The organism is Flavobacterium sp. LC2016-23 (genome assembly GCF_009674775.1).
Lineage (GTDB): Bacteria > Bacteroidota > Bacteroidia > Flavobacteriales > Flavobacteriaceae > Flavobacterium.
On the sequence record NZ_WKKE01000022.1, the window covers coordinates 57672 to 107470 of the forward strand.

Consider the following 49799-nt stretch of genomic DNA (forward strand, 5'->3'; position numbering starts at 1 on the left):
AGCGGCGGTGGAAAGCGGCTACAATGTTTGCATTATTTCCGGCGGGAGCAACGAAGGTGTTCGGGTTCGTCTGCATAATTTAGGAATTAAGGATATTCACTTAGGAACTCCGGACAAAGTTAAAACCTTTAAAGAGTACACTGATCTTTACAATATTAATCCGGAAAACGTGTTGTATATGGGTGATGATATTCCGGATTTTCATGTTATGAAATTAGTAGGCTTACCAACCTGTCCGCAAGATGCAAGCCCTGAAATCAAAAACATCTGCCGTTATATTTCACACGTTAAAGGAGGAAAAGGTGCTGCACGTGATGTTATCGAACAAGTGATGAAAGTACAAGGAAAATGGATGGAGCATTTTAGCGGAAAGCATGATTAAGTTTTTAGTCGCAGTCGCAGTTTTCAGACCAATAAAAAAACTTTGAACCTTTGCCTCTCTGCACCTTCATAAAAAAGCTCAGAACCTTAGCAACTTAGAACCTTAAAAAAAACCTTTGCCACTTTGAACCTCTGTCCCTTTGAACCTTAAAAAAACTCAGAACCTTAAAAAAAATGAAATTCCTCAAACTCATTCGATATCAAAACTTACTGATGCTTGCTTTTATGCAGCTCTTATTTCGTTATGCTTTTTTAAAACAGCAGGATATTCCGTTGGCTTTAGCGGACTGGCAATACGGTCTCTTAGTTCTGAGCACTGTTTTAATAGCGGCTGCGGGTTATGTAATTAATAATGTTATGGATGTTGCCACAGATACGATCAACAAACCCAATGATGTTGTGATCGGAAAAGGAATTTCCGAAACTGCAGCTTATAATATTTATATCGGGTTAAATATTACCGGTGTTGCTATTGGTTGCTATTTATCGAATGTGATAATGCGGCCAAATTTTGCTGTTATATTTATCCTGATTGCTTCTGTGCTTTATTTTTATTCAACATCACTAAAGCAAATCATGATTTTAGGGAATTTTGTAGTAGCGGCTGTGTTATCCTTTAGTGTCATTATTATTGGCGTTTTTGACCTTTTCCCGGCTACTAATGCCGAGAATCAGGCTCAAATGGCTAGTATGTTTTCCATTTTGATTGATTATGCCTTATTTGCTTTTATGATTAATTTCATTCGTGAAATTGTTAAAGATATTGAAGATGTAAATGGAGATTACAACCAGGGGATGAATACCCTGCCCATTGCAATCGGAATTAACAGAGCTGCAAAAATTGCGCTGGGATTTGCTGTAATTCCTTTTATTCTTTGCCTTTTTTATATCAACAAATACTTCGTAGAAAATAATCTTTTCATTGTTACTTTTTATGCTTTTTCTTTTGTTTTGGCACCGCTTTTATATTTCATCGTAAAAATATTCAGTGCGAAATCTCAAAAGGATTTTCATCATTTAAGTACTGTTTTAAAGTTAATACTGCTTTTCGGAATTCTTTCAATCCTGGTTATTGCCCTAAATATAAAATACAATGCTTAAAGAAAAACTAAAAAAATACACTTTGATCCTGGCTTCAGGCTCTCCCCGCAGACAACAGTTTTTTAAAGACCTTGATTTGGATTTTGAAATCAGGCTTAAAGAAATCGAAGAAATATATCCTCCGGAATTAAAAGCAGTTGAAATAACGGATTATTTAGCCCGCTTAAAAGCCAATGCCTTTGACGGGGAATTAAATCCGAATGAGATCCTGGTAACCAGTGATACAATTGTCTGGCATCAGAATCGCGCTTTGGGGAAACCAAAAGATGCAACAGAAGCTTTTGAAATGATAAAATCGATGTCCAATACTACACATGAGGTTTTTACATCGGTGTGCTTTAAAACCAACTCTGCTTCTACCCTTATAAATGATGTTACGAAAGTTACTTTTAAGGATTTGTCCGATGAAGCCATTTTATTTTACATAGAAAATTACAAACCTTACGATAAGGCAGGCGCTTATGGTATACAGGAATGGTTTGGTTTTATGGCTGTTACCAAAGTGGAAGGTTCTTACACGAATGTTATGGGACTTCCAACGGCTAAAGTTTATGAATATTTGAGTACTTTAGTTTAAAAAAATCACTTATGTTTTCTTTTAAAGAATATAGTCAGGAAATAGTAGCTACAGGAATTCTTATTATTGCATTAGTTGCTTTAAGGATGATTGTTGCCAAGTTAATTCGTCGTTATGCCAGTTCTAGTCAGTTGTTAGAGCACCGGACTAACTTAGTCATTAAATACATTCATCTGTTGATGAATATATTAGTTATTATCAGTCTGATTGTAATTTGGGGAGTTGACACCAAAGATATCTTTATCACTGTTTCTTCCATTGCAACCGTAATTGGTGTGGCGATGTTTGCACAATGGTCTATTCTGAGTAATATTACTTCGGGAATGATTCTGTTTTTTTCATTTCCCTTTAGAATCGGCGATACTATAAAGATTCATGATAAGGATTTTCCAATTGAGGCCGAGATTGAAGATATTAGTGCTTTTCATGTCAATTTAAGAACTAAAGAAGGCGAAAAAATTATTTTTCCCAATAATTTATTACTGCAGAAAGGAATCTCAATTATGCCGGTCCGCTACGAAGACAAAGAGTTTTTTGATTAACTTTTGAATGGGAATTTTATAAATTAAAGAAGAAAAGCTAAAACACTATTATTTAAATAAAATATAATATTTGTTTAACAAACTCTCTGATTTATATCTAAATTCCAAAAAATGAACCAACCACTACAATTGCCTTTTTATGCAAAACTTTGTTTAATATTAATTAGTTTAATCTCTTTTGCCTTTATTTTTTATATCGGGAAAGATATTATTACGCCTGTACTAATGGCATTTTTATTTGCTGTTTTATTGCTTCCGGTCTTTACGTTTTTAAACACAAAACTTAAGTTCCCCAGATATCTTGCATCCATACTTTGTGTTATTCTTTTTGCTTCCTTTATTATTGGTATTTTACTTTTTATTTCCTACGAAGTCACCGATATGGCCAATGATTTTGCAACCATTAAAAAGAACGCAAATGCTTTCATTGTTGATATTCATAAATTTATCAAAGACAATTTCAACGTTAGTACTGGTGAACAGAAAAAGTATATTGATAATGTAACCCGGGATTCTGTTAAAAATGGAAATGCAACACTGGGCTCTGCCATAATATCAATAAGCGATCTTCTTTTAGACTGCACGATTATACCAATATATACTTTTCTATTTTTATTGTATAAAGACCATTTTATTCTTTTCCTGGTGAAATTAATCAGTAAAGAAAATCATGCCGCACTAAAAAACATTTTGTCTCAGATAAAGCTTTCAATCAATAATTATATTATAAGTTTAATTTTAGAAATGATTATTGTATCGGTTTTAACAAGTTTAGGACTTTGGATAATTGGTGTGAAATATTTTATACTTCTTGGACTTATAACAGGAATATTAAATCTGATACCCTATATCGGTATTGCAGCCGCAGGAATCATTACCATTTTGGCTTCGCTGACCGGTTCCGCAGAAACCTCAATGATACTTGGAATTTTAATTGTAAACCTTATAGTCCAATTGATTGACAATAATGTACTTGTTCCCTTAATTATAAATTCTAAGGTAGAAATCAATGCCTTTGTATCTATCATTGGAATCATAATTGGCGGGGCGGCAGCCGGAATATCGGGCATGTTTCTGGCCATACCGCTTCTGGCCATCTTAAAAATTATTTTTGACAGAATTGAATCACTTGAACCCTGGGGCTATTTGATGGGAAATCATATGCCTAAAAGGTTTATCTGGAGAATTAGAAAAGTAAAATCTGAAAATTAAATACTAACAGAATGTAGATATCAGCAATATTTATCTTACATTCATATTAATCTTTTGTAAAAGTCAAAATACAGCTGAATGTATCGAAAACTAAAAATAGTAATTTCTGTTTTACTTTGCTTTTGTCTGCAAAGCATATGCGCACAAGTAGAAAAACCCAGGAAAGAAACCTCAAGAGACAGCGCAGCGGTTTATAAAAAAATTCAGAATTATTCTAAAAAACGCAAGTTCACCAAAACGTTACATAAATGGCTTTTCAGAACAGAGAAACCCCGCAAAAGAGAGGCTGAGATCATAGACAAAGACACTACCAATTACGACGGAAAAATTATCCGCAAAATAAATGTAATTACCTTAGACCCATTTGGACATTCAGTTGTAGATTCAACGGCTATGCCAAGAAACTGGGGAGAAAGAACGGGGAATAAACTGCATTTAAAAACAAAAAAAATAGCCATTTACAACTTATTGCTTATTAAAAGAAACACTCCTTATGACGCCTATAAAATACTTGAAAGTGAGCGTATTATCAGGTCTCAGAAATATGTAACAGCTGTAAAGATTTCAAGAAAGCTGGTGAGTAAAGAATCTGATTCAATTGATGTTACCATACGCGTTTTAGACTCGTGGAGCACCATTCCAAGATTGTCTTTTTCAAGCAATAAAATTTCGGTAGGGATGAAAGAAAAGGATTTTTTCGGGTCAGGCCAGCAATTAGATTATCGTTTTACCAATCGTTTTGAAGATGGTGCAAATGCCAATGATGTTACTTATACAGTTCCGAATATTGTCAATACTTTTATAAGCACGACATTAAAATACAATATGGATCTCGACAATAATTACAGTAAAAGTGTTGCTGTCGAAAGGGCATTTTATTCTCCTCTAACCAAATGGGCAGGTGGAATAATATTGGGGCAAAGCTTCAGAAGAGACAGCTTACAGGCTCCGGACTTACAATATTCTTTCCAGCCTTTCAAATATGATTTTCAGGATTTTTGGGCAGGAAAAGCAGCAAAAGTTTTTGAAGATGAGCCTAACGGAATTACAAACTTAATTGTATCCGGACGCTTTCTGAATATTGACTATAAAGAAAGCCCTTCCAGGTATTTTGACGCGACAGATTACTATTCGGATGAAAAACTAATTTTAAGCGGTGTGGGAATTAATACCCGAAAATTTATAAAGGATAATTATATTTTTAGAAATGGTCAGACCGAAGATGTGCCGATAGGAAGGATTTACGGAATAACATTGGGCTACCAGTATAAAAATACATTCTGGCGGCCTTACGTTGGCGCTCAGTTTTCTTTTGGTAATTATTACAGATTGGGATTTCTGAGTATGAATTTTGAAGCAGGGACATACTTCCGTCAATCTAAAACTTATCAGACCACTTTATTGTTTGAATCTAATTATTTTACAAAACTATATAGTATCGGAAACTGGAAATTAAGACAATTTATTAATCCCAAAGTTGTTCTGGGTATAAATCGCGTTGATATTATTGGCGATCAGCTGAATATTAATGATCGTGAAGGACTGGCTGGTTTTAACACTGCTTTGTACGGAACCAGCAAGGTCCTTTTGTCGCTACAGACACAAACCTATGCGCCTCATGCGCTGTGGGGATTTCGTATGAATCCGTTTTTTAATTATACCGCAGCACTGCTCGGAAGCAAAAATGATCCTATGTTTAGAAGTAAACCCTATCATAAAATCACCTTAGGTTTAGTGATCAGTAATGATTATCTTGTTTTTAGTTCTTTTCAATTGTCATTGTCTTACTATCCTACTATTCCGCTGCAAGGCGATAATATTACCAAAACCAATACTTTTGAAACTACAGATTATGGTTTACAAAATTTTGAACTGGCAAAACCAAGAGTTGTAGAGTATAAATAAGTTTCAGGTCATAATCCTCCTTTATATTTTGATTAAAAAGTGATTTTTCTAAAAAAAAATCAACTTTTTACAACCTGTTAATAATCAATTATTTTCCGTTTTTTTTCAGGATATTTAATCGATAAAGCACCTTATTAATCGGTTAAAATACATTTAGTTTTTATTTTTGGCACAGTATATGGATATCGGTAAATACGATTATAATTAACATAAAAACTAAAAAAATGAAAACAATTAAAATAGCAATTGCGGGACTATTTCTTTTGATTGCAAACGCCACAAATGCACAAGTATCTGTAAATGTAAACATTGGAACACCTCCCGCCTGGGGTCCGTCAGGTTATTCCGAAATGGAGTATTATTATTTACCCGACATTGAAGCGTATTATGATGTCAGAGCTTCGCAATTTATTTATTTTGGAGGAGGAAGATGGATCAGAACTGCGCGTTTACCAAGACAATATCGCAATTATGATCTATATGGCGGTTACAAAGTTGTTTTAACAGATTACCACGGCAGAACTCCTTACACCTATTTCGACAGACACAAAGTAAGATATTACAAAGGGTATCATGGTGCTCCTCAAAGGCCTTACCGACCAAGACCCGTTTATGTTTACAATGATCGTCATGAAGATCATAGAGATAACAGACATCATGATAGACATGATAGACACGAAAGACATGACAGACATGATGATCATCACAGGGATCATGACCATGACGGACCGGGAAGAAGATAATTATTTTCTAAATAAAAAAGAGAGTATCATTACAATGATACTCTCTTTTTTATTGTTTTAATACTATAAATTTTAAGCATTAACATTTCATTTACATAATCTTCAAAAATATAATTAGTATTTTTGAAGCTCTTTCAAAACACCTAATTACGCTATGCGAAAAATTCAGATACAGATACTTTTTATTTTTTTAGCTGGAACTTTCATTTCTTTTGCACAACAACCACAAAAACCTAATTCTGTAGAAATTTACAATCAGATCAAAAAACTGAACTTTTTGGGTTCGGTATTGTATCTTGCTGCACATCCCGATGATGAAAATACCCGTCTGATTTCGTATCTGGCAAATGAGGTAAACGCCAGAACAGGATATTTGTCCTTAACACGTGGCGATGGAGGTCAGAATTTGATTGGTCCGCAATTGCGTGAATTATTAGGTGTTATAAGAACCCAGGAATTAATTGAAGCCCGAAAAATAGATGGCGGAGAACAATTTTTCTCCAGAGCCAACGACTTTGGTTATTCTAAAAATCCGGATGAAACTTTAAAAATATGGGACAAAGACAAAGTACTGTCAGATGTGGTCTGGACCATACGAAAATTTCAGCCCGATGTCATTATCAACCGATTTGATCATAGGTCTCCGGGTACAACACATGGGCACCATACCTCCTCTGCCATGTTAAGTGTAGAAAGTTTTAATTTAACAAATGACCCGAAAGTATACCCGGAACAGTTAAAATATGTGAAGCCGTGGCAGGTAAAACGTCAGTTTTTCAATACTTCATGGTGGTTTTACGGAAGTCAGGAAATATTTGATGCCGCCAGTAAATCCAATTTCACCAAATTAGAAACAGGTGTCTATTATACCGGAATCGGAAAATCCAATCAGGAAATTGCAGCACTGAGCCGCAGCCGTCACCAATCTCAGGGATTTGGAAGTACCGGTGCCCGTGGAAATGAAACGGAATATCTGGAACTTATCAACGGGGATACCCCAAAAGACCGCAATCAGTTATTTGATGGAATTGATACCACCTGGAACCGTGTTAAAAACGGAAAACCAGTTGGAGAATTAATTTCCAGAATTATAACAAAATATGATTTCAATAATCCATCAGCAAGTATTCCCGAATTAGTAAAAGCCTATACCATGATCCAATCTCTGGAAGACGATCACTGGAAAAACCTGAAATCTGCCGCAATTAAAAATATTATAGCCTCCTGCTCCGGATTATATCTCGAAGCGGTTGCCAGCGAACAGGAAGCAACACCCGGAAGTACAGTTAAACTAAGCCTTGAAGCCATTAACAGATCTCCTGTTGAAATGGAATTAACAAGCGTGACTACACTTCCGGACCATAAAAATACAGTGCAAAACACTATTTTAAAAAATAATAATGACCTGAAAACCACTCTTCAGCTTGAGCTTCCCGCTACAATTGAATACACACAGCCGTATTGGCTAAAAGAAAAAGCCAGTGTTGGAATGTATACCGTATCGAATCAGGAGATTATTGGAACACCGGATATTATAAGAGAAGCAAAAGTTATTTTTAATGTAAAAATCAATGGTGTTGAAATTCCGTTTGAACGAATCGTCGCTTACAAATACAACGATGGCGTTAAAGGCGAAATGTATAATTTTCTTGATATTGTTCCCGAAGCTACCACTTCAATCTTAGAAAAAGTTTTGATATTTAAAGATACCAAAAGTAAAATGGTTCCTGTAAAAGTCCGCGCCGGAAAAGATGACATCAAAGGGAACCTACAATTAGAATTGCCGAATGACTGGCTGGTTTCTCCAAAACAAATTCCGTTTGCTTTGGAAAAAAAGGGAATGGAACAAACCTTTTATTTTGAGGTGACTGCACCTGTTCAACCGGAAGATGCCGTTGCAAAAAGCATTGTGACCATTGATAATAAACATTTTGACAAAGACGTAACAATTATAGATTACAGTCACATTACCAAGCAAATGGTCTTAAAATCTGCAGAATCGAAATGCCTCCGAATTGATCTGAAGACCTCAGGAAATACAATCGGATATATTATGGGTGCAGGTGATGAAGTTCCTGAAAGTCTTGCCCAGATGGGATATAAAGTAACTATTTTGAAACCGGAAGAAATCACACCTGAAAAACTGGATTCGTTTAATGCTGTCATTACAGGAGTTCGTGCTTACAACACAGTTAATGCTTTAGCCAACAAGCAAAAAATACTTTTTGATTTTGTAAAAAGCGGTAAAAATATGATTGTTCAGTACAATACTTACGGCAAAACCGTAACCGATCAGATTGCACCGTATCCCTTAAAAATATCAAATGATCGTGTAACGGAAGAAAATGCGAAAATTACGTTCCTGGCACCAAATCATCCTGTTTTAAATATTCCGAATAAGATCAGCACTAAAGATTTTGAGGGCTGGACACAGGAACAAGGCTTGTACTATCCTGACCAGTATGACGCCGCCTTCACTCCTATTCTATCCTCACATGACAAAGGGGAATCTCCAAAAAATGGTGCCCTCTTAGTAGCGCCTTATGGAAAAGGATATTACATTTACACCGGTCTTAGTTTTTTCAGGGAATTGCCTGAAGGGGTTGCCGGTGCTTACCGACTGCTTTCGAATATCATTTCACTAAAACAGCCTATAGAAGCTCCAAAACAGGAATTAAAGAAATAACTATTCAAAGATGGAAGATAAAAAAACAAAAAAATGGAAAAAAAGCTACACTTACGTTTTGGTAGCAAACGCTGTTTATATTCTGATTTTTTTCCTAATCATGCAATTATACTCATAACCTATGCAACTATTTGACTGGATCGTACTTATTGTTACACTTTTGTTTATTGTCGGGTACGGCTCCTGGAAAACCAAGGGAAGTAAAAATGTCGAGGATTTCATTTTAGGAAATAATGAAACCCCCTGGTATACTGTTGGGCTCTCGGTAATGGCTACTCAGGCAAGTGCCATTACGTTCCTGTCGACTCCGGGACAGGCCTATCATGACGGAATGGGTTTTGTGCAGTTTTACTTTGGATTGCCAATTGCCATGATAGTGATTTGTCTTACTTTTATTCCGCTGTATCATAAAAGCAAGGTTTTTACAGCCTATGAATTTTTAGAGAAACGTTTTGATATCAAAACCCGATCGTTAGCGGCAATACTCTTTTTAGTACAGCGAGGTCTGGGAACCGGGCTTACCATTTATGCTCCGGCGATTATCTTGTCGGCACTTCTAGGCTGGAATCTGACCTTTATGAACATCATAATTGGGTTACTGGTGATCATCTATACTTTTTCAGGTGGAACAAAAGCCGTAAACGTAACTCAAAAACAGCAGATGTTTGTGATTATGACCGGAATGTTTATCACCTTTTTCCTGATCCTTCATTACCTGCCAAACGATATGACTTTTACCAGTGCCCTGCATATTGCCGGAGCAAATGATAAAATGAATATCGTAGATTTTTCTTTTAATCCGGAAGAAAAGTATACCTTCTGGAGTGGAATTACCGGTGGTTTTTTCCTGGCACTTGCCTATTTTGGAACCGATCAGTCTCAGGTAGGACGCTATTTATCGGGAAAATCAGTTCGGGAAAGTCAGATGGGACTGATCATGAACGGCTTGCTAAAAGTACCCATGCAGTTTTTTATTCTGCTTACAGGAGTGATGGTTTTTGTTTTCTTTCAATTCAATCCGGTACCGTTAAACTTTAATCCAAACAATAAAATTGTTATTGAGAAATCTGCTTTTAAAGAAGAGTATCATGCTTTAGAAAAAAAACTGATTACGCTTTCTGAAGATAAAAAAGTAATCAATTTATTGTATATTGATCAGTTGAACCAGGATTATGACAATCCGATTTTGAGAAAAGAACTGGTGGCATTATCCAATAAAGAAAAAGACCTGCGGGACCGTGCTAAGGAAATTATCACCAAAGCCGACAGCAACAGTGAGACCAACGATAAAGATTATGTATTTTTTCACTTCATCTTACATTATTTACCAAAAGGACTCATCGGATTATTGCTGGCTGTGATTCTTTCTGCTGCCATGTCATCGACAGCATCAGGGTTGAATGCTTTGGCTTCTACCACAGCTATTGATATTTATAAACGGAATCTGAAAACCGAAAAATCGGAGAAGCATTACTTAAACGCTACCAAGTTTTTTACACTGTTCTGGGGAATTATTGCCATCCTTTTCGCCTGCGTAGGTACCTTGTTTGAAAACCTGATTCAGTTGGTCAATATAATTGGTTCTATCTTTTACGGAACCGTTTTGGGAATCTTCTTAGTTGGTTTTTACCTGCGTCGCGTTCAGGCAAAAGCAATGTTCTACAGTGCTATTATCAGTCAGATCACCATTTTTGTAATCTATTATTTCATGATTTACATCTATCCTAGCGGACAGGAAAAACTGGGTTACTTATGGCTTAATTTCATCGGTGCTATTTTGACTATTGTCTTGTCCTTACTAATGCAGCTTTTGGTCTTTAAGAGAAATGAACTTGAAATGAATGAATTGTAGTTTAGGGGGTTCTATATAAAGCACATATATTCTGCTGATTTAATTGATTTTTTTATATTCGAAAAATATAAATATTAATTCAGAATTATCCTTTCATGAAAATTATATCCCGAGAGTTAATCTTAATTGTTTTATTTACTTGTTGTCTTCATGTTAAGGGTCAAAGTTCTGCAGATACTATATATGAAGACAACTCAATTTCACAAAAACTATACACTAAATGTTTTGAAAATTTAAATCAGGGTTCAATTATCTTTGAGAAATATCCTCAATTTAAAAGAACAAATTTATGTTCTTTAATGTATTGTATGATGCTATTATCATTTCCTGAAAAAGATATACAATTAGCAGGAGAGGATTTATTAAGAGGAATTGCAATACAACTTTATCGTGAAGGAAATCCTGTTCGTATGATTAATGGAATGGAAAGTTATACAAAAGCGATGCGTGAAAATGAAAATATTGAAGATGACAATCATCTGGTTTATATCAGCTATGCTGATTGTTCAAGTCCTTATTTTCTCTCAAGGGCTGCTGATGTTATAAATAAAGAAACAAGCAGATTATTAAATCAAAATAAATGATTGAAATATTATTTGCTTCTGGCTGCTGTATTGTATTCTAAATTCTTATTTGTAGCTTTAATACTATTATGGCATTTCTAAAATCTAAAAAAAAAGAAGTGACTATTTGTACTTTAAATCCTGATGCTAAATTTATATATCTTTGAGAAATTAACCCTTGATAAAAGCATCATGATGAAAGATTTAAAAAAATACAGCAACAAAACCAAAGCTGCTTTCATTTTGCTTGTTGTGATGCTTATCATTATTCTTAGCAACTTCAATACGCTGCAGAACTCGAAAAATGTCAATGAAAATATCAATACCATTTACAACGATAGGCTGGTTGTGGCACATTATATTTTTCAGTATTCGAAAGAGCTTCATGCTATAAAAGCGAAAGCAGAACAGCCAGATCTGAATGATAGTATTAAAGAGAATGAAATTATCAATACCTTGAAGATTATTCATTCCATAGATCATTTATACGGTAAAACTGTTTTGACGCCAAAAGAGAAAACGTATTTTAAGGCTTTTTTAAATTCGTGTAAAACAATCGACTCACAATCTCAAAAAAATGACTGGAAGCAGGTTTCAAAATCAGGTGATGAAGCTTTAAATACTTTAGAATTGTTATCTGAGATTCAGATTACAGAAGGAAAAGCAAAATTAAAAGCCGCAAATGAAATGTACAACGGAAATAATAACCTCGGACAGCTTCAGATTGCTTTACTTATTATCCTGGGCGGTATTACATTCTACTTATTAATTATAAAAAAGAAAAAAACAATCCGGGTTCCGGAACCACCTAGTTTGAATTGAGTTATGAGTTATGAGTTATAAAAAAATCCAAATCCCAATAAATTGGAATTTGGATTTTTATATTTTGGAATTTAAGTATTTGGAATTTCAAAGATTCAAAGAATCTCTTATCTGCTCCACTCAGCAATGCTGTCTTTGTTCATTTTTACATAATCCTGATTATTAGCGGTTTCAGCAGCAGCTAAAGAAAGTTTTGCTGTTTCAACAGCTCCTTTTTTATCCCCTTGTTTTGCCTGGATTAATGATTTTAATCTTAAAATAAAGTAAGGTTTATCAGCACTCATATCCAAAGATTTATCGACATAAGTTCTGGCATCTGTAATGTTTCCGTTAGATTGGAATAAGTATTGTGATGCAGCAAAATAATCGTTTGCTGTTGGTCCTGCCAAAGTCTTTTCAATGCTTGTTACCGCTGTTTTTGCTGTCGGAACTTCAAATTTTAAAGCTACATGTGAGTTTTCCCATGCGATTTCAAGAAAAGCAAAATTGGGATCTAAACCATTAATTCCAATAGTAAAAGTTTCAACGGGAGTTGGTAAAGCATTTTCTTTAACGGTAGTTTTTAAAGCTACATTGGCATCATTCCAGTTTTCAGGCAATCCCCAATTGTCTGTCGTACTGTAAAAAATTACTTCCCAGCTTTCAATTTTAGGAATGGTATAAATTGCATATTTTCCTTTTTTTAATGTTTTACCATCAATCACTACATCATCACTAAAACTGATGATCGTGTTTTCGTTTGCACCGGTTCTCCACAATTTTCCAAAAGGAACTAAGTTTCCGAATACGGCTCTTCCGCGCGCACCCGGTCTTGAATACGTAACTTCAACATCCGTTAAGCCAACGGTTTGTTTGATATATGCTTTTGGACTCGCTTGTGGTGTTTTCACCTGTGCTTCCGAGACAAAAGGCGCCAGAATAATGGCTAAAGCAATAATTAGTTTTTTCATTTAGTCTTAAGTTTATTTGTTTTGTTCAAATTTACAAATTCAATTAGCGAACAAATGTTAAATTTTATATAATTCAGGAACCCAACTGTGATATTTTTTCAGCATTTAATTCCTTAAAATCATTGATAATTAAATCCGCAGTGGACAGATCCTGCAATTTAGAATGATGGCTGTTGTAACCAATGCACAAGAGGTTTGCGGCTTTGGCTGCTTTAACCCCATTCGTACTATCTTCAATTACGATACAATTTTCCTTTGGAGCGACTGATAACGAAGCAGCATGCAAAAAAATAGCCGGATTGGGTTTTGACTGCGGAAAATCTTCACCACTTACAATATCTGTAAAATAGGAATGCAGCTTAAATCGCGTAAAAACACGTTCGATTGTTACTTTTGATGCTGAAGAAGCCAGAATTAACTGAATTCCGCTCGCATACAAATCTTTAATCAGATCTTCTACACCTTCAAGAAGGTACAAATCCTCTTTCGTATCGAAAGCATCATTAAAAATATTTCTTTTTCTTTGAATCAGATCCTCTACTTCCTGCTCTATGGTTGGAAAAAATCCTTTTAGAGCCTGAAAGGTATTACGCGTGGAAAACCCCGTAAACGAAGTGTACATTTCTTCCGACACATCAATATCCAATTCAGCGAATTGTTTGTAATAGGAATAACGGTGAACGGGTTCTGTGTCTACAATAACACCATCCATATCAAAAATTACTGTTTTTATCATTCTTTTTTAAGGTGCAAAGGTTCTGAGGTTTATTTTTGTTTTTTTGTTTCAGGTTTTATGGCTTGCGGTAGCTTTTTCAACTTTTTAAACTTGAAAACTGAGACTGAGACTTACTCCTTCTTAAGCAAATGTCTAATTACCGTTTCGGCAGCATGAAGACCGAATAATCCGGGCATGTAACTGTTGGTTCCGTAGAATGATTTTTTGAAATTTTTACCATCTGTCAGTTTTAAGCTTTTGGTATCCTGGATTTCAGAAGAGAAAACTACTTTCAACTTGTTGATTTTAGCTTCTCTAAGACGCTTACGGATTGTTTTGGAAAAGTAGCAGTTTATCGTTTTCGAAATATCCGCCACTTTCACTTTAGACGCCAGCATCTTCCCGCCTGCACCCATACTGCTTATGATTTTTACCCTTTTGCGTTTTGCTGCAAAAATAAGATTCAGTTTAGGCGTAATACTGTCAATGCAGTCCAAAACATAATCAAACTCCGGCGAAACGATTTCAAAGGCCCGCTCCGGAGACAAAAATTCCTGAACACGCGTCAGTTTTAGTTCCGGATTTATATCCATTAAACGATCTCCCACAATCTTGATTTTGGCTTCCCCAACTGTAGAATGTAAAGCCGGTAACTGCCTGTTTATATTGGTAATGTCCACTACGTCACCGTCCACAATGGTCATACTTCCTACTCCGGCTCTGGCCAGAAACTCAGCTGCAAATGATCCGACACCACCTAAACCAACCACCAAAACATTGGAGTCTTGCAGGTTTTTTAATCCTTCTTTGGTAAATAAAAGCTCGGCTCTTTCTGTCCACTCTGCCATATCTCTCTATTTTTGTTTAATTTTTATGTTTTTATTTTTCAGGTTTCAGTTTTTTTTTAGCTGAATACCTTGTTTTATTTATGGAATGTTCTTTTATAATTACTTGAAATTATACCTTGTAATTCATTGTGATTTATAGATTTGTACTTTGATGCTAATTCATAAACCTCTTGTATTGTTTCTTCAACGGTATCTGTTTCGAGAAAAAAACGGTCATTCGGGATTTGCTGGAAAACAGTTTTTAATTCCGGGTTTCGCAGTAAATATTTTCCAAAAGAAAGGTAAAAGCCTTCTTTTATAAGCTGCTCTGCAAGCTGACTGTTTTTCGAAAATCCGTGTACAATCATCGGAACCGTTATTTTCATTCTTTTCTTAATTGCAATTAGTTCCTGAAAAGCTGCTACGCAATGAATCACAACCGGCTTCTTATATTTTTCGGCAAGAATCAATTGTTTTTCGAAAACTGAAGTTTGCAGCTCCAGTGGGATTTCAATTCGTTTATCTAACCCGCATTCACCTATCGCCAGGCAATTTTGAGTTTGTAATTTTTCTTCTGTAATTTTCAAATCGGCATCAATTCTGTCTTGTGAAATATACCAGGGATGAATTCCAATGGAGTAAAACGGAATTGAAGCATCAAATTCCCAGGGATATTGATTCACCAGTTCCAAAATATCAGATTGGTTCGTGAAATGATGGGTATGAAAATTAAAAAAATCCATTAATGAAAAGCTTTAACTCCCGCTTTGATTTCAATTTTTAAGTCATTTTCCAACGGAACCAACGGACAGGAATATTTATGATTATAAGCACAATACGGATTATACGCCTGATTAAAATCAACTGCGATGGTATCCCCTTTCGGAACTTTCAAATCAATATATCTTCCTCCAATGTAGCTTTCTTTACCGGAAGTCAAATCAGAAAAAGGTAAAAACAAATGATCTTTATATTCTTTTGTTTTAGAAAGATCAATACTTCTGTAGACATTCAGTTGCAATGCAACACCATCTATCTTAAAATATAAAGTTCCGTATTTAATGTATTTTGGTGTTCTTGTTCCCGTGGTTTTCATTTCAAAAACCTTTTCGTTTTTCGCTTTTACTAATTTTGCATTTGCGAAATATTTACTGTTAACCGGATAAAAATCTAAAGTTTTAAATGACTTCAAATCTTCTGCCATCAGCGGACTCGTCTTAGCGTCAGCATATTCGGCATTAATAGTCTTTTGAAATTTTTCGGCATCACTTTTATCAAATTTCTTTTGGCTAAAGCCTAAATTAAAAGCCAGCAGTAAAACAAATGCAATAATTTTTTTCATCTTGGAAATTTTATGCAAAAATAGTTTAAAAGTAACAAAGCAACAACCGATCTGCGTTACAAAGTTTTCTAACTTTGTTGCAAATAACCTTTTTATAATGCTCAAGACCGCTTTTACCCACTACATCAATAATTTCAAAGGCTTTTCAAGAGAAATCTGGATACTTACACTTGTCACTTTTATTAATCGTGCCGGTACTATGGTGCTTCCTTTTTTGTCCAAATACTTAAAAGAAGACCTTCATTTTACCTATAATCAGGTGGGGTGGATTATGGTTTCCTTTGGTTTAGGATCGATGCTGGGTTCCTGGCTGGGTGGAAAACTATCAGACAAAATCGGGTTTTATAAGATTATGATTTTTAGTTTATTTACCAGTGGGGTTTCACTTTTCTTTGTACAATACATCACTACTTTTTGGGCATTATGCGCCGCCATGTTTCTGTTAATGGTAATTGCCGATATGTTCAGACCGGCCATGTTTGTTTCTTTGGGAGCTTACGCCAAACCGGAAAACAGAACACGTGCTTTGACTTTAGTACGTTTGGCAGTAAATCTTGGCTTTGCTGCCGGACCTGCTTTAGGAGGTCTGATTATTATGGGAATTGGATATCAGGGATTATTTTGGGTAGATGGATCTTCCTGTATTATCTCCATTCTAATCTTTGCACTATTAGTAAAAGAAAAGAAAAAAGTAACCCATGAGGATAAAGTTGAAAGCGCTAAATCGGTAAAATCGGTTTTTCATGATACTATATTCTGGGTTTTCTTATTCGTAAGTTTTGTAACCGCCATGATTTTCTTTCAGCTTTTTACCACTTTACCTTTATATCACAATGAGAAATTTGGCTTAAGTGAATTTCAGACAGGATTATTAATGACGCTAAACGGTCTTTTGATTTTTGCGTTAGAAATGCCAACCGTTGGTTTTATGGAACGGAAAGCTTTTCCTAAAATAAAGATTATTATCCTCGGCTCGTTTATTATGTCTCTCAGTTTCTTTTTATTACTGATAAATATCTGGGCCGGAATATTAGTAATCGCCATGATTTGTATTTCTATTGGCGAAATTCTAACCTTTCCGTTCTCTAATGCTTTTGCATTAAGCCGTGCACCACGAGGTCAGGAAGGGCAATATATGGCACTTTATACCATGAGTTTTAGTCTCGCACATATTGTAAGTTCTAAGGTTGGTTTCGAAATTATTTCCAGAATGGGGTATCAGATCAACTGGCTTTTTATGGGCTGCATTGGAGTTGCGGCTACTTTTTGCTGCTTTTGGATCAGGAAAGCTTTGCTGGACGAAAAAATTTCTTAAATTTTATTACTGACTTAAGATGTTTATTTTCAATTTATTAACCGTAAATTGAAGAGCAATTCGTATGCTTTAAACTGAAAATTTAGTTAAATAACTACTTTTATAGTTGTGTAACTAGAAAAATAGTTGTAGGTTTGAATTAAAATTAGAAAACATGCAAAAGCTAACGAACAAAGAAGAGGAAATCATGCACATTTTATGGAGGCTTAAAAAAGCATTCGTAAAAGAAGTTCAGGCAGAAATAACTGAAGATCAGCCTCATTATAATACACTTTCGACTATTGTACGCAATCTGGAGGAAAAAGGCTATGTAAGCCATAATGCCTTTGGAAACACACATCAGTATTATCCTATTGTGACTATCGAGGATTACCGAAAAGGGTTTATGAGTACGGCTATTGATAATTATTTTAATAGCTCTTACAAAAGTATGGTTTCGTTTTTTGCCAAAGAAGAAAAAATATCTGCAGCAGAATTACGCGAAATTCTGGCTATGATCGAAAATCCAAAAGAAGAAAAATAACCGTTTATGGAAGCACTTTTCATTTTTATCGCAAAATCAAGTGGACTACTGGCTTTGTTTTACTTTGCTTACTATTTATTACTGCGCAAAGAAACTTTTTTTAACAGTAACAGATGGTTTTTATTAGCCGGCCTGATTACAGCTGTGGTATTGCCTTTTTTAGTGTATACTAAAGTAGTATGGATCGATCCTGTTCCGGTTTCCAATATGGCCTACTCTCCTGCTTTTACCCCGCATGCTACACAGGAAGAGTCTTTTGAAATCGACTGGAATCTGGTTTCTCTTGCCATTTACACACTTGGTTTTACAGCATTTCTGGTCAAATTCGGAATAGACTTTTACAGCCTGAATTCGGTTTTAAAAGGCAAAAAAATACACCAGCAAGCTGATTTTAAGTTTATCGATACCAATGAAAATATCGCTCCTTTTTCTTATTTTGATTATATCGTGTACAACTCATCACTGTACAGCGCCTCAGAGTTAGAGAGTATTATTGAGCATGAAAAAGTACATAGCGATCAGAATCATACTATTGATGTTTTGATTTCACGAATCTTTTGTGTGCTGTTTTGGTTCAATCCCATTATCTGGCTTTATAAAAAGGCTATTCTTCAAAATCTTGAATTTATTGCCGATAGCGAAGCCACCAAAAAAATATCCGACAAAAAAGCGTACCAGTACACGCTTTTAAAAATAACAGCACATGAAAGCTGTGTTGCAATCACCAATCATTTTTATCAATCATTAATCAAAAAACGAATTGTCATGTTAAACAAAAATCAATCAAAAAAGAGGAATTATTTAAAGTATTATGCCATAATTCCGGCACTTCTAGCTTTTGTTTTATTATTTCAGGTTAAAACAATTGCACAGGAGAAAGTTACAGAATCCATTACCAACATTGATCCTAAAGGGATAGAGTCTATGGATGTATTCAATATTTCCAAAACGACTACGGATGCGGAAATTGAGGAAAGACTAAATATTTTAAAAGAAAAGCATCAGATTACAGCTATTATTTCCGGATTGAAAAGAGATTCTAATAACCAGATCACTTCCATTCAGATTGAATTGAAGAATAAAAAAGGAACTGTTAAAGTAAAAAGATCCGAATCGACTAACGGAATTGAAAAAATCGGAATCATTGTTATTAAAGAGAAAAACGGTAAAATCAGTTTTAATTTTTCGGATGACGAACAAATAAGAAACAATGATAAGGCTGACGCCCAGGATTCGGAAGCTGAGATTAACGAAGTTGAAAATATTGAAGCTCCTGATGCTCCCAATGCCCCTGATGTTCCCGGTACTTCTGGTACTCCTGCGCCGCCAACACCACCTACACCTCCTGCTTTTCCAGGTGGTCCTATGCCACAGGTTCCCGCATCAGCGATGGCCAATATGCCAAAACCACCAACACATCCCGGAAATGTGAACGATAAGGCAGCCATGAAAAAATTCGAAAAAGAAATGGCTGAATTCGAGAAAAAAATGGAAGCATTTGAACCGGACATGACTGCTTACGAAAAAGAAGTTGAAGAAGTGATGTCAAAACGTGAAGCTATTTTTGAAAAAGAAATGGAGAAATATGACATTGCCATGGAGAAATTCAATGCTGATATGGAAAAATTTAACCAGCAAAACAATCAAAATGTTAATTTCAATAAGAGACAGTATCAAATAGATATGAAGCAGCATGCCATAGACATGAAGCAATATGAAAAAGATATGAAACAACATGCGAAAGATATGAAGCAGCAGGAGAAAGACATGAAACAACATCAAAAAGATATGATTCAGCACGAAAAAGATATGGCCAGACAACAGAAAGAAATGGCAAAAAAATAAACGCTTAGCAGCTTATAAACAACACTAAAATGAAGACAGCACTCTTTATAACATCGTTTTTGTTCGTTTTTAAAATTGTCGCATCCTTATAAAATCTATATTTCTAATATACAAAAAGACTTTGCTGTTTAGCAAAGTCTTTTTTATATCTTTGAAAAAAATAAACCTTTCATGTTTAAAATTTTAGCTAAAATAAATAAAGTCCTTTTACCCAGTTTTACCAAACAGGGTTTAGATATTACTAAAGCAAAAAAATGGCAAATGGCGCTTATTGGGTATCGCTATTATGTAACGAAACGTGCTTTAGATTAATTTTTTGTAATATTACTTCTAATTTATAACCATATTATACATTCTTAGTATAATATGTATCCTTTTTACCCCTTTCAAAGTCTTTTCTGTTCCGTAATTTGTAGTTTTGCCTTTCAGTCTAAAATTACAATGAAAAACAAAGAATTTAACCTCCCTCCCGTTCCGGCAGTCCTTTTGGCTATCATAAGTGTGCAATGTGGTGCTGCAATTGCAAAAACCATATTTCCGGCACTTGGCGCGGCAGGAACGGCATCTATACGAATTGGTGTCTCTGCATTAATTTTATTATTAGCTTACCGTCCTAATTTATGGAAAGTCACAGCACAGCAATGGAAAATCGTTATTCCGTATGGCTTGACTTTAGGTGCAATGAATTTAATTTTTTATATGTCTATCGAAAGAATTCCAATTGGACTGGCCGTTACTTTAGAATTCATTGGACCGCTTTTGGTCGCCATATTCGGATCAAGACGTTTGGTCGATTATTGCTGGGTATTGCTTGCAGCAGCAGGAATTATCTTAATAGCGCCCTGGACCAATACCAGAATAGATGCTTTGGGAGTGTTGTTTGCACTCTTGGCTGGAGCTCTTTGGGCCACTTACATTGTTCTGGGTGGGAAAGTTTCCAAAATTATGAACAGCGGTGAAGCCGTTTCTATCGGAATGCTTTTCGCTTCCATTTTAATTCTGCCTTTCGGTTTTTATGAAAACGGATTGGTGAATCTTACTCCAAAACTTATGGGATTGGGAATAGCGTTGGCTCTGCTTTCAAGTGCAATTCCGTTTACACTCGAGATGAAAGCTTTAGGCCAGCTTCCTCCGCGAACTTTTAGTATTCTGATGAGTTTAGAGCCTGCAGCAGCAGCTATCTGCGCCTTTATTTTTTTACAGGAACAACTGAATTTTTATGAAATCTTAGCGGTTGTCTGTGTCGTTATTGCGTCAGCAGGATCAACTTTAACGGCTAAAAGATAAAATATATAATCAAATTATGATATAAAAAAACCTGTAAATGCTATTTACAGGTTTTTTTATGTGCTTTATGCCTTTGCTTAACTTTTAGGCAACAATACAGTATCAACTACATGAATCACACCATTTGACTGGTTCACATCTGCAATTGTCACTTTAGATTTATTACCGCTTTCGTCGCTGATGTATAAATCTTTTCCATCCATCCAGGCTGTTAGAGTCCCACCACTTACTGTTTTAAGAGTAGCTTTTCCTTTACCCATTTTTATTGCTTTTGCAATATCAGAAGAATTCATTTTTCCTGCTACAACATGATAGGTAAGAATAGTTTGCAATGTTTTGATGTTTTCCGGTTTCAATAAGGTCTCAACAGTTCCAGCTGGCAACTTGTCAAACGCTGCATTTGTTGGGGCAAAAACGGTGAATGGTCCTTTACTTTGTAATGTTTCTACTAATCCTGCAGCTTTTACGGCAGCGACCAAAGTGGTATGATCTTTTGAGTTAACAGCATTTTCAACAATGTTTTTTGTTGGGTACATTGCTGCTCCACCAACCATTACTGTTTTTTGAGCAAAAGATGTAAATCCAAATCCTAATGCTAATACTGCTACGGCTAAAAATTTTCTAGTTTTCATAATTAATATTTTAAGTTATAAGCTCATTTACGCTGTATTATTTGTTTTGGTTTTAGAAAAAAAATAAAAAAGTAGAAAAAATTACGAATTATCCTAAAAATACACTGTAAAACAAGGCTTTACTGGTTGGAATTATTTTTAAATATTTTTAGAATACGCCCCTTTATTATATCTCTTTTTTCGATAACTTAGTCAGAAATTGATTCATTATGGAAAACCTGCCCCGAAAAGTTAGAAGTAAAAAGTTAAATACCAGAGTTGACTTAACCGCTATGGTTAGCGTCTCTTTTTTGTTGATCATCTTTTTTATGGTGACAATTGAATTGTCAAAACCAAAAGGTATAGATTTAAGTTTGCCTGACAATGGTTGGACTTGTGGTCGTTGGGGCCGTGGTTGTGGTGAAGACCGAACAATAACAATACTACTGGGTGAAAATAATAAATTAGTTTCTTATATGGGAATTCTAGCAAGCCCGATACTCCCTGCTAGAGAAATAGAATATGGTAAAAATGGAATTCGTAAAGAGCTTTTAATGATAAATAAAAACGAATATGAATATTCACGTTATAAAGGACGATCCGGAAGAGGCGCGATTGTGATCATAAAACCAAGTAAAAAATGCAACTTTAAAAATTTAGTTGACATTCTTGATGAAATGGCAATTACAAAAATTGATACCTATGCAATTGTTAATGATTTTACTCCCGAGGAATCTAAACTACTGGCAGCCAGATAAATCCTTTCTAAAAGCTGAAACAAAAATATGTAAACAAAAAAAATCCCACATTGCTGTGGGATTTTTTTGTTTAAGATCAAGATCTATTTCTTGATAAATTTCATACTTGAACTTCCTAAGTCAGACTTTACTTTTAGAAAATAATTCCCAGTTCTAAGCTTCGAAACATCAACACTTAAGACGGATTGTGCATTGGGAACAGCGATAACAATTTGCCCCAGAATATCGTAAATTTCGAGCGATTGTATTTCTATAGATTTTGCAGTATGAATATTTAAAATATCAGTTACAGGAACCGGATACAATGTCAGATAGTTCGAAAATTCAAAATCCTGGGTGCCCAGCGTTTTAAAAGTCGAAACAGCCTTATTCGTTAAAATTGGAAAATTGTAATCAAAATAAATATTAGCCTCATTGGTAAACGAATTTCCAACAACAAGTGTAGGCTTTGTTTTGATTTTAAAAGCCACATAACCATCATTACTGACATTATCGAAAGGCAGATTAATATTTTCGAAAATAAATTCAACTTTATTTCCTTCAGAAATTTTGGTTACAAAGGAATGACTTGAACTTGTTGGAATTAAAGTCGAAATATCAAACTTGTTCAAATCAATCATATCTTTCACCACAACATTTTGTGCGGGATAACTTCCTGTGTTTTCAAAACGAATCATATAATGCACGTACTCACCTATTAAACCTGGTGTAATGACAGCGCCTTCTAAACAGGTTTTGTCATTTGGGTCATAAGAACCCACCACGGTTTGATTCAAAACAAAGGTATTATCTAATGGCGTTTCTTCAACTGTCTCAGAAGTAATAGTGGTAATGAATTTTAAGATATCACCATTATTTACTGCAGGCCTATCTGTTGGTTTATTCAATTTCAAAATAATAGCAATCTCTCTGCTTTCAAATGGTTTCAAATTAGAGAAATTCCACGATAGGTTATTCATAGTTTGTGTTGAAGCTAAAGGATTAGCAACAACCAAATCCAAAACATTATCATCAAAATTTAGATTTACCGAGCCAGATTGTATTTGATTTCCTTTGTTTTTATAAATCAATTTATACTTTGCATCAAAACCTGGTCTCGCTCTGGTAATAGGCAAAAGCGAAACCGCTAAATCCTGATGAACACCATTAGCTGTAACACAAAAATTTTGAACAAACGGACTCGCCTGAGCTGGAAAACTAACCGCAAGATTAGTAGGAGAAACGGTATAATAATCTGGATTTTCAAAGACTGGAGTAATTGTGTGAGTTCCCTCTTTAACAGGGATCGAATAACTTCCGGAAAAATTAGAAATAATAGTACCAGTTTTCACTCCGTCATTAATTGTAAACTTTAAATTAGGAACAACTATATCCTGATCGTCACAACCATTCATATTACTGTCTAATTTATGATTGCCCTGAATAACGTAGTATGTTCCTCCCGGAGTGAACGAACAATAACTACTTATTGCAAGATTGGTATAACCAGCTCTGTTAATGGAGTTTTGCAAATATGTAACTTCATCATCATCAGCACAAATAAATTTAATTTTTGGACAGTTATACAAATTGCCTGAATTTACGTAACCATTTTTTGTGTTAAAAAATGTAAGTTCTTTATTATCAGAAACGTCAAAAGTAGCTTTACCTCTTACATTCGATAATTCAATACTTTGTAATGATGTATTAGTGCAATCAAAAGTTTCCAAATATCCTGATAGATTTAAAGAAGTAAGAGGATTATTACTGCAATAAAATTTACTTGCTGGAACAGTTATAGTAATAGAATCTATTAAATTCAATGAACAATTAAAAGAATCTCCTCCTTCATAAGCTGGCAAAAAATTTAAATTGGTCAATTTATTATTTGCACAATTAAAAGAAGTCAGGTATTTTATTGAACCCAAATTAATGCTTGTTAATAAATTAGTACCTAGATTAAGGCTATTTAATTTATTATCTTTTTTATTTAAATTGGATAGATCTATAGTGGTGAGTTTATTTTTGTACAGAATTAAATCTATTACTCCTGGTAATTTATTTAAAGTTACGGAAGTCAACAAATTATCATAAGAATTCATTGTGATAAGATTTGGTAAATCTGACAGAATTAAATTTGTTAATTGATTCTGACTACAATTTAATTCCATTAATTTAGATCCCGATTGCAAAATTAAATTTTTTAAAGAATTGTTTTGACATTCGATATGCCACAACTTATAAAAATTTGTCAAATTTAAACCTATTATAGAATTATTATTACAGACTAACACTTCTAAAATATTTAAATTTTCATTATCGAAATCAATATTTAAAAGAGAATTATGATCACATTCAAGTGACACCAAATTTTTAGCATTGGTAAGATTCAAATTGGTCAGCTTATTATTTGAACAATCCAAAAAATTAAGCTTAGGGGAATTAAGGATATTAAGATTTGTAATTAAATTATTTTTACAATCAACAGTGTCTAAATTATTTAAAGCTGATAAATCAAGAATTGAAATTGAATTGCCATAACAGTGCAACAATGTCAAATTTTTAAATTCATTTATTCCTGTTAAGTCAGTTATTGAACAGTTATTGGCCATTAATTGATAAACATTCAAGGCTTCATTAATTTCTATCTCTCCATTGTTATTTTTATCAATGTAAATCGCGTCTCCATTTACATCTTTACATAAAATTTTATTGCTAATTAATGCAGCTTTAAATGTTGGATCTGGAATATTCACATTCTGCGCGCTCAAACCATTAAAAAAATAAAAAGCAAAAAACAAAAAGTAGATTTTCTTCATAGTGTTCAAATTTTCAAACAAAAGTAACTTTTTAAGATAATAACACAACTTTATTTGTTAAAATTTGTTATAATAAAAAGTATAAAGTAAAAAAAAGTCCCACAGTAATGTGGGACTTTCTATTTAGAGGAAACTTAAGAATTATTTTTTCTCAGTTTTTTCCATTTTAGCTTTTAATGCAGCTAATACATCATTGTTATCTCCTAAAGTTGCAGCTGGTGCATTAGTAGTAGAGTTAGATGAAGTATTTTCAGTTGCAGCTTTCACGTTTTTCTCTTCTTCTTCACGGAAGATAGCAGTGTGAGAAGCAACTACTCTTTTGAATTCTTTATTGAACTCGATTACTTTGAAATCAGCAGTATCACCTTTTTTCAATTTCTTTCCGTCTTCTTTTTCAAGGTGACGAGTAGGAATGAAAGCAACGATATCATCTCCGAATTCTACAGTAGCTCCTTTGTCAACGATTTCAGAAATTTCACCATTGTGGATAGTTCCTACAGCGAAAGAATCTTCGTATTGATCCCAAGGATTAGCAGTAGTTTGTTTGTGACCTAAAGATAATTTACGTCCTTCAACATCTAATTCTAATACTACTACATCAAGTTTTTCACCAACATTTACAAACTCAGATGGGTGTTTGATTTTCTTAGTCCAAGATAAGTCAGAAATGTAGATTAATCCATCAATTCCTTCTTCTAATTCTACGAAAATACCAAAGTTTGTAAAGTTTCTAACGATACCTGTATGTTTAGAACCTACCGGGTATTTAGAAGTAATGTCAGTCCATGGATCCTGAGTCAGTTGTTTGATACCTAATGACATTTTACGGTCATCTCTGTCAAGAGTTAAGATAACAGCTTCAACAACATCTCCAACTTTTACGAAATCCTGAGCAGAACGTAAATGAGTTGACCATGACATTTCAGAAACGTGGATTAAACCTTCAACACCTTCAGCAACTTCGATAAATGCACCGTAATCAGCGATTACAACTACCTTACCTTTTACTTTATCACCAATAGTTAAATTAGCATCTAAAGCATCCCATGGGTGAGCGTTTAATTGTTTCAATCCTAATTGAATTCTTGTTTTCTCATCATCGAAATCAAGGATTACAACGTTTAATTTTTGGTCTAATTCAAGAACTTCACTTGGGTGGTTGATTCTGCTCCAAGAAAGGTCAGTAATGTGAATTAATCCGTCAACACCACCTAAGTCAATGAACACACCATAAGAAGTAATGTTTTTAACAACACCTTCTAATACTTGTCCTTTTTGTAATTGACCGATGATTTCTTTTTTCTGTACTTCGATATCAGCTTCGATAAGAGCTTTATGAGATACAACAACGTTTTTGAATTCGTGGTTAATTTTTACCACTTTGAATTCCATCATTTTGTTTACATATACATCGTAGTCTCTAATTGGCTTAACGTCAATTTGAGAACCAGGTAAGAAAGCTTCAATTCCAAAAACGTCAACGATCATACCACCTTTAGTTCTGCATTTTACAAAACCATTAACGATTTCACCTGTTTCGTTTGCAGAAATAACTCTATCCCATGATTTGATAGTACGTGCTTTTCTGTGAGATAATACTAACTGACCTGTTTTATCCTCACGGATGTCAATTAATACTTCTACTTTGTCACCTACTTTTAATGCCGGGTTGTAACGGAATTCGTTTAAAGAAATAACACCTTCCGATTTTGCGTTGATATCAACGATAACGTCTCTATCTGTAATTCTAACAACTACACCTTCAACTACTTCTTCCTGATCTGTAGCAATGAAAGTTTTTGATACTAAGTCTTCGAATTCCTGTAAGTTTTTCTCATCTACTGCATCGATACCTTCTTCGAAGTTATGCCAGTTAAAATTTGCTAAAAACTCTTCTTGTGATTTTAATTGTTCAGACATGCTGATAAAAAATTTGTATTCTGTTTTTCTTGAGTTTCTCAAAGCGATAGAAAAAACAGAAGTTGTTTTACATAAATAGTTGATACCTAATGGAAACTCTTCTCTGCCAAAAGGTTTGCAAAATTAATACATTTATTTGTAATAGCAAAACAATTCCAAATGATTATCAATACATTATTTATCCAATAATAATATGACAACGCACTATTAATTGCAATATATTCTACAATCTCATCGCTATCAAATGTTGTAGTAATTTTAATTTTAAGTTATTTGCAAACCCGTGTGGTTTTTAAAGAACATCCTATTGAAAATTGTCGTAAAGAAAAAGCCTGTTTTCTACAAATTGAAAACAGGCTTTTAAATATTTATAACAACATTAATGACTTAAATTTTCTATTTCTTTCGGGTCATGTTTATGTTTAAACAAAACAGCAAAAGCAATTGCGATAACCAATGCATAAGCCGCAAACGATAGCCATATCGTATGCCAGTCTTTCATTAAGATTGGGTTCGTAAAAATTCCGTCCGTAGAAACTGAATTTCCTTGTGCTTTTACAAATTCCAGCATTTTAGAATTTGTTGTTTCTGTTTGCAAAAATCCGGCTAATTCGGTAGTATTGGTAAATGATTTTGTAAAGAAACGATCTATAGCCCAACCTGAAGTTAAACTTCCTAAAACAGCTCCTACTCCATTGGTCATCATCATGAATAATCCCTGTGCTGATGAACGGATTTTAGAATCGGTATTGCTTTCTACAAATAACGAACCAGATATATTAAAGAAATCAAATGCCATACCGTAAACAATACACGACAAAATAATCATCCATAAACCACCAACCGGATCTCCAAAAGCAAATAATCCGAAACGCAATACCCAGGCCAACATGCTAATCAGCATTACTTGTTTGATTCCGAAACGTCTTAGGAAAAATGGAATAGCCAGAATAAATAATGTTTCAGAAACCTGAGAAATCGACATAATAATAGTCGAATATTTAATTACGAAAGAATCAGCATACTTTGGAAAATGCTTGAATTCATCTAAGAATACATCTCCATAAGCATTTGTCAATTGCAAGGCACCTCCCAAAAACATTGAGAACACAAAAAACAAAGCCATTTTATAATTTCCAAATAACTTAAAAGCTTCCAGCCCTAAAGTTTCCACTAATGAAGCATCTTCTTTTGTCAGACGTTGTGGCTCACATTTTGGCAATGTAAAAGCATAAATCCCCAGAATTAAGGCACCAATTCCGGCAATATAAAATTGATATTCCGTTGCCTTACTTCCACTTAAATTGGTAATCCACATTGCTGCTATAAAACCAATCGTTCCCCAGACACGAATTGGCGGAAAATCTTTTACGATGTTTTTGTTATTAAGCTTAAGTGAAGTATAAGAAATCGAGTTACTCAACGCAATTGTTGGCATATAGCAACACATGGCAGCAAACATGACATATATGAAATTATCCGGTGTGGTGACTTGTGCAATACCAAATAAAACAACTGCATAAATAATATGTAAAAAACCATATAATTTTTCAGCGTTTATCCATCTGTCTGCGATTATTCCGGTAAGAGTAGGCATGAATAAAGAAGCAATTCCCATGGTTCCGAAAACAAGACCGAACTGGGTTCCTTCCCAGTTTTTAGTTCCAAACCAATAATTTCCAATTGTTATAAGCCAGGCTCCCCAAACAAAAAATTGAAGAAAGCTCATTAAAATCAATCTGTTTTTAATTCCCATATGATGAAATTGTCTTTGTAAATAAATGAAGCGGTAAAACTACCATTAAAAATGATATCTGCAAAAAATTAAGCAGTTTTAACAACGTCATTTATTAATTCCAGAACAGCAGAGAACTGTTCTTCCCGACTCAGGTAAGAATTATCTATTTCAATAGCATCATCTGCAATTACCAAAGGAGAATCTGCACGATGTGTATCTATATAATCTCTTTCTACAACATTCTTCAAAACATCTTCGTAAGAGACAACATCACCTTTTTCCTGTAATTCATCAAAACGTCTCTGTGCACGGGTTTCTGGACTGGCAGTCATAAAAATTTTCAATTCTGCATTTGGAAAAACTACAGTTCCGATATCTCTACCGTCCATGACTATAGCTTTGTTTTTGCCCATTGCCTGCTGTTGCTCTACTAATTTGGAACGCACTTCGGAAACTTCTGCTACCTTGCTTACATAGCTGGATACCTCAATGGTTCTGATTTGTTTTTCAACATTTTCGCCATTCAGGTACATTTCTGCAAAACCTAGATCCGGATTGAATTTAAACTCCAGTTGAATTTTTGGAAGGGAATCGATAAGACTTTTTGTATCAAAAAAATCAGGTCCTATGAATTGATTTTGCATTGCAAATAAAGCTACGGCCCTGTACATTGCTCCTGTATCGACGTATACGTATTCTAATTCTTTTGCCAACTGTTTTGCTAAGGTACTCTTTCCTGTTGACGAATACCCGTCGATTGCAATGGTTATTTTTTTCAAAATAATCTTTTGATTTTATAAATTTATAATAAGATGCTGCTATTTTTAATAATAGATATCTAAGATAATTTTTGACTTAGAATTATCTATTATTTTTTCTATTCTTTTAAAGAAGGCCTCACTAATCATTGGACAACCCTGACTGCGTGAGATATAATGATCCTGTTCATTTTCCGGAACAGCCGAATATTGATGAAGCACGATAGCTCTTTTTAAAGCATTGCTGTTTGTCTCGTCTAAACCTGCTAACTTGTATGCTTTTCCAAACATTCCTTTATAACATTTTTCTATAGAATATCTTCCAAGAGCTGTAGCTTTAGATTCCGGTACATTACTAAATTTTAACTCTCCGCCAACCCCTGTTTCTGAGCCGGATCCGTGCGCTACAAGTCCCTGATCCAGTATTTTATCATTTTCTAAATCATAAACAAAAAAACGATTTTTACCTGATTTGATTTTCATATCAACTAAAAAGGCGATTTTTGCATTGTAATTGGAACCAGCTCCAATCTTTTCTTTTACTTCGCTAATGTGTAGATTTATCCTTTCGACATCAACATTAGTAAGGGTTTCGTCATCAAAATTAGTATTTGAGGTGTTAAAAAAACCTGCAGTAACAAAAAGAATTAAATAAAATAGTTTCATAAAATTGCCTATTGAAAGTTTAAGATTAGTCCAAAAAGACTCGTATTAGCCGCTAAAGTATATTTTGAATATGAATAATTAAATTTTAACCGATTCATTTTTAAACCAAATCCTAAGGAAACTCCTGAAAAATTACGCTGTTCTTCTACTCTTAATTCTTCACCTCTTCTAAAGTTGTAACCCATCCTGATATTAAACGCTTTTTTCGGGAAAAGTTCTACGCCTATAACCACATGCCTTAAAGCATTATTTACGAATGAAACTTTCTCTTCTTTAGTGGTGCCATCAATATTAGTTTCTCCCCGAACAGGATTCGAGAATGAAACATTCCATTGCTGCAGATTTTCTAAAGAAAGATGCCAACGCAACGGCACGTGTTCCAGTTCCTGTGACATTCCTGCAATAATTTCAAGAGGTAAATTCTCCTGTATTCCTGAATAGGTTGTGAACTGTGTTCCAATATTTCGAATTACCAGGGCCAAATTTAAATCATTTTTTTCAATTATATACAAAAAACCTAAATCAATTGCACCTCCAATAGAATTATAACTTTCTAACGTTGAAGTTATTAACTTTACATTTGCTCCAAAATGAATATCCGTAAAGGGAACATTATAAGCATAACCTAAAGAAAGTGCTCCTTCACTGCCTGTAAAGTCTGAAGTGGCCTGACCATTTTCATCATAACCATCAAATGTACCGTAGTTTATATAGCTTACCCCGGCATAAAAAGTCTGAACATGCCTGTCATAAGTATAAGCGTAGGAAGCAGTTCCATAAGATGCTTCACCATAATAACTGCCGTAATTCATCGCCAGGTGATTATCCATATCCTCATTTAAAGTTGCCGGATTAAACATAACCTGATTGACATCTTCATCATAAATCGTTATCGTATTTCCACCTAACGCTGCCTGCCTGGGTGAAGTTGTTAAATTAAGAAACTGATAGGTGTGACGACCTCCAATTTGTCCGAAAGAAACCGAACAAATCAATAACATTAAAAATAAAACAGGTCGTTTTAACATGCTTTTCGAGGCGTTCCTATATGGGAATAACGCAAATGCAAATATAAAATTATATAACGGATAAAATAATTTTAAATTATATTCAAAAAAGAAAATTCCAAATCCCACTTTTAAGTAAAATTTGGAATTTGGAATTTAAAGTATTGGAATTTAATTACAAGATTTTATTTTAATATTTTAGCGTTTTTAGCATTTTGATCCGTCAAAGCTAAAGCCAGCACTTCACTCATTTCTTTCACGTAATGAAAGGTAAGGCCTTCTAAATATTCAGCCTTAATTTCATCAATATCACTTTTATTTTCGTGACATAAAATGATTTCTTTGATATTAGCTCTTTTTGCTGCCAGGATTTTTTCCTTGATTCCGCCTACCGGTAAAACTTTACCGCGAAGGGTAATTTCTCCGGTCATCGCAAGACTTTTCTTTACTTTCTTTTGTTTTAACAAAGAAACCAGCGAAGTCAGCATGGCGATACCGGCACTTGGACCGTCTTTTGGTGTTGCGCCTTCCGGAACGTGCAGGTGAATATTATATTTCTGGAATAATTCTACACTTAGTCCTAATTTTTTGGCGTTTGCTTTTATATATTCTAAAGCAATTGTAGCCGATTCCTTCATTACAGTACCAAGGTTTCCTGTAATACTCAGCGACCCCTTTCCTTCAGAAATTAAGGATTCAATAAATAAAATATCACCGCCAACACTTGTCCAGGCCAAACCTGTTACCACTCCGGCAACATCATTGTTTTCGTATTTATCACGCTCTAATCTTGGCACACCTAAAACAGTAAGGATATCTTCATCCGTTACTTTTTTATTATACTCTTCTTCCATCGCTACTGCTTTTGCAGCATTACGAATGACCTGAGCAATTTTAGTTTCCAGATTACGAACTCCTGATTCACGAGTATAACCTTCCACAATTTTTTCTAATTGTTTTTTACCGATAGTCAGATCTTTGGCAGTCAAACCATGAGCTTCCAATTGTTTTGGAAAAAGGTGTCTTTTGGCAATTTCCACTTTTTCTTCAATCGTATAACCTGACATCTTAATGACTTCCATCCTGTCACGTAATGCAGGCTGAATGGCAGCCATATTATTGGAAGTCGCAATAAACATTACCTTAGACAAATCATAACCCATCTCCAGGAAATTATCGTAGAAAGCATTGTTTTGCTCCGGATCCAGCACTTCAAGTAAAGCTGAAGAAGGATCGCCACTATTTCCGCTTGAAAGTTTATCAATTTCGTCTAAAATAAAAACCGGATTTGAAGTACCGGCCTTTTTCAGACTTTGGATAATTCTTCCCGGCATTGCACCTATATAGGTTTTTCTGTGTCCGCGAATTTCTGCTTCATCGCGCAGACCACCTAATGAAATTCGGACATATTCACGTCCTAATGCTTCTGCAACAGAACGTCCGATAGAAGTTTTACCAACACCCGGAGGCCCTGTCAAACAAATAATCGGCGATTTCATATCGTTACGAAGCTTCAGAACGGCCAGATGTTCGACCATTCGTTTCTTCACCTCTTCAAGTCCGAAGTGATCTTTATCTAATATTTTCTGAGCGTGTTTTAAATCGAATTTATCTTTGGAATACTCACCCCACGGCAATTCCAAAAACAACTCTAAGTAGTTACGCTGAATTCCGAAATCAGGAGATTGCGGATTCATTCTGCGCATTTTAGACAATTCTTTTTCGAAATGTTTTTGCGTTTTTTCGTCCCACTTTTTCGTTTTTGCCTTCTGCCCCATTTCATCCATTTCCTCTTCCTGCGAAACGCCACCCAGTTCTTCCTGAATGGTTTTCATTTGCTGATGAAGAAAATATTCACGTTGCTGCTGGTCTAAATCAAAACGAACTTTTGACTGAATGTCATTTTTCAATTCCAGTTTTTGCAACTCCACGTTCATATAACGCAAGGTCTCAAGTGCTCTTTCTTTTAAGCCGTTTATCGACAATAAACCTTGTTTTTCCTTTACGGATAAATTCATGTTCGAAGACACAAAATTGATTAGAAACGACTGGCTTTCAATGTTTTTAATCGCAAAAGTGGCTTCAGAAGGAATATTTGGACTCTCCTTAATGATTTGAATAGCCAATTCCTTGACAGAATCTAAAATAGCCGTAAATTCGGTATCATTTTCATCCGGACGTTCTTCTGTGACTTCTTTTATAGTTGCTGTAATATAAGGCTCTTCTGAAACTACCTGATCAATTTCGAAACGTTTTTTTCCCTGCAGAATAACGGTAACATTACCATCAGGCATTTTTAAAACACGCAGGATGCGGGCTACAGTTCCAATTTTATGAATATCATCTTTAGACGGATCTTCATCTTCTTCATTAATCTGAGAAACTACCCCAATAATTTTTCCACCGGCATTTGCATCATTAATCAGCTTTATAGACTTGTCCCGTCCTGCCGAAATCGGAATTACAACACCCGGAAATAAAACCGTATTTCGCAAAGGTAAGATAGGCAACGAAAGCGGCAGCTCTTCGTTATTCATTTCTTCTTCGTCTTCCGGAGTTAATAATGGAATTAATTCTGCCTCTGAGTCAAATTCCTGAAGTGACAGATTGTCAATAGTAAGTATTTTATGGTTTGACATAATAGTATATAAGTCGTTTTGTCATTAAAAGTTTTATTCTAACTATAAAAATAACATTAGATCAGGCAGTTTTTAGTAAAACTTTGCTAAGCGTTTCATTTACAAGATAGGCGATAAAAATAGACAATCATTATGCCAAAACCAAAAAAGAAGGTTTTGAAATTTAGTTATGAAGTCAATTAATATCAAGAAACGAAATTATTTAAAAAAAATAAAATTAATTTTATTCAAACTGTAACAAACCAAAAAAAGCCAAGTCCTTATTAAAAACCAGCAACCAATACTTGAGTATAACAAACCAAAATATCGAAGAATTAATCACGCTTTGTAAAGAGAATAATCAAAAAGCACAGTTTGAAGTTTACAATCGTTACTGTAAAGCTATGTACAATGTGGCTTACAGAATTGTAAAAGACGAACATTTTGCACAAGACGTCATGCAGGAAGGTTTTTTGAAAGCTTTTACAAAAATAAACGACTATAAGCAGGAAGTCGCTTTTGGCGCATGGTTAAAAAAGATAATCGTCAATTACAGCATTGACTTTTATAAAAAGAATAATGCTTTTCAGGTAGAAGATTTGAGTAAGACTTTATACAAAATAGAGGAAAATGACAGCTTCTTTTCTGAAAATATAGATTTAAATTCACTTAAAGTGAAACAAGTCTTAGATACAATTTCAGGATTAAAAGATAATTACCGAATGGTTTTAACCCTTTTTTATATTGAAGGTTACGATCAGGAAGAAATTAGTGAAATTCTCAACATTAGCTATGCCAACTGCAGGACAACACTAAGCAGAGCTAAAGAAAGCTTGCGAAAAAAATTAGAGGAGATAGGAAATCAACGCTGATAAAAAGTTTGTGCAAACAAGCACCAATAAATAAAAAGCAGCTACAATCTATCTATTACCTCTTAAAAAATAAAACCAGGATATATGAAAAAGGAAAATGAAAACGTAGATCAATTTTTAAAAAAATTTGAAAATCAGTGGGATGTCGAAGAGATGAATTCTCATCATCAGCTTGACTTCCTGAATAAATTAAATAACAAAAAGAAACCAAAGAAAAATTATTATGCGGTTTGGGGAATTGCTGCTTCGATAGTCTTGTTGCTGGGAATATCTGTTTTTTATAACACTAATCAAAAACCAAAAGAATTCAAATTTGCATCACATGAAACCAGACGAACTGATTCTATTTTCAATATTTTAATTGATAATGAATTGGTGAAATTAAAAGAAAAAAGTTCGCCTGAAAATGAACAAATAATTAATGATGCATTAAAACAAATGAAAGTCTTTGATGCTGATTATCAAAAAATTATTAATGAATTGCAAAAGAATGGCGAAAACAAACAAATCATTTACGCCATGATCAGCAATCTGCAAACGAGAATCTCGTTTTTGCAGACCGTTTTACAAAAAATTGAAGAAAACGAAAATTTAAAAAACACTACCCATGAAAAAACACTATAACATACTGATTTTATTCATTTTGATTCCATTTTTAGGATTTGCAAATGATGATACTTTTATTACCAAACAAAAAACGATAAAAAAGACCTATATCGTTAATTCAAATGCAGGAATTGATATTGACAACAAATACGGAAATATTACCGTAACAACATGGGATGAAGACAAAATTGACCTTGACATTACCATAAAAGTAACAGGAGGAAATGAAAACTGGGTAAACGAAAGACTCAATAGTATTGATGTTGAAATTACAGCCCTAAAAACATTGGTATCTGCCATTACTTCTACCGGAAATTCATCTATTAAAAGTAAAGGAAGCAGTAATAGTTTTGAGATCAACTATGTGATTAAAATTCCAAGAAACGGAACCGTAAAACTCAGTAATAAATATGGAAATATTGTTACAGGAGATTTAGCTTCAACGAGTGAAATCTTTTGTAAATACGGCAAAATAAACCTTGGAAAACTCAACGGAAATATGAATTCAGTTCATATTGAATATTGCCAGAACTCTAACATTGAATATATTAAAAATGGCAATATTGAAGCCCGATATTCCGGATTAAAAATAACGGATGCCGGAAAAATCAACCTTGATACCAATTACACCGATCTTGTTGTTGGTGACAGTCAGAATATAAAATACGACTGCAATTACGGAACATTTAAATTTCAAAAAACGGCTTCAGTTACAGGAACAGGTGATTATCTCACTGTTACCATCGCAGAAATTTCAAATACTTTAAGCTCAGATCTGAACTACAGTAAACTAAATGTTGGAATCATAAACGAAAAAGCCAACAATATCAATGTTACCTCGGGTTATTCCGACGTTTCATTGGGCTATGATACCAACTATTCTTTCGATTTTGACATTAATACTAAATACGGAAATATAAAAAGTGACAATTCCCTGGATGTTTCCGTTAATGAAAGCAAAAATGCAAGCAAAAGGATAAGCGGATACAATAAGAAAAAAGGTCAGAACAAGGTAATTATTACTTCAAATTACGGGAATGTAACATTAGTTAAAAAACAGTAATCTTAAAATCAATCAAAAAATGAAAAAGTCAATCAAACTATTAATTTGCAGTTTATTTCTTCTCAGCACCGTTGCCAACGCCCAATGGTCTAAAAACAGAATAAAAGGAAATGGTAAAGTAGTAACCAATAATCGCTCTACTGCCGATTATGACGAAATTAAAGTATCCGGTTTCTTTGATGTTGACTTAGTGTCCGGTAAAGAAGGGGCGATCACTGTAAAAGCCGAAGAAAACCTGCAAGCCTATATTAAAGTGGAAGTGGAAGGCAACATCCTTAAAATTTACACCGAAAAAAATACCAGCATAAGTCCGAGCAGTGGTAAAACCGTTCAGATTACAGTACCTTTTGAAAAAATATCTGCTATTTCACTTGCAGGTTCGGGCGATGTCCGATCAAAAAGCATTATAAAATCGGATTCTTTTTCGGCAGCATTATCGGGCTCCGGCGATTTAAACCTGAATGTTGATGCAACCAAATTTGACCTTTCAGTAAGCGGTTCCGGAGATATTGTCTTAAAAGGAAATACAGGAAGTTTCGTAACGAAATTATCGGGTTCAGGAGATATTGATGCAGGTTCATTAAAAGCTAAAAATGTAGACATCACCATCTCGGGTTCAGGTGACAGTAAAGTATTTTGCAGTGAAAACCTAAAAGCGAGAGTATCCGGCTCGGGTGACATTGAATATATTGGTAATCCAAAAACAAAAGATACTAAAGTTAACGGATCAGGAAGTATTTCGAAAGCTTAAATATAAAAATGCTTTCTATTCCGGAACAATCATAAACCAGCCACATACTAAAATGATTGCAAAAATTAATGCCCTAACGGATGCTTTATTGATCCATTAGGGCATTTAAATATCAAATCATTCTTTATTATTTTGAAGTGGCATTTTTCGGTATTCTTCTTAAAAGAAAAATTGCCGTTACGAAGAAAAGCCCTAAAATTACAATAGCTGCACGAGGACTGCCGGTAATCTGATCTATAATTCCGTAAACGCACATTCCGATTACGATTCCGATTTTTTCCGCTACATCATAGAAACTAAAAAACGAAGCCGTATCTTCTGTTTCCGGAAGTAATTTAGAATAAGTAGAACGTGACAATGCCTGAATTCCACCCATCACAAGTCCGGCCATAGTAGCCATTGCATAAAAATGCATCGGTAACGTTATAAAATAAGCAAGCGCACAAAATACAGCCCAAATGATATTGATCGCCACTAAAGTTGGAATATTACCCCATTTGTCTGAAGCTCTTGAAGTTAAAACGGCTCCCAAAACTGCTACCAGCTGTATTAGCAAAATACAAATAATCAGACCAATAGTACTTTCTTCTTTCGAAGCCCATTGAATTTCCTGTGCTCCAAAGTAAGTTGCCACCAACATCACGGTTTGTACCGCCATACTAGAAACAAAGAAACTGCCCAAATAACGTTTTAACGGAATATTTTCTTTTAACAAAGCCCAAACCTTCTTTAACTCTTTGAAACCGTTAAACAGCACGTTTTTAGTTAATTTCTGTCCTGTTTCCTTACTTCCCTTTGGTAAAAAATAATAGGTATACTGACTGAAAAGAATCCACCATACTCCCACCATTATAAAGGAATACCGCATGGCTTTCATCGCTGCTTCACCATCAGTACCGCTAATTCCAAAAAGTTTTGGTTTCATAATCATCGCCAGATTGATGATTAAGAGAATAACGCTTCCAATATATCCTAATGAATATCCCTTAGCGCTAATTTTATCCTGCTGTTCCGGAAAAGCGATATCCGGAAGATACGAATTATAGAAAACAAGACTGCCCCAATATCCGATCAATCCTAAGAAGTAAAATAATAACCCAACATAGATATCCGTAAGATCAAACCAGTACAAACCCATACAGGACAAAGCCCCAAGGTAACAAAAGAACTTCATAAAAGATTTCTTGTTGCCTACATAATCGGCAATTCCGGATAATAAAGGAGAAATAAATGAAACGACCAAAAATGCTGCTGCTGTTATAAAACTAATTAAAGCAGAATTTTTTAAATGCATTCCGAAAACATCAATATAATGATCCCGTTTCGAAAATAAAGCTTCATAAAAAATCGGAAACACTGCTGATGCAATCGTTAAGGTATAAACAGAGTTGGCCCAATCATAAAATGCCCAGGCATTTAGCAATTTTTTATCTCCTTTTTGTAAGTTCTTCATAAAAATGGTTCAGTTAATTAAGCTACGAATTTATCTAATTTTTATTAAGAATTCATTATTACAGTATTAAGAACTTTTATTTTTTTGTTTCAGGTTTCTGGTTTTGGTATTTAGAGGCAGTATTTAGTTGCAGTTTTCAGTCGCAGTCGCAAGTTTCAAGTTTCAAGTTTCAAGTTTTCAAAACGAGACTGAGACTGAGACTGAGACTGAAAACTAAAAAAGAGGTTATCTACTTAGTAAATAACCTCTTTTTTGGGATACGTAAAAAAATACGTCTATTTTATAACTCCAACTTTAAGCGCAGTCGCTTTTGCTTCAGGAATTAATGCTTTTATATTGGCAATCCTTGTCGCATCTGACGGGTGCGTACTCATAAACTCCGGTGTTGATGTTCCTCCGGATTTAGCAGACATTCTGCTCCAGAATGAAACAGCGTCATCGGGATTATAACCTGCAATGGCCATCAGTGTCAATCCTATTTTATCAGCTTCAGTTTCGTTTCCTCTGCTAAACGGAAGCATTACGCCTACTTCTGTACCAAGTCCGTATGCTTGTGAAAATATTTGTTGTGTTTGTTCTGATTTTCCACTTGTAGCGGCTCCAAGTGCGACACCTCCAATTTGCTGCAATTGTGCGGCACTCATTCTTTGTGCACCGTGGTTCGCTAAAGCGTGAGAAACTTCGTGCCCCATAACGGTTGCTAAACCGGCATCATTCTGGGTTACCGGCAAAATTCCCGAATAAACCACAATTTTACCTCCCGGCAGACACCAGGCGTTAACTTCTTTATTATCAACTAATTTATACTCCCAACGATAGTCATTTAAATATTGACCTTGTCCTAAAAATTTTAGGTATTTCTCTGCAGCAGCTTTAATTCGCGATCCCACCGCATCTACTCTCTTAGCATCGGCTGTACCGGTAATCACCTTATTTTCAGTCAAAAACTGATTGTACTGCTGAAAAGAAGACGGGAACAATTCGCTGTTTGAAACAAAATTTAAACTTTGTTTTCCTGTTATTGGATTTGTTGCACATGCAACGAAAAGAATAGTAACTATTCCTCCTATTAAATATTTTTTCATAATTTTTGTATTTAGCAACACAAAAATACAATTATTATGAAATCAACATTTACATAATTTAACATAAATATATCAAAATACGGCTACTCTCCTATGATATGAAGTTCGCTGAATTCCTTATTTACGATTAGGAAATGACTTTCCGAAAAACTTACTTCATCAAAAGCGACTCTTTCGTTATCGATTTCAATTTCTGTTACTTTAAACGGCAATCCAATTAAATTGATTTTATATTTACTGTAATTCGTCTCAAATTTACCTTCTTTGTGCAACTGCACTATCAATTCTTTTTCTTTACCCATTGCCGTGAAAGAAAGAAAACTGTAACGCCCCTTTTTATAATCGTAGCCATCCTGGGAATCTTCATAAACAAATGATTTTTCTTTTCCGTTTTTAAAGTATAAATCCAGGGTCAGTTCATCAAATTCAAGTTCTCCCACATATTGCTGAACGGGATATTTAGGAATAATCGCGCCGGCTTTTACAAAAATTGGAATTTCATCGAATTTAGTATCCACCCAGACTTCCCGCCCTCCATTGGAGAACTCATTCGTCCAGTAATTATACCACTCCCCTTTTGGAATATACATACGTCTGCCTACAGCATTAGGTTCAAGTATCGGGCAAACCAATATTTGATTTCCGAAGATAAATTCATCATTTCGATAATGTGTCTGTGTGTCTTCCTGATCGTAATATACCAGGGGTTTTAACATCGGAATGCCTTCTTCAATATATTGCCAGAACATGGTGTACAAATAAGGCAATAACTGATATCTAAGGCTGACAAATTTTCGGGTAATATTAATAACTTCTTCATCAAATGCCCAGGGCTCCTGATTGCCATGGTCTCCTGAAGAATGTGTTCTGCAAAACGGGTGAAAAACACCTAACTGAATCCAACGGGCATACAATTCCCCGGTGGGCTGTTCGGCAAAACCTCCGATATCAGATCCGGTAAAGCCCATTCCTGAAATGGACATTCTTTGCACCTGTATGTTGGCAATCCATAAATGTTCCCAGGTTGCGACATTATCTCCCGTCCAGGATGATGTATAGCGCTGTGCCCCGGAATAAGCAGATCTGGTAATCACAAAAGGTCTTTTCGGATAGGCAAATCGTTTTACTCCGTGATAAGTTGCACGGGCCATTTGTGTACCATAGATATTATGGGCTTTTCTGTGGCTGCACGGATTTCCATCATAAACATGACGAACATCCATTGGGAAAGTTTTATTTGGAACCTCCATAACGGCAGGTTCATTCATATCATTCCAGACTCCCTTTACACCAAAGTCTGAAATTAATTCTTTAAATAATCCTGCCCACCATTCTCTGACTACGGGATTTGTGTAATCCGGAAAATTACATTCACCGGGCCACACTTTTCCTTTCATATAAGGTCCGTCGGCTCTTTTACAGAAATAATCTTTTTCTAAAGCTTCTTTGTAAACAGAATATTCTTTGTCGATTTTTATACCGGGATCAATAATGACAACCGTTTTAAAACCATCCTCGGCCAATTCGGCAATCATTCTTTTAGGGTCCGGAAAATACTCTTTGCTCCAGGTAAAACATCGAAAACCTTCCATGTAGTCAATATCCAGATAAATGGCATCACACGGAATTTTCAGCTCCCTGAATTTTGAAGTGATTTCTTTTACTTTACTTTCGGGATAATAACTCCATTTGCATTGGTGGTATCCTAAAACCCAAAGTGGAGGAAGCTCCGGTTTACCGGTCAAATCCGTATAGGTCGTGACAACATCCTGCATTTGCGGGCCATAAATGAAATAATAATTCATTTCGCCTCCTTCTGCCCAAAAGCTGGAAACATTTCTTCTTTCCTGACAAAAATCGAAAAAGGTCCTAAAGGTATTATCGAAAAAAATACCGTAAGATTGTTTGTTATGTAATCCGATATAAAACGGCACTACTTTATATAAAGGATCTTGTTCTTTTTGAAAAGCGTATTGATCAGTAGCAAAATTTTCGAGTCTTTTGCCTTTCAAATTCATTTGAGTCGCTTTGTCTCCCAATCCGTAAAAACATTCCCCGTCTTTTGAAGATTTGCTCATTTTTACGATATTCCCGCCATATTCGTAGCTTTCTTCCCAATGAAAACCAAGCTCATCTTCCAGAATCAAAAGATCATTTAAATCATAGATAGACAAGCGAAGATCTGCTTTCTGGATTTTACATTTGACTTTACTGGTTCGGATCTGAAAATAAGTTTCTTCCTCTGTAAGTTCAAGAAAATTATAGCCGTGCAATTGTGTTTTATCAATTGCATACGAAAAATCATTACTAAAATAGCCTTTTGTCGTAAAACGAAACCGAATTAAACTGTCCCTGAGAATGGTAACTTTTAAGATTACTTTATTATCCGTATGAAAAAAAATGGAATCCCCTTCATGTTCATAGGAAACAATTTTTGATGGATATAAATCGCCTTTGTATTCTAATGATGTATTTGTAATCATATCGCTAATGAATTAATTATAACAACGCTACCTCTTCCAAACATACAAAAAAACTATATAAGCCGCTATGAATATGAAGATTATTCACGAAAACGTTTTTTCTGTGTGAGTGATAAATTAGGCCTTAAAAAACCAGAAAAATGATAATTTAAACGCTTAAAATTTACAAAATCTCATCTCAAAAAAACGGTCTGAATTTTATTCAAAAGAATATAGGGTTACACTTAAAGGAGGTAAAATTAATTCGATAGAATAATCCCTTCCATCATAGGGTGACGCATCAATTTTGAGAGAACCCGGATTACCAATTCCGCTTCCGCCATAAAGCTTGTCATCACTATTAAATACCGGAACTAATTTTCCTTTGTGGGGAATTCCGATCCTGTAATTTTCGCGGACTACCGGGGTGAAATTACAAACCACTATTAAATTTTCTTTCGGATTGTTTCCTTTTCGGATATAAGACAGAATTGCATTTTGGTGATCGGAATAATTGATCCATTCGAAACCTTCACCGCTAAATTGTTTTTCATACAAAGCCGGTTGTGACTTATACAGCTGATTCAGGTCTGTAATTACTTTTTTAATGCCGGAGTGATAATCATATTGCAATAAATGCCAGTCCAGGCTTTTTTCAAAATCCCATTCATCACTTTGTCCAAACTCAGAACCCATAAACAATAATTTTGTTCCGGGATGTGTAAACATATACCCGTACAACAAGCGTAAGTTGGCAAACTTCTGCCATTCATCGCCGGGCATCTTATTCGCAATGGATTTCTTTCCATAAACCACTTCATCATGAGAAAACGGCAGCATGAAATTTTCGGTAAAAGCGTAAGTCATCGAAAAAGTCAATTCATTTTGATGGTATTTTCTATAAACCGTTTCTTTTTGGAAGTATTTCAAAGTATCATGCATCCAGCCCATCATCCACTTCATTCCAAAGCCTAGGCCTCCTGTAAAAGTTGGTCTGGAAACCATAGGAAAAGAAGTACTTTCTTCGGCAATAGTCTGAACTCCATTAAAATTAGCATAAATAACTTCATTAAATTCTTTAAGAAAACTGATAGTGTCCAGATTTTCTCTTCCGCCATAAATATTGGCTTCCCATTCCCCTTCTTTTCTGGAATAATCAAGATACAGCATCGAAGCCACAGCATCTACCCGTAAGCCATCTGCATGATAATGCTGAAGCCAGAAAACAGCATTGCTAATCAAAAAAGCGCGTACCTCATTGCGTCCATAATTGAAAACAAGGCTTTTCCAATCCGGATGATAACCTTTTCTGCGATCGGGATGTTCATACAAATTTGACCCATCAAAAAAGCCCAAGCCGTGTGCATCATCAGGAAAATGAGACGGTACCCAGTCCAGAATAACTCCAATTCCAGCCTGGTGCAATTTATCGACCAGCACCATAAAATCCTGTGGTTTTCCAAATCGGGAGGTCGGCGCAAAATATCCGGTGAGCTGATATCCCCAGGAAGGATCGTACGGATATTCCATTATGGGCATAAATTCGACGTGCGTAAAACCCGTTTCCTTTACATAGGCTACCAGATCTTCTGCCAGTTCCAGATAAGTCAAAAACCGGTTGTTATCTCCCCGTTTCCAGGAACCCAAATGTACTTCATAAACCGAATAAGGTTTGTCAAGGCCATTCTTCTCCTGACGCGATTGCATCCAGCTCTCATCCTTCCAGTTATAGTCCAGATCCCAGACCACAGAAGCGGTATGAGGCGGTTTTTCGCAATACAAAGAGAATGGGTCTGCCTTTTCGGTCACCAGGCCATCTATATTCGATTCAATTTTATATTTATAAAGGGCGCCTTTTTCGATACCAGGAATAAAACCTTCCCAGATTCCCGAAGAATCCCAGCGTACTTGCAGTGAATGTTCTCCTTTCGTCCAGTAATTAAAGTCTCCGACAACGGAAACCGATTGTGCAGTTGGAGCCCAAACCGAAAAATAAACACCTTTTACTCCATCAACTTCTATTAAATGCGCACCAAGTTTTTCATATAATCTGAAGTGTTTCCCCGCTTTGAATAAATCAATATCAAAATCAGTAAAAAGGGAGTGTGTGAGGACTTTATTCATAGTTGGTTTTTAAGGCAATACATTAATTTTTAAGCTTTATTCAATTCTAAAGTTATCCGAAAGAACAACCCCTTTTTTAATAACAACAATACCGTCTTTTATGGTGTATAATTCATTGGTAAAATTATCTAAATGTTTACCTCCATTAATATGGACATTGTTTCCAATGCGTACATTTTTGTCAACGAGGACATTTTTAATAAAACAATTTTCGCCTATTCCAATATGAATTTTATTGTTCTCCGTATCTTCGTGCAGTTCATCAAGATCCTGATAAAAATCATTTCCCATGACATAACAGCTTTCAAGCACGGTTCCCTCACCAATTCTGGAACGAATACCTATTACGGAACTCTTAATTTCTTTAGCGTTAATAATACAGCCTTCCGAAATCAAAGACTGATTAATAACTGAATTTCTAAATTTTGACGGAGGAAGCAATCTCGGACGCGTGAAAATTTTATTGTCATTATCAAACAAATTAAATTCAGGGATATCTGCCGTCAGGCCTATATTTGCTTCAAAGAAAGATTCAATATTTCCTATATCTGTCCAATAGCCTTCGTACTGATAACTTAGAATTTTGTGTTTACCAACAGCCTGTGGAATAATTTCTTTTCCAAAATCCTTAGTATCCGGATCAGCCATTAAGTCTTCTAACAATTTCTTATTAAAAATATAAATCCCCATTGAAGCCAGATACTTTTTACCTTTGGCCTGCATGTGTTCGCTAACCTCCGATTCCCATTCTGGTAAAAGTGAAGCGTCGGGTTTTTCAATAAAAGCTTCTACACAATTTTCATGATCGGTTTTCAGAATTCCAAATTCCGGAGCATCTTTAGCATTTACTGGCAATGTTGCAATAGAAATTTCTGCATTACTTGCAATATGGGCTTCTAACATTTCGTTGAAATCCATCTGATACAACTGATCACCGGATAAGATCAATGCATGTTCGAAATCATGCTTTTGAAAATGGGACATACACTGACGGACTGCATCCGCCGTACCCTGAAACCAGGTCGGATTATCGGGAGTTTGTTCAGCAGCTAAAATATCAACAAAAGACTGGCTGAAAATACTGAAATTGAAGGTGTTTTTGATGTGTGCATTCAAAGATGCAGAATTAAATTGTGTCAGTACAAATATTTTAAAAATATCCGAATTAATACAATTTGAAATTGGAATATCTACCAATCTGTATTTCCCCCCAATCGGAACAGCCGGTTTTGACCTTGTTTCTGTTAAAGGGAACAAACGTGATCCCTGTCCTCCTCCTAAAATAATGGCAACTACATTTTTCTTTTTAAACTTCATTTTGCTGAATTATTAAGTTGTATATTTTTATGTATTCCTCACATACTCTTTCCCAGGAATGGTCCGTATTCATTCCCCTTTCAATTATTATATTGAAATTTATTTTATCATCATACAATTTTACGGCACGATTAATCGAATAACAAATATCCCCAACAGAAGCCTGATCGTGGCATATTCCATTTCCATCATCTCCAAAATCAATCACGGTATCACGCAAACCGCCGGTTCTTCGGACTATAGGAACTGTTCCGTAGCGCAATGCATACATTTGATTTAAACCGCAGGGTTCAACTCGCGAAGGCATTAAGATAAAATCGGAGCCCGCATAAATCAAATGGGCTAATTCTTCATTATACCCTATAAAAACATTGTAATTTCCGTTATAGTCATTTCTAAGTTGCGTCAGTTGTGATTCAATCTCCGAATTACCCGATCCGAGAATCAGGATATTTATATTTTCAAAATTCTCTGACAAAGCTAAAGCAGAAGCCTGAGGCAATAAATCTCCACCCTTTTCTTCAAACAATCGTCCGATGAAACTAAACAATGGTTTTGCTGGATCTAAATCAAATTGCTCACAGAGTTTTTCTTTATTTTTCTGTTTTCCGACACTAAACGTTTCGGTTGTATAATTTTCAAAAAGCATTTTATCCGAAGACGGATCCCAGATATCAATATCAATTCCGTTTAAAATACCCTGTGATTTACTTCGTACAGTTTTGAATAATTCTTCCAGGCCATTAGCCGAATAATTGATTTCGTTCAGATAACTAGGTGAAACCGTTGTAACCGCATGGGCGCATTTAATTCCAACCGCCAGAGAGTTTATAGCATTATTCCATTCTAAAAAGCCCACATGAATTAAATCGAATTCCGGTAAATAATGCAATTTGTCAAAGCCAAACCAGCCTTGATACAATCCGTTATGAATGGTGATAACTGTTCTTACATTCTTTATCCTTTCATACTTATACCCATATTTTACTAAAAACGGAATTACTCCGGTATGGTGATCATGACAATTTATAATATCTAGAACCGTTTCCCGACCGGAAATCCAATCTAATGTCGCTATTTGAAAAGATAAAAAACGTTCAATATCATCTTCATATCCATACACATTAGGTCTGTCAAATAGTTCCTTAATTTCAATCAGGTACAATTCGTACCCTAACTTATCTGTTACTTCTTTTAAAACACTGAATGGAAAGTCAAAATTTCCCAATTTAATTTCACCCCGGTGAACACATTCAAATTCGTTTTCGTTTTTAAATTTCGTATCATAACAGGGTACAACAACACGAACCCTGTGACCTGCCTTATTCTGATATTTTGGTAATGCTCCTACAACATCAGCCAGTCCGCCAACTTTTGCCATAGGATAACATTCAGCACTGATATGAAATATTTCCATTTTCGAATTTATAAACCTTTTAAATAATTAATAAAATACAAAATTCTTTTTTAAGCAACCATTTATTAATTATGTTACTTTTATGTTCTTTAAATTTAGGAAAAAATACACAAAATAAAGACCTGAAAAAAAAATTATCAATATGGCAAAAAAGGCTACCAATCCTACCCAATCCTTAAAAATTCCGCAGTTTATAATCATATCCAGTAAAATATGCGCTTTTATTTCTACTAAATTGGCTACAAAATATGCAGCAAAGCTTTTTACAACCCCCATAAAACATAAGGTTCCTAAAAGAGAATTGGAAATGGATCACAAAAGCATTCAAAAAACAATATATGTTCCTGCTATCAATAAAAATATTGTTACCTACGAATACGGAAAAAGCCGGCAAAAAATACTGCTGGTTCACGGATGGTCCGGACGCGGAACTCAATTATTTAAAATAGCAGATGAACTTTTACAAAATGGATACACAACCGTAAGTTTTGATGCGCCCGCCCATGGAAAATCAGAAGGAAAAACCACAATTATGTCTGATTTTATCGAATCCATTTTGGAAATCGAAAAGCATTATGGCCCCTTTGAATTTGCGATTGGCCATTCTTTAGGAGGAATGTCGGTTCTTAATGCTATTAAAGATGGATTAAAAGTCAAGAAAGCTATTATTATTGGAAGTGGAGATATTGTACAGGATATTTTAGATGATTTTATTTATAAATTAGGATTGAAGCCCGAAATGAGCACATTATTATGCACCTATTTTGAAAATAAATATCAAACCAAAATGGATCATTATTCCGCCTACAGAGCAGCTTCTCAGGTAAAAATTCCGGTTTTAGTAATTCATGACAATCATGACCCTGAAGTTTCAGTAAAGGCAGGAATCCATATTCACGAACATTTAGAAAACGGAACCTTACTTTTAACTGATAATTTAGGTCATAGAAAAATTCTAGGAAATCAAAATGTCATTAAAAAAATAATAGATTTTATCAAAAATACTTAATTTTGTATTTTACAATTCACTTTTAAAGAAGCTAAAATGGATTTATTTGGAGAAACATCAGATTGGGAAGTAAAATTAGCCCCACTATTAAAAAAATATAAGGGTAAAAAACATCCGCTTGAGTATCAAAATATTTATCAATTACTGATAATGGTAGTGCTGTCTGCGCAGGATTCTGATGCAAATATAAATTCCATTGCACCTGCTTTGTTTGATAAATTTCCAACTTTGAGCAGCCTATCCAAAGCAAATACTGAAACATTTACTTCTTACATAAGAAAAGTAAGGAATTATCCAACCAAAGCGAACTGGTTATTGGAAATCGCAGAAATACTTCAAAAAGACGAAAATATACCTTTAAACATGAAGGAATTAACGTCTTTAAAAGGGATTGGAAGAAAATCCGCAAATGTTATTTTAAGAGAAGCCAATCAGCCCGCAGAAGGCATCATTGCCGATTTGCATGTGATTCGGGTTGCGCCAAGAATCGGAATAATCAAAGAAGCTAAAGACGGTAACAAAGTAGAAAAAGAGCTGATGCAGGTACTTCCTAAATCCATTTGGTCTGAAATTGGAATGGCCATTTCGTTTTTGGGACGTGAAATCTGCAGACCAAAACCTAAATGTGAAGAATGTTTAATGAAAGATTCTTGCCAATACTACGCAACACAATTAATTCCATAATTACTTTCTTCTTGTGTCAATCAGATAAATAATCTGCCACTTATCCTTCTCTTTAAACAATGTGAAAGCATTCACACCCGAATGACTTAATTTCTCATTGAAATAAAACTCATACGGCGCCCAAACATGAGCCATACTTCCATCAATTTGAATAACAGAACTTAATATCTTCTCTTTAAATTTTAGAGTCGAAGGAATTGCAGCGATAGATTTATAGAACTCTTTAACGCTTTCCTCCGATAGTTTATTTCCTTTTTCTGCACTTTCTGAAATAGATTGCAAAATAAGTTTATCCGAACAAACTAATTTCAGTTTGATTGTATCTTTTTCATGAAATGCAACAAAAAAATTGTCAATCACTTCCTGGACTTCTTTTTTTTGAGCATTTCCAATTACCCCGAGAAGCAATAAAGTAAAAACAATTACCTTTTTCATAGAAATTAATTTAAGTTTTAAGATTAAAAGTATAAAATTTAAATCATTAACGTATAAACATTTAGCTTATGATATGACTAGTTCATTTTATTCTGCAGTAATTTTCAAATAGCATTTAGTTGGAGACAATTTAACAAAATCCCTTGATAGCAGATGATCACGTCTTATTTTTGGGCGTTTCCCTCTGGGCCGGGCTCTTCGCTAAATCTTTTGCGGGATTGGTTCAGGATGGCTGTGCCAGGGGTTTAGGTTCCCCGCAAAAGGATACCACTTCGATCCCTAACGCACTCAGGTTAAATACAAATTCCAATACCAATAAGCTATCGGCACAAACTCTAAATCCCAATGCTTCGCGCATAGCCCTTGCGACCTTTGCGATTTAACGGATCAAAGCATATTGTTGTGGGGAAATATTAAAATCTAGATATTTGTATTTCCAAATTATACCCCAGTGCAAGA

Annotated in this window: 43 protein-coding genes (1 of these 43 only partly in view); 23 read left to right on the plus strand and 20 right to left on the minus strand. The window is 34.8% G+C overall.

All coding sequences use genetic code 11. The annotated features are described in order from the left end of the window. The 11 genes from GJU43_RS17960 to GJU43_RS18010 all read left to right on the plus strand — a co-directional run. Nucleotides 1-382, plus strand: partial view of an HAD family hydrolase gene (locus GJU43_RS17960; RefSeq protein WP_154342548.1) — the 3' portion only. The gene continues 146 nt to the left of window position 1, outside the view; only the last 382 of its 528 coding nucleotides appear in the window; its start codon lies beyond the left edge, outside the window; the stop codon is at nucleotides 380-382. A gap of 173 nt (nucleotides 383-555) precedes the next feature. After that, a complete protein-coding gene (locus GJU43_RS17965) occupies nucleotides 556-1482 on the plus strand; it encodes a geranylgeranylglycerol-phosphate geranylgeranyltransferase (protein WP_154342550.1) in 927 nt (308 codons plus the stop codon). Next, nucleotides 1475-2059: a Maf-like protein gene (locus tag GJU43_RS17970; RefSeq protein ID WP_154342552.1), complete on the plus strand. Its 585-nt coding sequence runs from the start codon at nucleotides 1475-1477 to the stop codon at nucleotides 2057-2059. The genes GJU43_RS17965 and GJU43_RS17970 overlap by 8 nt, the downstream gene beginning before the upstream one ends. 11 nt (nucleotides 2060-2070) lie before the next feature. Beyond that, nucleotides 2071-2601, plus strand: a complete 531-nt coding sequence (locus GJU43_RS17975) for a mechanosensitive ion channel domain-containing protein (RefSeq protein ID WP_154342554.1) — start codon at nucleotides 2071-2073, stop codon at nucleotides 2599-2601. A gap of 111 nt (nucleotides 2602-2712) precedes the next feature. Further along, nucleotides 2713-3813 carry an AI-2E family transporter gene (locus tag GJU43_RS17980; RefSeq protein ID WP_154342556.1) on the plus strand — a complete coding sequence of 367 codons (1101 nt, stop codon included), beginning with the start codon at nucleotides 2713-2715 and terminating at the stop codon, nucleotides 3811-3813. A gap of 78 nt (nucleotides 3814-3891) precedes the next feature. After that, nucleotides 3892-5718, plus strand: a complete 1827-nt coding sequence (locus GJU43_RS17985; protein WP_154342557.1) for a hypothetical protein — start codon at nucleotides 3892-3894, stop codon at nucleotides 5716-5718. A gap of 224 nt (nucleotides 5719-5942) precedes the next feature. After that, a complete protein-coding gene (locus GJU43_RS17990) occupies nucleotides 5943-6461 on the plus strand; it encodes a hypothetical protein (protein WP_154342559.1) in 519 nt (172 codons plus the stop codon). 154 nt (nucleotides 6462-6615) lie between these two features. Beyond that, the gene (locus GJU43_RS17995) at nucleotides 6616-9147 is read left to right on the plus strand and encodes a PIG-L family deacetylase (RefSeq protein ID WP_154342561.1); all 2532 of its coding nucleotides are present in this window, start codon (nucleotides 6616-6618) and stop codon (nucleotides 9145-9147) included. Nucleotides 9148-9268: 121 nt separating this feature from the next. Next, nucleotides 9269-10999: a sodium:solute symporter gene (locus tag GJU43_RS18000; protein ID WP_154342563.1), complete on the plus strand. Its 1731-nt coding sequence runs from the start codon at nucleotides 9269-9271 to the stop codon at nucleotides 10997-10999. A gap of 95 nt (nucleotides 11000-11094) precedes the next feature. Further along, a complete protein-coding gene (locus GJU43_RS18005) occupies nucleotides 11095-11583 on the plus strand; it encodes a hypothetical protein (RefSeq protein WP_154342565.1) in 489 nt (162 codons plus the stop codon). A gap of 123 nt (nucleotides 11584-11706) precedes the next feature. Continuing rightward, nucleotides 11707-12384, plus strand: a complete 678-nt coding sequence (locus tag GJU43_RS18010; protein ID WP_229655078.1) for an MCP four helix bundle domain-containing protein — start codon at nucleotides 11707-11709, stop codon at nucleotides 12382-12384. A 107-nt stretch (nucleotides 12385-12491) separates the two neighbouring features. On the opposite strand, the gene GJU43_RS18015 is transcribed toward GJU43_RS18010, so the two are convergent. The 5 genes from GJU43_RS18015 to GJU43_RS18035 all read right to left on the minus strand — a co-directional run bounded on the left by GJU43_RS18015 (nucleotide 12492) and on the right by GJU43_RS18035 (nucleotide 16218). Next, the gene (locus GJU43_RS18015; protein WP_154342567.1) at nucleotides 12492-13334 is read right to left on the minus strand and encodes a DUF2911 domain-containing protein; all 843 of its coding nucleotides are present in this window, start codon (nucleotides 13332-13334) and stop codon (nucleotides 12492-12494) included. Nucleotides 13335-13407: 73 nt separating this feature from the next. Further along, on the minus strand, nucleotides 13408-14070 hold the full coding sequence (locus GJU43_RS18020) for an HAD family phosphatase (protein WP_154342569.1): 663 nt from the start codon (nucleotides 14068-14070) through the stop codon (nucleotides 13408-13410). 110 nt (nucleotides 14071-14180) lie between these two features. Then, nucleotides 14181-14897, minus strand: coding sequence for a ThiF family adenylyltransferase (locus GJU43_RS18025; RefSeq protein WP_154342571.1), 717 nt, complete (start codon nucleotides 14895-14897; stop codon nucleotides 14181-14183). A gap of 74 nt (nucleotides 14898-14971) precedes the next feature. Continuing rightward, the gene (locus tag GJU43_RS18030; protein ID WP_154342573.1) at nucleotides 14972-15619 is read right to left on the minus strand and encodes a TatD family hydrolase; all 648 of its coding nucleotides are present in this window, start codon (nucleotides 15617-15619) and stop codon (nucleotides 14972-14974) included. Beyond that, nucleotides 15619-16218 (minus strand): DUF1684 domain-containing protein, encoded by a 600-nt coding sequence (locus tag GJU43_RS18035; RefSeq protein ID WP_154342575.1) that lies wholly within the window; start codon nucleotides 16216-16218, stop codon nucleotides 15619-15621. The genes GJU43_RS18030 and GJU43_RS18035 overlap by 1 nt, the downstream gene beginning before the upstream one ends. 97 nt (nucleotides 16219-16315) lie before the next feature. On the opposite strand from GJU43_RS18035, the gene GJU43_RS18040 reads away from it, so the two are divergent. The 5 genes from GJU43_RS18040 to GJU43_RS18060 all read left to right on the plus strand — a co-directional run bounded on the left by GJU43_RS18040 (nucleotide 16316) and on the right by GJU43_RS18060 (nucleotide 21188). Then, nucleotides 16316-17533 carry an MFS transporter gene (locus GJU43_RS18040; protein ID WP_154342577.1) on the plus strand — a complete coding sequence of 406 codons (1218 nt, stop codon included), beginning with the start codon at nucleotides 16316-16318 and terminating at the stop codon, nucleotides 17531-17533. A 154-nt stretch (nucleotides 17534-17687) separates the two neighbouring features. Next, entirely contained in the window at nucleotides 17688-18056 is a 369-nt protein-coding gene (locus GJU43_RS18045) for a BlaI/MecI/CopY family transcriptional regulator (RefSeq protein ID WP_154342579.1), read from the plus strand. Nucleotides 18057-18062: 6 nt separating this feature from the next. Then, the gene (locus GJU43_RS18050; protein WP_154342581.1) at nucleotides 18063-19901 is read left to right on the plus strand and encodes a M56 family metallopeptidase; all 1839 of its coding nucleotides are present in this window, start codon (nucleotides 18063-18065) and stop codon (nucleotides 19899-19901) included. A gap of 171 nt (nucleotides 19902-20072) precedes the next feature. Beyond that, nucleotides 20073-20213, plus strand: a complete 141-nt coding sequence (locus GJU43_RS18055; RefSeq protein WP_154342583.1) for an SsrA-binding protein — start codon at nucleotides 20073-20075, stop codon at nucleotides 20211-20213. 129 nt (nucleotides 20214-20342) lie between these two features. Then, complete coding sequence (locus GJU43_RS18060) at nucleotides 20343-21188, plus strand: DMT family transporter (RefSeq protein ID WP_154342585.1); 846 nt, start codon at nucleotides 20343-20345, stop codon at nucleotides 21186-21188. Nucleotides 21189-21265: 77 nt separating this feature from the next. Here the strand turns inward: GJU43_RS18060 and GJU43_RS18065 are convergent, their stop codons facing one another. Further along, nucleotides 21266-21820 (minus strand): fasciclin domain-containing protein, encoded by a 555-nt coding sequence (locus GJU43_RS18065; protein ID WP_154342586.1) that lies wholly within the window; start codon nucleotides 21818-21820, stop codon nucleotides 21266-21268. Nucleotides 21821-22029: 209 nt separating this feature from the next. Here GJU43_RS18065 and GJU43_RS18070 point away from each other — a divergent pair, with 209 nt between their 5' ends. Continuing rightward, on the plus strand, nucleotides 22030-22557 hold the full coding sequence (locus tag GJU43_RS18070) for a biopolymer transporter ExbD (protein WP_154342588.1): 528 nt from the start codon (nucleotides 22030-22032) through the stop codon (nucleotides 22555-22557). A gap of 83 nt (nucleotides 22558-22640) precedes the next feature. On the opposite strand, the gene GJU43_RS18075 is transcribed toward GJU43_RS18070, so the two are convergent. The 7 genes from GJU43_RS18075 to lon form a co-directional block, all read right to left on the minus strand. Next, nucleotides 22641-25355, minus strand: a complete 2715-nt coding sequence (locus tag GJU43_RS18075; protein ID WP_154342590.1) for a T9SS type A sorting domain-containing protein — start codon at nucleotides 25353-25355, stop codon at nucleotides 22641-22643. A 141-nt stretch (nucleotides 25356-25496) separates the two neighbouring features. After that, on the minus strand, nucleotides 25497-27275 hold the full coding sequence (rpsA, locus tag GJU43_RS18080) for a 30S ribosomal protein S1 (RefSeq protein WP_127340550.1): 1779 nt from the start codon (nucleotides 27273-27275) through the stop codon (nucleotides 25497-25499). 379 nt (nucleotides 27276-27654) lie between these two features. Continuing rightward, nucleotides 27655-29031 (minus strand): nucleoside permease, encoded by a 1377-nt coding sequence (locus GJU43_RS18085; RefSeq protein WP_154342592.1) that lies wholly within the window; start codon nucleotides 29029-29031, stop codon nucleotides 27655-27657. 68 nt (nucleotides 29032-29099) lie between these two features. After that, nucleotides 29100-29792: a (d)CMP kinase gene (gene cmk, locus GJU43_RS18090; RefSeq protein ID WP_154342594.1), complete on the minus strand. Its 693-nt coding sequence runs from the start codon at nucleotides 29790-29792 to the stop codon at nucleotides 29100-29102. A 45-nt stretch (nucleotides 29793-29837) separates the two neighbouring features. Beyond that, a complete protein-coding gene (locus GJU43_RS18095; RefSeq protein ID WP_154342596.1) occupies nucleotides 29838-30437 on the minus strand; it encodes a murein L,D-transpeptidase catalytic domain-containing protein in 600 nt (199 codons plus the stop codon). An 8-nt stretch (nucleotides 30438-30445) separates the two neighbouring features. Beyond that, nucleotides 30446-31465 carry a type IX secretion system protein PorQ gene (porQ, locus tag GJU43_RS18100; RefSeq protein ID WP_154342598.1) on the minus strand — a complete coding sequence of 340 codons (1020 nt, stop codon included), beginning with the start codon at nucleotides 31463-31465 and terminating at the stop codon, nucleotides 30446-30448. A 164-nt stretch (nucleotides 31466-31629) separates the two neighbouring features. Next, entirely contained in the window at nucleotides 31630-34083 is a 2454-nt protein-coding gene (gene lon / locus GJU43_RS18105) for an endopeptidase La (protein WP_154342600.1), read from the minus strand. 284 nt (nucleotides 34084-34367) lie between these two features. Here lon and GJU43_RS18110 point away from each other — a divergent pair, with 284 nt between their 5' ends. The 4 genes from GJU43_RS18110 to GJU43_RS18125 all read left to right on the plus strand — a co-directional run bounded on the left by GJU43_RS18110 (nucleotide 34368) and on the right by GJU43_RS18125 (nucleotide 37354). Further along, nucleotides 34368-34934 carry an RNA polymerase sigma factor gene (locus tag GJU43_RS18110; RefSeq protein WP_154342602.1) on the plus strand — a complete coding sequence of 189 codons (567 nt, stop codon included), beginning with the start codon at nucleotides 34368-34370 and terminating at the stop codon, nucleotides 34932-34934. 84 nt (nucleotides 34935-35018) lie between these two features. Next, nucleotides 35019-35558 (plus strand): anti-sigma factor, encoded by a 540-nt coding sequence (locus GJU43_RS18115; RefSeq protein ID WP_154342604.1) that lies wholly within the window; start codon nucleotides 35019-35021, stop codon nucleotides 35556-35558. Beyond that, the gene (locus tag GJU43_RS18120; RefSeq protein ID WP_154342606.1) at nucleotides 35542-36603 is read left to right on the plus strand and encodes a hypothetical protein; all 1062 of its coding nucleotides are present in this window, start codon (nucleotides 35542-35544) and stop codon (nucleotides 36601-36603) included. Before GJU43_RS18115 ends, GJU43_RS18120 begins: the two co-directional genes overlap by 17 nt. A 19-nt stretch (nucleotides 36604-36622) precedes the next feature. Further along, on the plus strand, nucleotides 36623-37354 hold the full coding sequence (locus tag GJU43_RS18125; RefSeq protein ID WP_154342608.1) for a head GIN domain-containing protein: 732 nt from the start codon (nucleotides 36623-36625) through the stop codon (nucleotides 37352-37354). 127 nt (nucleotides 37355-37481) lie between these two features. Here the strand turns inward: GJU43_RS18125 and GJU43_RS18130 are convergent, their stop codons facing one another. The 6 genes from GJU43_RS18130 to GJU43_RS18155 form a co-directional block, all read right to left on the minus strand. Further along, the gene (locus GJU43_RS18130; RefSeq protein ID WP_154342610.1) at nucleotides 37482-38807 is read right to left on the minus strand and encodes an MFS transporter; all 1326 of its coding nucleotides are present in this window, start codon (nucleotides 38805-38807) and stop codon (nucleotides 37482-37484) included. A gap of 275 nt (nucleotides 38808-39082) precedes the next feature. Beyond that, nucleotides 39083-39892: a M48 family metallopeptidase gene (locus GJU43_RS18135; protein ID WP_154342612.1), complete on the minus strand. Its 810-nt coding sequence runs from the start codon at nucleotides 39890-39892 to the stop codon at nucleotides 39083-39085. A gap of 83 nt (nucleotides 39893-39975) precedes the next feature. Further along, nucleotides 39976-42375 (minus strand): glycoside hydrolase family 31 protein, encoded by a 2400-nt coding sequence (locus tag GJU43_RS18140; protein WP_154342614.1) that lies wholly within the window; start codon nucleotides 42373-42375, stop codon nucleotides 39976-39978. Nucleotides 42376-42573: 198 nt separating this feature from the next. Then, nucleotides 42574-44478 carry a 1,4-alpha-glucan branching protein GlgB gene (glgB, locus tag GJU43_RS18145; protein ID WP_154342616.1) on the minus strand — a complete coding sequence of 635 codons (1905 nt, stop codon included), beginning with the start codon at nucleotides 44476-44478 and terminating at the stop codon, nucleotides 42574-42576. A 36-nt stretch (nucleotides 44479-44514) separates the two neighbouring features. Next, nucleotides 44515-45795, minus strand: coding sequence for a glucose-1-phosphate adenylyltransferase (locus GJU43_RS18150; protein WP_154342618.1), 1281 nt, complete (start codon nucleotides 45793-45795; stop codon nucleotides 44515-44517). Then, nucleotides 45785-47212 carry a glycogen synthase gene (locus GJU43_RS18155; RefSeq protein WP_154342620.1) on the minus strand — a complete coding sequence of 476 codons (1428 nt, stop codon included), beginning with the start codon at nucleotides 47210-47212 and terminating at the stop codon, nucleotides 45785-45787. Before GJU43_RS18155 ends, GJU43_RS18150 begins: the two co-directional genes overlap by 11 nt. A 142-nt stretch (nucleotides 47213-47354) precedes the next feature. Between GJU43_RS18155 and GJU43_RS18160 the strand changes: the two genes are divergently transcribed. Both GJU43_RS18160 and nth read left to right on the plus strand, forming a co-directional pair. After that, on the plus strand, nucleotides 47355-48221 hold the full coding sequence (locus GJU43_RS18160) for an alpha/beta hydrolase (RefSeq protein ID WP_154342622.1): 867 nt from the start codon (nucleotides 47355-47357) through the stop codon (nucleotides 48219-48221). Nucleotides 48222-48257: 36 nt separating this feature from the next. Then, nucleotides 48258-48905: an endonuclease III gene (gene nth, locus GJU43_RS18165; RefSeq protein ID WP_154342624.1), complete on the plus strand. Its 648-nt coding sequence runs from the start codon at nucleotides 48258-48260 to the stop codon at nucleotides 48903-48905. Here nth and GJU43_RS18170 read toward each other — a convergent pair whose 3' ends face one another. Beyond that, nucleotides 48906-49340 carry a nuclear transport factor 2 family protein gene (locus GJU43_RS18170; protein WP_154342626.1) on the minus strand — a complete coding sequence of 145 codons (435 nt, stop codon included), beginning with the start codon at nucleotides 49338-49340 and terminating at the stop codon, nucleotides 48906-48908. Between the last annotated feature and the right edge of the window lie 459 nt (nucleotides 49341-49799).

Excerpts from the sequence above, each read along its gene's own strand:
- GJU43_RS18125 (WP_154342608.1), top strand. The coding sequence starts at position 36,623 with ATGAAAAAGTCAATCAAACTATTAATTTGCAGTTTATTTCTTCTCAGC.
- GJU43_RS18170 (WP_154342626.1), bottom strand. The coding sequence starts at position 49,340 with ATGAAAAAGGTAATTGTTTTTACTTTATTGCTTCTCGGGGTAATTGGA.
- GJU43_RS18035 (WP_154342575.1), bottom strand. The coding sequence starts at position 16,218 with ATGAAAAAAATTATTGCATTTGTTTTACTGCTGGCTTTTAATTTAGGC.
- glgB (WP_154342616.1), bottom strand. The coding sequence starts at position 44,478 with ATGAATAAAGTCCTCACACACTCCCTTTTTACTGATTTTGATATTGAT.
- GJU43_RS18120 (WP_154342606.1), top strand. The coding sequence starts at position 35,542 with ATGAAAAAACACTATAACATACTGATTTTATTCATTTTGATTCCATTT.
- GJU43_RS18130 (WP_154342610.1), bottom strand. The coding sequence starts at position 38,807 with ATGAAGAACTTACAAAAAGGAGATAAAAAATTGCTAAATGCCTGGGCA.
- GJU43_RS18070 (WP_154342588.1), top strand. The coding sequence starts at position 22,030 with ATGGAAAACCTGCCCCGAAAAGTTAGAAGTAAAAAGTTAAATACCAGA.
- GJU43_RS18020 (WP_154342569.1), bottom strand. The coding sequence starts at position 14,070 with ATGATAAAAACAGTAATTTTTGATATGGATGGTGTTATTGTAGACACA.
- GJU43_RS17975 (WP_154342554.1), top strand. The coding sequence starts at position 2,071 with ATGTTTTCTTTTAAAGAATATAGTCAGGAAATAGTAGCTACAGGAATT.
- GJU43_RS18135 (WP_154342612.1), bottom strand. The coding sequence starts at position 39,892 with ATGAAAAAATATTTAATAGGAGGAATAGTTACTATTCTTTTCGTTGCA.
- GJU43_RS17970 (WP_154342552.1), top strand. The coding sequence starts at position 1,475 with ATGCTTAAAGAAAAACTAAAAAAATACACTTTGATCCTGGCTTCAGGC.
- GJU43_RS18015 (WP_154342567.1), bottom strand. The coding sequence starts at position 13,334 with ATGAAAAAACTAATTATTGCTTTAGCCATTATTCTGGCGCCTTTTGTC.
- GJU43_RS18150 (WP_154342618.1), bottom strand. The coding sequence starts at position 45,795 with ATGAAGTTTAAAAAGAAAAATGTAGTTGCCATTATTTTAGGAGGAGGA.
- GJU43_RS18095 (WP_154342596.1), bottom strand. The coding sequence starts at position 30,437 with ATGAAACTATTTTATTTAATTCTTTTTGTTACTGCAGGTTTTTTTAAC.
- GJU43_RS18030 (WP_154342573.1), bottom strand. The coding sequence starts at position 15,619 with ATGGATTTTTTTAATTTTCATACCCATCATTTCACGAACCAATCTGAT.
- GJU43_RS18065 (WP_154342586.1), bottom strand. The coding sequence starts at position 21,820 with ATGAAAACTAGAAAATTTTTAGCCGTAGCAGTATTAGCATTAGGATTT.
- GJU43_RS18000 (WP_154342563.1), top strand. The coding sequence starts at position 9,269 with ATGCAACTATTTGACTGGATCGTACTTATTGTTACACTTTTGTTTATT.
- GJU43_RS18040 (WP_154342577.1), top strand. The coding sequence starts at position 16,316 with ATGCTCAAGACCGCTTTTACCCACTACATCAATAATTTCAAAGGCTTT.
- GJU43_RS18060 (WP_154342585.1), top strand. The coding sequence starts at position 20,343 with ATGAAAAACAAAGAATTTAACCTCCCTCCCGTTCCGGCAGTCCTTTTG.
- GJU43_RS18160 (WP_154342622.1), top strand. The coding sequence starts at position 47,355 with ATGGCAAAAAAGGCTACCAATCCTACCCAATCCTTAAAAATTCCGCAG.
- porQ (WP_154342598.1), bottom strand. The coding sequence starts at position 31,465 with ATGTTAAAACGACCTGTTTTATTTTTAATGTTATTGATTTGTTCGGTT.
- GJU43_RS18050 (WP_154342581.1), top strand. The coding sequence starts at position 18,063 with ATGGAAGCACTTTTCATTTTTATCGCAAAATCAAGTGGACTACTGGCT.
- nth (WP_154342624.1), top strand. The coding sequence starts at position 48,258 with ATGGATTTATTTGGAGAAACATCAGATTGGGAAGTAAAATTAGCCCCA.
- GJU43_RS18055 (WP_154342583.1), top strand. The coding sequence starts at position 20,073 with ATGTTTAAAATTTTAGCTAAAATAAATAAAGTCCTTTTACCCAGTTTT.
- GJU43_RS18025 (WP_154342571.1), bottom strand. The coding sequence starts at position 14,897 with ATGGCAGAGTGGACAGAAAGAGCCGAGCTTTTATTTACCAAAGAAGGA.
- lon (WP_154342600.1), bottom strand. The coding sequence starts at position 34,083 with ATGTCAAACCATAAAATACTTACTATTGACAATCTGTCACTTCAGGAA.
- GJU43_RS17995 (WP_154342561.1), top strand. The coding sequence starts at position 6,616 with ATGCGAAAAATTCAGATACAGATACTTTTTATTTTTTTAGCTGGAACT.
- GJU43_RS18010 (WP_229655078.1), top strand. The coding sequence starts at position 11,707 with ATGCTAAATTTATATATCTTTGAGAAATTAACCCTTGATAAAAGCATC.
- GJU43_RS17990 (WP_154342559.1), top strand. The coding sequence starts at position 5,943 with ATGAAAACAATTAAAATAGCAATTGCGGGACTATTTCTTTTGATTGCA.
- GJU43_RS17985 (WP_154342557.1), top strand. The coding sequence starts at position 3,892 with ATGTATCGAAAACTAAAAATAGTAATTTCTGTTTTACTTTGCTTTTGT.
- GJU43_RS18005 (WP_154342565.1), top strand. The coding sequence starts at position 11,095 with ATGAAAATTATATCCCGAGAGTTAATCTTAATTGTTTTATTTACTTGT.
- GJU43_RS18075 (WP_154342590.1), bottom strand. The coding sequence starts at position 25,355 with ATGAAGAAAATCTACTTTTTGTTTTTTGCTTTTTATTTTTTTAATGGT.
- GJU43_RS18085 (WP_154342592.1), bottom strand. The coding sequence starts at position 29,031 with ATGGGAATTAAAAACAGATTGATTTTAATGAGCTTTCTTCAATTTTTT.
- GJU43_RS18155 (WP_154342620.1), bottom strand. The coding sequence starts at position 47,212 with ATGGAAATATTTCATATCAGTGCTGAATGTTATCCTATGGCAAAAGTT.
- GJU43_RS17965 (WP_154342550.1), top strand. The coding sequence starts at position 556 with ATGAAATTCCTCAAACTCATTCGATATCAAAACTTACTGATGCTTGCT.
- GJU43_RS18045 (WP_154342579.1), top strand. The coding sequence starts at position 17,688 with ATGCAAAAGCTAACGAACAAAGAAGAGGAAATCATGCACATTTTATGG.
- GJU43_RS17980 (WP_154342556.1), top strand. The coding sequence starts at position 2,713 with ATGAACCAACCACTACAATTGCCTTTTTATGCAAAACTTTGTTTAATA.
- GJU43_RS18115 (WP_154342604.1), top strand. The coding sequence starts at position 35,019 with ATGAAAAAGGAAAATGAAAACGTAGATCAATTTTTAAAAAAATTTGAA.
- rpsA (WP_127340550.1), bottom strand. The coding sequence starts at position 27,275 with ATGTCTGAACAATTAAAATCACAAGAAGAGTTTTTAGCAAATTTTAAC.
- GJU43_RS18140 (WP_154342614.1), bottom strand. The coding sequence starts at position 42,375 with ATGATTACAAATACATCATTAGAATACAAAGGCGATTTATATCCATCA.